The organism is Streptomyces vulcanius (assembly GCF_042653945.1).
Classification (GTDB): domain Bacteria; phylum Actinomycetota; class Actinomycetes; order Streptomycetales; family Streptomycetaceae; genus Streptomyces; species Streptomyces mangrovi.
This window is the reverse complement of the sequence record NZ_JBHSFK010000046.1, coordinates 52,549-95,102: the sequence shown is the minus strand read 5'-3', so window position 1 is coordinate 95,102 and position 42,554 is coordinate 52,549. Positions and strand designations below refer to the sequence as shown.

Here is a 42,554-nt window from a genome sequence, read left to right as displayed (position 1 = left end):
CGCTGCCGCCCCGCAGCGGTCAGCCCGCCCCCATCCGCATATCTCACACAGCACGAAATACAGCCCGCACCCCTGGCCCAACAGGCACATCGACAAAGATCACCCTGACGAGCCGAAGTCAGTAAGTGTTCTACTCCGCCGAGACCGGCGCGGTGAAACCGGAACGTGCGGCGTTCGCCGCCGTCGAGAACGCCTCCGGGCTCAGCCCACGGCAGCTACTGCACGTCGGGAACTCGCTGCGCGCGGACGTCGACGGCGCTACCGCGCCGGGCACGGCGTCCTGCCCTCGGTCAACTACCTGATCACCTCGGTCGGTTGGCGCAACACGTACACGCACCAGAACCCCGGCCTGGCCTCGTCCCAGCTGGACACCGAGGACAGCCTCGTGCACGTCTACACCCCGGCGGACGCGACGCGGGCCACGGCCGTGCTCACCGTCACGCTCTCCGGCCGCGACCGCGTCAATTTCCTGAACACCGACAAGCACCCTGGCCCCGCATTCCCGCCGGACCCCTTCCGCGAAGAGCTCACCGACGGCGCCGCCGTCGGGCCCCAGCTCAGCCACCGCGGGATCCCGGACATCATCCTCGCCTCGACCGGCGACGTCCCCGCCCGCGAGCTGACGGCCACCGTCGCCGCGCTGCGCCGCTCACACCCCGAGGACAGGATCCGCTACGTCCACGTCAACGACCTCGCCGTCCTCGGCTCCGCCGCGCACCGGCCGTACGCTCTCAGTGAGAGGGCCTTCGCCCGCCTGTTCGGCAACGACACACCCGTCCTGATGGCCGTTCCCACGTATGTCGGCACCGTAAGCGCGCTCCTCGCAGCCCGCGGTGAGGCCCACCGGTTCCATGTCGTCGGATACCAGGAGCCCGGCCACCCCGTCACCCCCGAGGGCCTGCCGAAGCACTGCGGCCTTTCGGCCGCCACTCTGTGCGCCCGGGCCGCGCAACTGCTCAAGGAGAGCAGCTCATGATCCTCGACACGGCATCCCTACCGGATCCGGACATCCTAGACGCCTTCGACCGAAACGGATATGTCGTCCTGCATGACACCGTTACACCAGAGTGGCGCAAGCAGGCCGCCGCGGCGGCGACGCGTCTGCTCGCCAGTGACCGCGTCACCGGGCGCGATCGCAGTGCCGACGGCAAGGACGGCTTCCGCAGCCTCGTGGCCCTGGACGACACCTTCCTGCCCCTCGTGGCCAACCCGGTCGTGCTCCCCGTCATCGTGGCGCTGCTGAGCCCGAACGCACGAATCCGATCACCTGCTGACTGGTCTGTGCGCACAGATCCTGCACTGGGGCCTGGTCTCAAGGGAGGGTGCGGTCACGGGGTCCTGGATGTGCTGAGGGCGATGGCTTGGCGGGCGCACTGGGAGAAACCAGCGACTCGGGGGTCGCGGCGCCATGGCGCCATGGCGCGTACGACGTCGGTGAGATAGTCGGTGGCGCGGGCGGAGCGCACGCTGCTGAGGATGACGATGGCTCGTTGTCCGTCGGCGAGGGCCCGGTCGAGGTCGCCACGCTGGAGGTGGGCAGTGGCTACGAGGGTCATGCGCAGGCCGACGGACCGGGTGTAGTCGCTCGCGGACATGGGCGTGGCCCGCTCGTTCCACCGCAGAGCGGCGTCAGGCATGTTCAGGTCGCGGTGGATCTCGACGGCGTCGGCACTCATCCGGGCCGGCGTGTAGTAGCCGATCCACGAGGGCTCGTCCCCGGGGGCGGTGTGCGCGCGTTCGAGGAGCCGCTCGGAGTCGGTGAGCGCGGCCGCGGCGGAGCGGCGATCACCGAGTCGGGCGTGCGCGCGGGCCTCAATGAGCCGGGCGAAGGCCAGGACCCGGGGGGCCGCCCTGTGGCGGGCGCGGTCGTAAGCTCCCTGCGCCATGTCCACGGCCGCGTCGGGGTAGCCGCGCAGGGTCGTCTGGAGGGCCAAGTTGGTCAGGACGTGGCAGCCCACATTCATGTTGCCTGCGGCTTTCGCCATCCTCAGGGCCTGGATGAAGTGCCTCTGTGCGAGGGCATGGTGGCCCATGTCGAGTGCGCTCCAGCCAGCGACGCGGGCCAACTCGGCGGTGCCGGCGTACAGTTCCCGGCCTACGGCGTCGTTGTAGCCCCCGTGCAGGAGCGGGATGGCACGCTCGCGCAGGATGCGGTCGACCCGGGAGGCCTCGCGGGTGCCTCCGCCGTACCGGGAGTCCTGTCGCTGCGCGTGGGCGGCGGCTGCCCACAGCGCGTCCAGGTCCTGGCGGCCGACGCGGCGGCTGCCGGGGTGGGAGGCGTCCTGGTCCGCGGGGACTGCGAGCCACCGGCTGAGCGGTGTGGTGTAGGCGCCGAGAGCGAAAGCGCCAGTGAGGAGATTACGGCGGTGCACGGTGCTCCAGTATCGGGCGGCGTTGTGGATGGCGGTATGGGTGTCCCGGTGGAAGTCCAGGCCGACGTCGTCGGTCTTCCTGCGGGAGGCGGGCATGCCGATCTCGGCCGGGTCGACAGGCCGGCCTAATCGTTCGGCCAGTGCCTGGGCTATGAACTGGGGCACGGGATCGCGGGGGACCATGCCCCGCTGCGTCCAGTTCTTGACGCTGGTCTGGGTGTAGGAGCGGGGGTCCCCGGCTTCCTCGGCCAGGGTGTTCACGCGGCGGGCCAGCGCGTGCTTGCTGATCTTGGCCGTGTCGATCAGCTCAGCCAGGGCCGTGTTCGCGGTCTCGGCCGAGTCCTCACTGAGCGTCATGCCGGATGCCTCCTCGGGGACCGGATTCGGCTGGATGTTCCGACCCCGCAGACCGGGCCGGGCAACTGAGCGTAGTGGCGACTGCGGCTGTGCAGGGGCCGTTCCCCGTTGTGAGCCCCCTTTGTGAGCCTGTGCCCGCCGGGGTCTCGGTCTTTCATTTCGATATCGCAACCCGGTTCGAAAGAGGGATGCCCAGGACGCTTTTGCTCAAGTCACCACCCCATCCGGATGAGGAGGAAGGAGGAGAAATGGATCAACCTATCGACGAGAGGAGCGCCGCCTACGAGGCGGTGGCATCTTTGCAGCCGGCGCAGTCCCTGACCCCGCCGACGGACAGTTCCCCCGCGGGCGCGGGCATGGCGCTCGACGACCGATGGCACGTCCGGAGTGCTCGTACGGATGCGCGGGCGGCCACCAGGGGTGACGTGGTCGGGCCGTGCGCGAGCGGACAGACCCGTTATCCGCGCTACTTCAGTCGCGCTGCCGGGCCTTACCTGTGGGATCTGGAGGGGAGGCGGTACGTCGACTTCACCCTCGGGTACGGGCCCGTCGTGCTCGGGCACGCCGATGAACGGGTGACCGAGGCGGTGCTCGCTGAACTGCGCAACGGCAACTGCATCGCTCCGCTGTGGAGCCGCCGCCAGAGCGAGCTCACCGACCTGCTGACCTCGGTGGTGCCAGGCGCGGAGATGGCCTACCTGCTCAAGACCGGGTCCGACGCGACGAGTACGGCGGTACGGCTGTCCCGGATCGTCACCGGGCGCGACAAGGTGATCCGCTGGGGCTACAACGGCTGGCACGACTGGGCAGCAGGTATCCCGGCGGGCATTCCGGAAGCGACCCGCGCCGACACACTGCTGTTCGACTACAACGACCTGAGCACGCTGCGGGAGGCGTTCGCCCGTCATCCCGGGCAGGTGGCGTGCGTGCTGATGATGCCGTTCGGCGACGAGACTGCTCCCGAGGGCCACCTGCAGAAGATCCGCGACATTGCGCACGAGCACGGGGCGCTGTTCGTCCTCGACGAGATGCGCTCGGGGTTCCGGGTGGACCTGTCCGGTGCTCAGGGACTTCTGGGCGTCGAGGCGGACGTGAGCACGTTCAGCAAGGCCATGGCGAACGGGTATCCGATTTCCGCCGTCGTCGGTCGGGCCGACGTGCTGTCGGCCCTGGCCCGCACCCGGATCTCGTCGACGTTCTACGCGGACCCCGCGCCGATGGCTGCGGCACTGGCCACGATCCGGATCCTGCGTGACACCGACGCGTTGGAGCGGATCTGGAAGGCCGGCGCCGCCTTCCAGGACAGCCTGGCGGCGCTCGTTGAGAAGCATCAGGTGCCGGCCCGGGTGGTCGGCTACCCGCCGATGCCGTTCCTCCAGTTCACCCACCCCAATCCGGTCCTGCGCGAGTGGCTGAGCACGGCCTTCGCCGCCGAGGCGGCGCGGCACGGAGTGCTGCTGCACCCGGGCCACCAGTGGTTCCTGTCCGCCGCGCACACCGGCGAGGACATCGAGTTCGCGCTGCACGGCTGCGATCAGGCGCTGGCCGCGCTCGAAGAGGTGCCCGCGACGCACGCCGTCTGATCAACGCCGAAGCCGGTTGCCCGCCGGCGACGGCGCAGATTCCTTCACCGTTCGCCGACACGGTTCGGCCGAAGCACTGAGGAGACCACGAGTGACGACACCCCGGCTGATCGCGCCCTCCGACACGGAACAGGCGACCAGGAACCAGCTCATAGAACTGTTCGCCGAACGGCCGATCCCCGATGACGCACTGCTCGACCACCTCGAACTTTTCATGCGCCCGCAGCGCATCAACGAGATCCTCACCCTCGACCAGCTCTACCAGCACATCCTCGGCGTCCACGGAATCATCGTCGAGTTCGGTGTCCGCTGGGGCCGCCACCTGTCCGTGTTCCAGGCGCTCCGGACCCGCCACGAGCCGACCAACATGTACCGGACGATCGTCGGGTTCGACACGTTCACCGGCTTCCTCAACCCGGCCCCCCAGGACGGCGACTCCGACCGCGTCTTCCCGGGCAGCATGAGCGTCACCCCCGGCTACGAGAACTACCTGGAACAGATCCTGCGCCTGCACGAGGCCGAGGCCCCGATGGCGCACATCCAGCGGTTCGAGCTGTGCAAGGGCGACGCCCCGGAGCAACTGGCCGCCTACCTGGCCCGCAACCCGCAGACGATCGTGGCGCTCGCCTACTTCGACATGGACCTGCACGACCCGACCCGCGCGTGCCTGGACCTGCTGCGCCCGCACATGCCCGCCGGCAGTGTCCTGGCCTTCGACGAGCTCACGCACCCGGACTTCCCCGGCGAGACCATCGCGCTGAAGAACGCGATCGACCTCACCGACCACCGCGTCCAGCGGTTCCCCCAGTCCCCGTACCCCGCGTTCGTGGTGCTGTGATGGGCGCCCTCATACAGGTCCTGCGGTGGGCCGCCGGCGCGCACGACATCCCGGAGGACCAGGACTTCGACGACCGCGTGGTGCTCGATCTGATCGGGCAGCACGCGCTCAGCGGCCGTCTGGCCCGGCGCCTTCCCACCGGGCCGCCATGGTTGCGCAACCGGCTCGGCGGGCCCGTAGCGGCGATGCACGCCGACACCCTGGCGCTCGCCGAGGCCCACCTCCGCGCGGTCGACCGGATCGTGGCCGCGCTCGGCGAGCAGCAGCCGCCACCGGTTCTGATCAAAGGAGTCGCGACCGGGCTGCTCACCGGTGACAAGCATCTGCTGCGGTGCGGGGACATCGACCTGGTCTGTGCCGACGGGGGGCCGCTGATCGAGACGTTGACCCGGCTCGGCTACGAGCGCACCCGGGAACCGTTCCTCCACGAACTCGGTGAATTCACCCGTGCGGGCGTCGAGATCGATGTGCACGCCTACGTTCCGGTACCCGGGTACGGGGCGGTGCGGCACGCGGACCTCACACCCCCGGAGCGGGGGACCTGGTATCAGCCGCGCCGTGCTCCCTCGATGCACCCGATCCGGCACGGCCTGCTCGTCGACGGCGGCACCGTCACGGTGGGCCGGGTCCACGTTCCCGACCCCTGCCTGCTGGCGATCGTGCTCTGCGCCCACGCCTTCTTGAACTTCACCAACATGTGGTCGCTGTCGCATCGCGCCAAGCCGTACGTCAAGCTGGCCGAGCTGGCCGACCTGCACGCCCTGGTCCAGCACGAGGCATTCGACACGCAGCGGTTCCTCGCGTTGGTCGCGGAGCTGGACGCGGGGGACGCGGTGAGCTGGGCGGGCTGGGCATCGACCGTGCTCCTCGGGAGGAATCCGCTGTCCGTACCGGCCGGCAGCGGACCGTTTCCGCGCTGCCTGTGGTGGGACTTCTGGGCGCGGCTTCCGGTCGACGAGGAGGCGCTGCTTCTGCCCGACTGGTTCGACCTCGCCGCAGTGAACCCCCTGCTCGGAAGCCGGATGGAACTGGCTACCGGCCGCCCGGCGCCGCCCTGGACGGTCGAGGTCCGCCGCGACGGCGACGAAGTGACGGTCATGGTCGGCCTGCCGGAATCGACCGACGCGGCGACCGAGCGTGGCCGGGTCGACTTCGGAGCGATCGGGACGGAGTGGGTCCTGTCCGATGGACAGCTGACCGCTGTCGGCGGCCACGACAGCTGTGACCTGCTGCCCGGGCGTCGTGTCCGGCTGCGCTACCGCGTCCCCCGGACGGGCGGGCACCTGTTGGTCGGCGTGGCCGAGCAGGACGCGTCCGGAGCGCTGCTGTCGGCCGTACTGCGTCCCGCCACCTGGCCGACGGTGGACCGGGCGGGTGTCCGGTGATCCGCGCCGCTCAACTCCCCGGATACTCCTGGGACACGACCGGGCGGGTCGAAGCGAGTGTCCAGGCCCTGATCGGTGGGCGGCTGGCGGAGCTGCCGGCGCGCTCCGCCACGGTGGCGGCCCGGCTGCGTGAGGTTACCGGGGACTGCCGCCTGGTTGCGGTCTACCTGCGGCCGGACTCGCCCGACGCCGTCGTTGGGCTGTGTGAACGCCTCGCGTCCACGAAGAACGCCCGGGAGCGCGCCCGGTTGCAGCACGAGATCGGGCGGCGCCGCTTCGCCCGCCCCGGCACGGCGGAGGTGAGCCTTACGGGCGACCTGGGCCAGGTGCTGACGGCGGCCGGCGACCGTACCCGGGCCTACGTACCCGATCCCGGGCACCGGGACATGATCGGTGCCCTGCTGGACGACTTCGGCACGGGTTTTTCGCCCTTCGTGGAGAGCCAGCACGAGGTGCCCGGGCCGAACGCTCGTCTGCGTCAGGGCATCGTCAAGTCGTGGCGTCTGCCCGACGGCACCCGCGTGATCAGCAAACGCGCCAACCCGGCCAAACCCGGCAGGTTCGCCCGGGAACAGGTCGCCTACCGGGCCATCGCCTCCCGGCTCGCCGGCGGGATCACGTTCGGCCGGGGTCGGCGCCTTGAGCTCGCCCCCCTGCTCGCGACGATCCGGGACGGCGCGTCCGGGCACGTTTACGCCGTCTGGCGGTGGGTGCCTGGTGAGAGCGCCGAGTCGATGCTGCTGGTACCGGGCGAGCACACGTTGCTGCTGCGCGACTACCGGGATCTGATGGACGCTCTCCTCGACCGCGGCATCCGCTGGGGCGACCTGAGTCCCCGCAATATCCTCGTGCACGACGGCCGGCACTATCTCGTCGACTTCGAGAAGACACAGGTCCCCGGCGACGACACCCCCGTCCCGCACGCGGACCGCGGCGCCTACTGCCGCGGTCAGATCGGAGTCGAGGAACTCGGGGTCCTGTGTCCCGAGGCCCAGGTCCGCGCCTGCCTGCACGGCTACCTGGACCCTGACACCTGGGACCTCAACGCCCCGGGCCGGGTGCCGTTCCCGCCGCGCCCGGAGGTGACGGCGATCCTTGCCGGGCGCGGCGTCACCGACCCGGACCTGGGCACCTACAACCGGACCGACCGGCAGATCTGGCAGGTCCGATCACCCGACCTTGACCCCGTCACCGGGCTGCTCCGCTATCCGGGCCTGGTCAACTTCCGTGTCGAGCACTACCTGAGCTGCGCCGGTCTCACCGACGCGGACGACTACGACCGCAAGACCACCGAGATCCTGATCGCGGGCCGACTGCACGGCTGCTTCGACGACGCGCTCGCGGCCGTGGCCGACGCGGTGGACGAGGCGGAACGGCAGTTCGTTGTCGCCGAGGTCGCCGAGCTTCTCGCCGGCAACGACACCGGGCCCGTCACCGCGCCGCGCGCGGTGATCCGCGCACTGGTGGACCGCATCGACGTTCTGGTCACCGCCCGGCAGGATCCCGGCACCTTTCGGTCGGCCTGCACGACCCTGGGAAAGGAAGGACGATGACGCAACCGCCCTTGCCCGGGCCGGTGTGCCTGCGTACGGATCAGGTCGTCCGTGTCGGCCCGCTCACCCTGCGCATCGCCAGCGACCAGGCCGAATTCCCCGCGCTGCGCTACTTCAGCCGTGCCGCCCGGATGCCGGTCACCACCGTGCCCGACGTGGAACTGTGGTGCCTGTCGCACGCCGATCCCGGCCTGCCCGCCGACACCACGGCGCGCGCCCTCAACTTCGCCTCCGGCTACTACGTGACCGACCACTTCGGTCCCCCGGTGCGCATGTCCAGCACGGGCAACCGGATCGTCCTCGTGGGGGACCACCTTCAACGGCTGGTCTGGCCGTACGTCGTGAAGTACCTGCTCCTTCGGCACACCGCCACCACGGGTGGCCTCTTCCTCAAGGCAGCCGCCCTCTCCGCCGGCGACGGGGCGACGCTGGTCGTCGGCCGCGGTGGCGCCGGCAAGTCCGTCCTGGTCACCGGGCTGTGCCGCAACGGCGCGACGTACATCACCAACTCGCACGTGGTCCTCGCAGACGGAGCCGTCCAGGGCGTCGCGAGCACCATGCGGATGCGGCCCGGCCCCTGGCTGGACCATGCGGCGACCACCGCGGCCCTCGACCCGAGCGAGCGCCTCGTCGACCCGTACGACGCGTTCCCCCACCACGCGGGCGCCGCGATGCCGCTGCGCGCCGTATGGATCGCGGACTTCCGCGCTGCCAGCGAACACGACGTGCAGCAACTGCCCCCCGACGAGGCCGTCGGCATCGTCGAGCAGTTCGCCTTCGGGCTCAACGTCTACCGGCTCGAAGAGGACCTGCTGGACCTGTGCGGCGGCGACTACCGCGCCTTCTCCACCCAGTACGCACGGATGCGCGCGCAGTTGCACGCGGCGGTCTCCAACTGCCCCACCTACCTCGTGCGCTCGGACGTCCAGCTCACCGCACACCGCGGCCGGCTTCTCCAACTGCTCAGTGACGGAGGTACTTCATGAACGGCGCCATCATCGGCTACGGCACCATCGCGACCGGTCACGCCATCGGATACCGCCAGACCGAAGGCATCGACGTGACCACCGTCGTCGACCCCACCCCAGCACGCGCGGAGGCCGCCCAAAGGGCCGGGCTGCGCGCATACGCCACCTACGCGGAAATGATCGACTACGAGGCCCCGGACTTCATCGACATCTGCACGCCGCCCAACAGCCACGCCGACTACATCGAGCTCGGGCTGCGCGATGGTCTGCACGTACTGTGTGAAAAGCCGGTGCTGATGCCACACGAGGGTCGCTACGACCGCTTGCTCGACCAGATCGCGGCCTCGGACAAGGTGTTCTACCCCTGCCACAACTACAAGTTCGCGCCCATCCTCACGGAGATGGAACGGGTCGTCCGCAGCCCCGGCTTCGGCGACGTCCTCAGCGCCCGCTTCCGCACCCTGCGCCAGGGCCACGCCGTCGGCGTCCCCGAGTGGAACCCGCACTGGCGGCGCGATCCGGTCATCGCCGGCGGCGGGATCCTCCGCGACCACGGCCCCCACAGCGTGTACCTGGCGACCCACCTGACCGGACGCACCCCGTTGGCCGTGTCCTGCCTGACCGGTGCCATGCGCCACGACGGGCACACCGGCACGGAGGACACCGCGAAGCTGATTATCCGGTGCGACGACGACGTCCAGATCGAACTGGATGTGACCTGGTCGGCCGGCTACCGCAACAGCTACTACTCGATCATCGGCAGCGGCGGCTGGGTCACCGTGGAGAACGACGACGTCCAGTACAGCCTGAACGGCCAGCCGCACCGTGCGGCCCTGCGATCGAACTTCGACGACCCCAGGCACCCCGACTGGTTCGCCGCGATGTTCGCCGACTTCCTGACCACAACACGGCACCCGGAACAGGCGGCACCGCTGCTGGCCGAGTCCCTGACGACATCCCTGGTGATCGACGGAGCCTATGCCTCGGCCGCCGACGACGGCCGGTGGGTCGAGCTGACACCGGCGCGGGACCTGCTCATGGGCGTCGCGCGATGACGGCGCCACGCGACGGCGGAACCGGCCCGGTGCCACTCGACGACATCCGGGACTGGCTCAGCAGCCGGCCCGCCGCCCGCTCCGTCGTGCTCGCCACCGGCTGCTTCGACCTTCTGCACGCGGGACACCTGACGTTCCTGGAGGAGGCGAGTCGGCTGGGTGACCTCCTGGTCGTCGGGGTGAACAGCGACCAGTCGGTCCGGGACCTCAAAGGCCCGAGCAGGCCCATCGTCGGCGAACGCGAACGCGCCGTCCTCGTGGGCGCTCTGGGGTGCGTCGACCGGGTGTTCCTCTACGACGAGCCCACCGCCGACCGCCAGATCCGCTTCCTGCGCCCAGACGTCTTCGCCACCGCGCGCGCGAGCATCACCGCGTACCCGAGTGAAGTGGCGTCCGCCGTTGAGGTCGCGGCACGCGTACACGCGATCGACCGGATTGCGCCGTACTCCACGACCAGGCTGGTCGACACCCTGCGAGCGAACCTATGACGCAGGAGGTCATCGCCACCGGCAGCGCCCCATGGATCCCGGTGCCGCATCTGATGGAGGTGGTCCGCGCAGACTTCCACCCGCCACAGCACCTGACCACCGCGGCCTTCGGCCTCATCTCCGAGATCCGCGGCCACCTGCTGCTGACGCACGTCAACCTCCCCGGACGGGGCTGGGACGTCCCCGGCGGTCACATCGACTCCGGCGAGGACGCCCGACGGGCCGCAGCGAGAGAGATCAACGAAGAGACGGGCCTTCTTGTGCCGGCCGAGGCACTGAGGTTGCTCGGATGGCAACGGTTCACCTTGTACGAGAAACCACCGGACAGCTACCCGTACCCGTTCCCGGTGTCGTACACGCCGATGTTCACCGCGCGGACCGGCCTCGCCGGTCCGCCGGTGGAGCCGCCCCCGGACTCGGAATGCGGGCCTGCCGGATGGTTCACCCCTGCGCAGGTCCGGCAACAGTGCGCGACCTGCACCTGGCTGCCGTTCCTCGCCCTGCTGCGCGAGGCCCGACACTCAGAAGCCTGAGCGTCCCGCGCCGGGTACGAGGAGAAACCGATTGAGGAAGGTCACCCAGCGCCTACACCGGGCTCTTGGCTCAGCGGCTCGAAGCCCTCCGGCAGAGGGATCCCGAACCGCTGGCACAGCAACGGCACGTCGTGGCGATCGACATCACGAGCCGGGTATCCCGTATGCCAGCGCACCGCCCACTCCGCCGACTCGCACCGCACCGCAGTGCCGTCAATCGAACCGTGTCCGGCGAGTGCCTCAGCTGGAAAAGGACCGCCCTCCACCACGGATCCGTAGTGCAGTGATCCGTCCGCGAGCGGCTCGTAGAGGTGCAAGTCGATCCGCAACCGGACGCCGTCGTGCAGGACGAAGTTCCACGGCCTGTCACCAGGCCACGGGAAGATCCGGTCGACACCGGCCTCCGCGAACGCGACGAACAGTTGCTCAAGATGTGCGGCCGGCGCCCATACGTCAAGGTCGGAATGTTCTCGCGTCTGCTCCCCGAGCAGCGCGTCCACGCCCCACCCGCCCCCGATACACGCATCTACGCCGTGGGCATCGAGTCGCTCCACAAGCGCGACGACATCCTTGGCTGACATCGAATAAAGACTCACCGCATCAGGCTAGAGGCCAGCCCGACCTCGCACCTGGCAATTACTACGGCTTCAGCGGACGGTGGCGGCCCGCCGACCGGTTCAGCCTGATGGTGTCCAACGGGGACTTCCGCCTCCGGCCGGATGAAGAGCGGGCCTGCTCGGCTACGGCTGACCAGCGCACGGCCCGACCGGGGCCTCCTGCAACGATGACCGCGTGACTGCCTCCATGCCGCCCGTGAGGGAAGCCGCCCGCGCCATCGTCCTCGACGCGGACCAGCGCATCCTCCTCCTTCGCTACGACGAGGGCGGTGTCCAGTTGACTGCACCAAATAGATCCATCCACGAGCCGAGCGGGCTCGTTGACCGGAGGGCTTGGTGTGGCGGCAGATCTCAGGCACCGGCTGTTGGAGGGGAAGTCCGAGCTCCCGCGAGCGGGCCGGGTGGTTCGGACGGGCGGGTTGTTTCCGCCCTACGTCGTCCTCGGGGGTGATGGCTCCGAAGTCGAACCGGTCACGGAGTACTTGAAGGATCTCGCGCTCAGCGACGTGAGTGTGCTGACGCCTCGGAGCTACGGCTATGACCTACTCCGGTGGCTTCGTCTTCTGGCGGTCCTGGAAGTGGCCTGGGATCGTGCGACTCCGTCTGAGCTCGATGTTCTGGTGGGCTGGATGAAGTCCGCGCCCAACCCTCAACGTCGCAGGTCAGCAGGTGGAACTCGGCCTGGAGTCGTGAACCCGTTGACGGGCAAGCCTTCGTTGAAGGCGGGCTACGCACCTCGGACGATCAATCACTGCCTCACGGTCATCCACGGCTTCTATGCCTTCCACGCGATAGGTGGCCGCGGACCGGTAGTAAATCCGGTTCCCGAGTCCCGACAGCAGCGGGCTGCGCTGAGCCATCGGAGCCCGCTGGAGACCAAGCCGACTGTGCGTCGCGGCCGGCTTCGCCAGAAGGTGCCTCAGCAAGCACCCCGCGCGGTTCCTGATCGCCTTTGGGACGAGTTGTTCGCCGCGATGCGGTGTAACAGGGATCGTGCGCTGCTGGAGATCTACGTTTCCAGTGGTGCGCGGGCGAGTGAGCTGCTCGGCGCTCTCGCCGAAGACGTTGGCTGGGCTGAGCAGCTGATCTATGTGATATCCAAGGGCACCCGGCTGCGGCAGGGGGTGCCCATATCGCCGCAGGGCCTTCGTTATCTGGCTGCCTACCTTAGAGAGGGTGATCCGCTCGCACCCGGTGATCCGCTGTGGAGAACTCGCCGCGGTGAGCCCCGGGCCTTGACCTACTGGGCCATGCGCCGGGTCTTGCAGCGGGCGAATGAGCAGCTCGGGACGAACTGGACTCTTCATGATCTCCGGCATACGGCTTCGACGCGCATGGCCAACGGCGGCACGTTGACCCTGGCTGAGGTCCAGACGATCCTCCGGCATGCAGACATCAACACGACCGGTGTGTACCTCACTGTCCGGATTGAGGATATGTTCGACCGGCTCCAAGAGCACTACACGCGCCCTCGGCCGGTCCGGACGTACGCCGCGGGATACTCGGCCGACGACATGAAGGCGGTCTTCGGTGAGTAACCCCACCCGAGCAGGCCGCTTCGCCGACGGCGGTGCCGCGTATGGTGAATCGCCGATCGAGCCTCCTGGCCGGATCCTCCAGCCGCCCCTCGTTCGGCAGCGTCCGCAGCCGTTCGGGGATCTTTCGCAGGCGGACATGGATCTCATCGGCAAGCTCGCCGGCGATCTGCCGGATGTTCGCACAGAGACCACCCGGGAGAGACGGCTGCTGGTCGTCCGGATGCTGCTGCGCCACCTCGATCAGTTCCCCGGTGGAACCTGGCAGGAACGCTGGGAGGCCAGCGGCCTGAACGACGCCAAGACCCCAGTCCGCGATCGGGAAAGCACCAAGGAACGCAGGGCGTTCATCACCACGGGCCTCAAGACCGTCCTGGCCCTGCGACTGATCCAGCCCTCGCTGGAAGCATTCCGCTCCAACAAGTTCATGGGCTACCAGGGCATGTTCCTCCCCGCTCAGGGCGACCCGCTCGTGGACCAGTTCGTCGCTGCCGTGAGCCGGCACGAGGTGAGCCAGGTCCACCGCGACCACGCCCTGTTCTTGAAGAACCTCGCCAGGACCATCGCCCACACCTTCTGGCGGAAGATCGAAGCGATCAACCCTGGCCAGCATGATCTTCACATCGATCAGGCCGTCTACGGGCAGTGGAAGGCCGAGCTGCGCCTCCGTGAGAACGGTAAGCCCCGCACCGACGCCGAGCACATCCTGTTGCAGGTCCGCTCCTTCTACCTGGACCTGCACAGTTGGGCCGTGGAAGAGCCCGAGCGGTGGGCCGCCTGGGCGGCCCCGTGCCCCATCTCGCGCGGTGACCTGCGCGGGTTCGGCGCTCGCCGTCGTCGTCTCCAGGAACGAACTGATGACCGGACCCGGCAGCGCCAACCCCTGCTGCCGATCCTCGTTGCTCATGTAGAGACACGGTTCGAGAACGCTCAGGGCTTCTTGGCCATCGCATCGTCCGCCACCCCCGGTGCTTCCTTCATCCACAAGGGACGGCAATACCGCCGAACGGTCGAGGGCCTCTCGATTTCGCTGGCGCTCCCATCATTCATGTGCGCGACACCGAGTCCAATGAGCTGATCGATGTCACCGCCTCGGAAGAGTCGCTTTTCTGGGAGTGGGCGACGGTTGAGGTGCTTCGCCATACAGGGATTCGCATCGAAGAACTCGTCGAACTCTCGCAATTGAGCGTACGTCAGTACCAACGACCTAATGGTGAGGTCATCGCACTCCTGGTGATAGCCCCATCAAAGACAGATCGTGAACGCGTCATACCGATGTCAGCGGAGCTGTTCCACGTCATCGCCGCGATTATCCGGCGGCTCACCCGAAACGGCAGGAAAATCCCGCTACTCAGTCGCTACGACCAGCATGAAAAGACCTGGTCCGCACCCATGCCCTTCCTGTTCCAGCGGCAGAGGGGCGGCACCAGGGCGGTCATCAGCCCTCAGCGGGTCCTCAAACTCCTGAGCCGACGGTGCGAAGCCCTGGCTGAGCAGCATGTCGAGTTCCAGGGGTTGGTCTTCACGCCGCATGACTTTCGGAGGCTGTTCGCGACGGAGCTCGTGAACAGCGGCCTGCCCATCCATATCGGCGCAGCTCTACTCGGACATCTCAATCTTCAAACGACGCGCGGATACGTCACCGTCTTCAACGAGGATGTCGTGCGGCACTATCAGGAATTCCTCCTGCGCCGCCGTGCCCTTCGGCCTCAAGAAGAATACCGAGCCGCGACGGGAGAGGAATGGGACGAGTTCGAAGAGCATTTCGACAAGAGAGAAGTTGAGCTCGGATCCTGCGTCCGCCCATATGGGACACCGTGCGCGCATGAGCATGCTTGTATTCGTTGCCCAATGTTGCAAATCGGCCCGAAAATGATTCCTCGGCTTGATGAAATAGAAATAGATCTCCAGCAGCGTCGCGAGCGGGCCGAACACGAAGGCTGGCGCGGCGAGATCGAAGGCATCGATCTGACCATTTCGTTTCTACAGGCGAAACGGATCGAGGCCCTGCGGTCCCAGCGACTCGGCCAGCACGTCGATCTCGGCCTACCGAACCCTGCGGCCGCTCGCCGAGACTGACCCCAGCCGGCAGCGCTCTCTGTGAAGCTGGAGGCATGACCACACCACGCCTTCGAGAGGCGGCCCGCGTCATCGTCCTGGACCGTGAAGACCGCGTACTTCTCCTCCGATACGAGGAGAACGGGGGCTTTTGGGCGGTGCCTGGTGGGTCCTTGGAACATGGAGAGACCCACCTCGATGCTGCCCACCGGGAACTGCAGGAAGAACTCGGGGTGATCAACGTGAAGGTCGGGCCCGAGTTGGCAGTCCGGACCAAGGACCACCTTGTCGGAGGCGAGGCGGCCCGGCAGGCAGAGAAATACTTCGTGGCCGTCGTGGACGCTGCAGAGATCGACCCCGCCCGGGCCAGCCAGCCTGACGACATCCGCGCTTGGCAGTGGTGGAGCCTGCGCGAGATGCAGGAGACGGCTCAGACGATCTATCCACTCGGCCTCGCGAAACTCATCATCGACTACCTCCGAAGCGGCCCGCCCACCACGCCGATCGAACTGGCCGGGTAAGCGCTCATCACTCAGCTTGGCGCTATTACGGCGACCGGATGACCGGCCTGGGCGACGCCGTCGCCACCTACGGCCGTATCTTCAAGACGCTTCACCTGCTGGAATTCATCGAGTCCGAGGCGTACCACAGGATGATCGGCGCCCAGCTGAACATCGGCGAGGGCCGCCACGCGCTGGCCCGACGGTTCTTCTTCGGGCGGGTCGGCGAGCTGCGGCCCTGCTACCGGGACGGGATCGGCCTTGGTAGCGGAGCAGGGATTCCCGGTATGGCGTTCAGTTTCCTGAACATTCGGTGACAGCTTGGTCCGTAAGGCCGTACAAGTGGTGCTGAACTCCGTCGTGTTCCGCTCCAGCGGCCAGGACCTCACCACCTGGGGCACCTACATAGAGATGGCCAGCCGCTTCACCGAGCCCGCCCTGCTCGCCTTGGCAGCACTCGCCATCCGCAGCCGCATCAAACGCTGACACCCACAACCACCCTTTGTTCAGCAAGCTGAACGCCGTAGCGGTCATCCCTGCTCGGATACTCCCCGAACCCCATTCGGTCCAGCAACGCACGGCCACCAGCCGCTACGCTAGGTAGCGTCTCACTCGAGGGGGTACTCCCTGGAGGTGAGAATTTGTCTCCCAATAGCACCAATGCCAGCGGCGGCCGAATACGCCGCCATCGCTGGTTCACACGTGGCACAACCACGCTGATCACCTGCGGGCTCATCACCGCGACTGCTATCAGCGCCCATGGCTCGACGACCGTGGGAAAGACCTCACGTCCCCGCACGGCCCCACAACAGCAGGCAGACTGTCCCGAGCACACTCACTACGTCTTCATCGGCGTCCGCGGCGTGTATTCCCCCCCGGAGGTGTTCAACCCCGAGCGCCCACAGGAGGTCGGCTTCATACGGGACAACGTCATACCCGAAATCCGGGACGCTGTCGGAGCGGAAAACCTGACCATGGAGTGGCTCCCGGTCGCCCCGCCCAAGTTCAGTGAAACCTTCGGGCAGACCTCCACGATCAACCAAGCAGTACTGGCGTCTTTCGGTATTCGGCCGTCTCCGCTGGAGCTGCCGGAACCGCTGTTGGACGGCAGAGACAGGGCAAGGGACGCTATCGTCTCCACTCTCAATCGCTACGCCGAGTGCAAGAACAACAGGTTCATCCTCGCAGCGCACTCCTTGGGCGCCTGGGGCGTGGGTGAAGCACTGGCAGATGAAACGCCGCCCAGGGCCGGCGCAGTAAAGCTGCTGAACAGGCAGGACGTGCTCTCCCGCATTGACCAAGTCCTGCTGTGGGGCGATCCGCGCTTCGACAGCAGCGCGGACGCAGCACGTCGCCCCACGGACCTTGACCAAGCGGGTCCTCCGACAGCCCTCGGCGTGGCGTCTGCAGTGTTGGGCCCCCGCAAGCCCTATCTCCCCGAGGAGCTGAAGGGGCGGGCCCAGTCCTACTGCTGGGGCGGTCCAGGACCGGTTGACCCTGTCTGCGCCTCCTTCGAGGCCCCAAAGGGCTCCACAGGCACGGTATCTCCCAGCGATTGGGCAGAGGGAATGGCCTGGTGCGGAGTCGAGGGGGATCTACTCAGCCGTGCCTTCCTGGCTGCTGGCGGCGCCGGGCAACTCGGCGCCATCACGTTCGGCACAGTGTGCGGGCACACGAGGTACACCGGTGGCTACGCCCGGGAATACACCCTCAAGCTGACCGGCGAAGGACTGATCTCGTTGCGGCCTGTCGCTAAGGCTGTGACCGTCACGGTCAGCTCCACGGCATCCGCTCACGGAGGCTGGCGTGACACCACTCTGCCTGTGAAGAAGGGGCAGAAAGTGAAGATCACCCACCTGTCCGGGTCCTGGACGGTCGACAAGGACAACACCCATCTGAAGCCGAACAGAGTCGGGCCAGCCGGCTACCCCTCCACCACAAACGCCGAGCCGTCTGAGTGCAAGCTGGACGACCATCTGCCGTCCGGTCAACTGCTCGCTGGCGTTGGAGAGTTCCGTAGTCCCGTCAGCTATGCGGAGAACGGTGATGTTGGCACGTTCACCGCGCCGGCTGACGGAACGGTTTCCCTGACGATCAATGACACGTGCCGGGAAAACAACGCTGGACTCATCAGCGTGCGGGTCGAGCTCGCGTCGTAGCTCCATGCAGAGAGCCACGAGAATCGGGCGGGTCGGGCAGTGCATCTGCTGCCCGACCCGCTTACGAGTTATGCGGCGAACGTACACGTAGCGCTGCGTAATTGCTCTGCGGTGAGGTCTAGCCAGGACCGATCGAGCAACAGATCTCGGTAGCGACTGTTCCGTTTCGAGACCGCGGTTTGTCGGACTTCTGTTCGTCTGGCGGCTCGTCAGGGTGCTAGAGCCTCTACGGTGACCACCGCGACCTGCGGCGGAGGCACCCCGAGTGGGAGAAGGCCGTCGAGCTCGCCTGCGAACCGCGCACCTTCCAGTAACCACACACAGTCACCAGCCGTCCCGGATCATCCGAGAACTGGCGACAGATGGATACGCGAGCTCACCAGTACCAAGGCCGGGGATGGAGGGCCAGCTCGGCGCGCTGGGCATGGCGCTGAACGCGGCGGTGTGGAACACCCTCTATACCGGCGCCGCCGTACGGGAGTTGGATTTCGACGGGCTCACGATCTCCCCGGAGATCCGCTCCCGCCACGACGCCCGCGGCCGCGGGCGGTCCCGATGTTTGGTGAGAGTGTGTGTCCATGACGGCTGAGCAGAGCACACCGCGCGACACGACGGACATCGAGGCCGCCCTCGGGCGCATGGTCTACCAGGCGGCGTCCCTGGAGATGGTGATGCGTTTCGCGGGCGAGATGCTCGCCACGGCGCAAGCGACTCGTGATGCACTCGCGTCCCAAACGGCGGGCAGGTTGCTGCCGACCGTCAAGGCGATCGCCGCCCAGCGAACCGAGATTACCCCGGGGGAGCTCACCGAACTCGGCGAGATCGTCAAGGATGCGGAGCCCCACCTGGCGAGCAGAAACACCTACATACACGGGGCGTGGGGTGAGGTGGACGGTGACCTGCTGGCGATGAACCGCAGGCCGAAGAACGGATTCCGTACGAGGCCGCTCGCCGTGGCCGACCTGGAGACGCTCGCGGCCGAGCTGCAAGCCCTGGTGAACCGCACCATCGAGTGGACGTACGCAGCCTTGCAGAAGACGCACCCGCACATCTTCACTGCGGACGACGACGAGCAGCCCGGCGACGACACCTGACGCGCCTGTCGGCGCGGCTACTTGCTCCCGTCACGACGCTCTTCCGAACGGTGCCGTCGTCAGCCCCGCCGCACCTCGCCGCCCTGACCTGCGCAAAGAGGATGCGACACGGCTTCTCATCGCGCTCCCAAGGTCACCGATACGCTGGCTGGCTTGACTGGTGCAGAGAAGGTTTCTGGGCCACGCCCGGCGGCTCCCTCGAGGGAGGAGAGGACCACGCCACGGCCATCCTCCGCGAACTCGGCGAAGAACTCGGCATCGACGAGACAGCGATCGAACTGGGCGTGCACCTCGCGAACCGCAGCGCGGACCACCTGGCGGGCGGGCGTGAAGTCCGCCAGGTCGAGCGGTACTTCCTCGCGCGCGTTTCCCCGGCCGACGTGATCCCGGCATACGCCACGCAACCCGACAACATCCGTGAGTACCGCTGGTGGACGGAGACCTAGCTCCGTTCCACCTGCGAAACCGTGTACCCGCGGGGACTTGCTGACCTGGTTGCCGCGGTCGCCGAGAGCCGAACGCCACGTCAGCCGGTCGTCTTGACCGGCTGACGAGCGAAGCCTGCCCCCCCCGAAAATCCACTGGGGCGGCCGAGGTTGGCTCTCTAACCTCGCCTTATGACGTGGAACGAGGACAGCGGCACGGTCAGTCGGGCGTTCGATGACTGGAAGTGGAACGATCGGGAGAACCGTGCCTTCCTGCGCCTATCCGCCCAGTGGTCGGACAAGGCCTACCAGCAGACCTGGGACGAGGCCGAGGAGTCCTTCGCCGCACGCTTCGACCCGGACCGGCATTACGGAGACGAGCACCTCGACATATTCGAGGATGCGGTCGACGGACTCTGGCCTCACTCCTACGCGTGGATCACCGCAGCATCTGTCGTGAAGAACGCCGTCACCGCGTTCGAGGTGTACCTGGAGAAGGCGCTGCAGGAAGCCCTCGGCTCGTCCCTCATCATGGAGGGCAAGAAGCACACCATCAAACTGGCCTCCCCGCCGAAGTTCGAGTCGCCGGGATGGAAGACCCTGGTCACCGCGCACAAGGTGCTTGGAACCGACGTCGAGACCGACGAGGTGACATGGGCCAGGGAACTGCGACACCTGCTGACCCACCAGAACGGTGTACTGCGCAGTGAGAGTGCAGTTGAGCGGTTCCGGGACTTGGACGCCGAGCGAGACCAGGACGAGATCAGCCGGGCACGCATTGGGGGCAAGGTTCCCCTCGGCACTCCACGCGTACTGAAGATTCTCGACTCTCTCGCCACGGTGATCCGGACGGCTGATGAGCCGGCATGGGCCATGTGCTGGTCCCGCCCTGGACGTGAACGCTGGCCGGAGGTCATGACGAAGCTGCACCAGCAGAAGTGCATCGTCGTCGAACCCGTCTGAGCGGGTGCTGCAGTGTCCGGTGACACCAGTTGCTCGCCCGCGCGGCCGGCCGAGAACTGTCTCCGGAGGCTCTGTCTGATCTGCTTGGCAGGGGCGGGCTCAGCGTCGTGAGCGGCAGGCAGCCCGTGAAGCCCAGTCCGATGCTCTGCCTGGTACGTGAGGCAGGCCGACGGACCGCCGAGGTGCTGTTTCTGCTGGTCCCGGGGCGCGTGTGAAGGGGAACCGACCTACGCTGAAGGTCCCGCAGGAGGTCCTGGTGCCGCCCTTTGCTCTGCCCGCGCCGCTGGCTCTGGCCCGCGCAGTCACTGCCGTCCCCGACTCGCTGGGCTGGATGCTCGAGCCGAAATGGGACGGCTGGAGATGTCAGATCCATACCGCGACCCGACGGGTGTGGAGTCGGCATGGCACTGACTTGTCCCGCCAGTTCTCCGACGTCGCAGACGCTGGCGCTGGTGTGCCGGACGCCGTCCTCGACGGTGAGCTCGTCGCGGTCCTCAACGACGGCTCCGGCGTGGCCTTCGACCGGCTGCAGAGCCGGGCTGGCCGCCGAGGCCCGCGACGCGGCGCTGACTTCACCGTGCACGTCGCCCTCTTCGACGTCCTTGCCGTCGGTGATACCGACTGGCGGCTCCGCCCGTATGCCGAGCGCCACGCCGAGCTGCTGCGTCTCCTCGAGGGCGGCCCGGTCACCCTGCGCGCGGTGCCGACCACCGAGGACCGTGGGCAAGCCCTCAAATGGGTCGGAGCACTCGCGGGTGTGGAAGGCCTGGTGGGCAAGCGGACCGTCGCACCGTACGCCGCTGGCCTGGCCTCGGGCTGGGTGAAGTGGCGCGAGCGCCACACCACCGAGGCTGTGGTCATCGGGGTGACCGGAACGACGCCGGCGACACAGGCCCTCGTGCTGGGCCGGCCAACGGGCGGCCGCATGCGGGCGGTCGGCGTGAGTCTGCCGCTCGCTCAGCAGGTCCGCCTGGCCGTGGCACCGTTCCTGCACGCATCCGGCGAGGAGATGCGTGAGCTGCCGGGCACAGTGGGTGGGCTGCCCGGCGCGGATCCGGTGCGCTTCTGGCCGGTCAGGCCGGAGGTGGTGGTGGAGGTCGAGGTCGACCAGCCGCGGTTGGAGTTCGGCCGGTATCGACATCGTCCGCGTGTCCGGCGGGTGCGCGGCGACCTCTTGCCGGAGCTGGTCGACGACGGACAGTGATCGGAAAGCCGCAGTCCGGTGATAGGTATTCGCGAAGGTACCCGTGGGTGCATACTCGAGGTATGGCTGACACCACCGTAAAGGTCGACTCCGAGACCAGGGACCGGTTCGCAGCGGTCGCCGCAGCCCGCGGACAGAGCGTGCGCGCCTACCTGGCCGAGCTGGCCATAGACGAAGAGAACCAAATCAAGCTGAGCAAGGCGACGGCCGTATTCCGCGACATCATCGCTCGCCCCGGCCTGGCCGAGGCGTTCGACGAGGCATTCCCCGACGACGCCCCACCCCGCCGAAACACCGCTGGGCGGGCAGCCTGACCCTTGGAACTGCACATCGACATCCGATGGCTCCTTGACCGACAGGAAGAACTGCTCGGCAAGGAACTCGGGGTCCGGGACTACTCCGGCCTCGTGGCCGCCGTCGCCCGGCACCGGGTGAACACACCACAACTGGACATGGGCGAGCCCGACGCCTACTGGCGGGCGGCCGCCCTGCTGGAGCAGCTGGTCCTGCTGCGCCCGCTGCCGGCCCGCAACGCGTACTTCGCGTATGGCGTGGCGGTGGCCTACATCCGGGCCTCCGGGGAGGAAATCGACGACTCCTTCGATCCGTGGAGGGACCTGATCGCCGACATTCGGGGGCTGCGACTGACGGTGTACGACGTAGCCGACCGGCTGCGCTCCATCCGGCCGCCCCTGTGACCCTGACCGGCCCCGGGGCTGCTGAATTGTTGGCGTTGCCGGCAAGGAGTCGCCCCGCTGGCCGGTTGACCATCCGGGCGGACCGCACACAGCACATCCCGGGATCGGGACCGTCGAACTCCCCTGCGCGAGCCGATGCCCTGCGGGCCGTACCAGTTCTCCACACTGGTCCGGCCCGCGGGTGCATGTGCATCCGCCGACCACCACACAGGGCAGCACTCACAATGCGCAACAATCAGCCACGTACGAGGAGTTGTGGGGAATACATGGAGGCGAAGTGAGCGAAGGCACCACCAGACTCGGAGTGGTGTTCATCCACGGGCTCTTCTCGTCTGAGGCGACATGGGACCCATTCGCCCAGCTCCTCGAATCCGATGAGGAACTGGCCGCCTCCATCATGGTGAGACGATTCGGCTACGCGTCCCCCAAGTTCCGTAGTCTCCGGCCCGACCGCCGCACGCCCGACTACAACGACCTCGCCGAGCGGTTGAAGGCGTTCCTGTTCTACGAAGCGTCGGAGCACGACCGCCTGGTCCTCGTTGCCCACAGCCAAGGCGGGCTCATCGTGCAGCGCTACCTCGCACGGATGATCAGTGAAGGACGGGGCCAGGAGCTCGCCAAGATCCGGAGCGTCTTGCTGTTCGCCTGCCCCAACGATGGCTCCGACTTCCTGCTGTCACTCCGCAGCGTATGGCTGAGCAAACACCCTCAAGTGCGTGCGCTGAAGCCGCTCGACCCAGGTGTGAAGGACGCCCAACGCACGGTCCTCAACAAGATCGTCCAGGCCGCCCCGGGAACGGCCGAGCCCTCTTCGTGCCACATCCCGTTCTGGGTTTTCGGCGGACTCCAGGACAACATCGTCGTGCGCGCCTCCGCCGAAGGCGTCTTTCCTAACGTCTCCATGCTGCCGGGAGATCACTCCACCGTCATCCAGCCCGCATCACACCAGGCGCCCGCCTACCTCGCCCTTCGTAAACACCTCCGCGACGCCCAACAGCACGAAGAACCCGTGGCCCCAACCACCATGGCGCCGGTGCCCGCCCCAGCCGAGCCACCCCCCGCGCCGTGGGGGGACAGCGCAAAGGCCGCGCGGATCCTGGACGTGTTGCCTCCATATGCCGACTGGCTCAAGACACTGCGCACCCAGGACTTCTTTGTCGTCAGCGGCCGAATCAACAGGCTCTTCCACGAAGCCGCTGATGCCTTCAAGATCGACCGGCTCGAGTTCATCGACGCCGAGCTACGCGGAGCGGCAACGGCGTGCAGAAGCACCGTCATGGAGCTCAGCGAAGCGATGATCGACCTCCTCTTCGCCGACCGCATAGACACCCAGGCAGCCGAGAAACTCCCAGTAGAAGAACAGGAAGACGCCTGGACGTTCGTTCTCCGCGAGCACCAGCGCGGCAAGGATGAGCTTCGCCTGCACACGCTCCGCGACGCCTTCTTCGAGGCCTACGACACCCTGCTGCGCCTCCTCAACGAGCGGCTGTTCGTACCAGAACAGACAGTCACGACCACGAGCTCGAGCACGCCCGCGACCGTAGCCGATCCCCGAGCGGTACCCGATGCCGCCGACCAGCAACTGCGTGTAGGCCAGGGCTTGGCGAGGCACGAACGCGAACTGAGCGCGGCCTACGGCCAACTCCGGACGGCCGGACTCGGAGCACCGACCAGCGAGGCATACCTGTCCGGCGCCACCGCTGTGCAGCACTTCGCAGCCGCGGCGGGTTCTGGCCCCGGCTGGGTGCTCAGCCTGCGAAAGGGCCGGGCCGTCGCCGTGAGCGAGCCGCTCTGGGCTGCCCTTGAGGATGCAGGGCGGCCTTCAGGGGATGGCGACCCGCTTGCTGCCGTCGGATACCCCACTACTGCCGGGACCGACCCCAAAGTGCTCGACCCGGACGTACCCCGCGTCGCCCTCGATGGAGGCAACTGGGGCCCAGGCTTGCTGGTCTTCACAGATCACGGATGGCGGTGGGAACCCCAAGTAGCCCTGGACTTCAACCAGACACGGTCCGCAACAAATTGGACCGCCACCCAGCCCGCCCCCCAGCTGCGGATTCGGGCCGTGGTGACGCTGCCCTGGGACACCGCCCCGGACAGCGTCACCACTACCCACCGCCGTGACCTCACAGGCCAACTCCCCTTCAGCCCACTCGCCGGCGCGGTGACCACACTGTCGCTGCGGAGGGCGGCAGACCTCCCCGCAGCCCACTGGATTTTGGGACCACACCGCAACGCGCTCGACTCTCTCAGCTATTCGGCAGACATCGCCGCCCCGGACGGACAGCCAGCTCTGACCGCGGCGGTCATGGCTTCCCTGCCTGGCGCCAAGCAGCCGACAGTGACCTGTGCGGAGTTCCTGATCCAGAACTCCGCGGCCTGGGCCGCACTGCTCCCCACGGGAACCTCGACCAACCTCGCACTCGAAGAGGTGGAGTCCCTCCTGCTCGCCGCCTGGGAAACAGCCGCCGACCTGCTGCCAGCGGCTACGTGTGACGTTGCGACGATGCGATGGGCAAGCGCACCCACCGTTGAACTGCGCCTGAGCACGGAAGGGCCCCACGACCAGCCCCGGGCCCACCTCGGCGCCCTGATCGACCTCAGCGAACTTGGGCCAACCGACCGCAGCTCGCTGCCAGAGATGGCAGTGACGATCACCGTGTCCCCGATGCTGGAACGTACTGAGCGACAGCAGCTACTACAGCGGGCCCTCGTGTACATGCTCCAGGGCTTCGGATTCGTCGAAGCTGACGACCGCCTCTTCACGTAAGGCACAGACATCTGCGCCGCCCCCAGGGCGGACCAGGCATACAGGGACTAAAACGACCCGGATCCTGCTCTGTTGCAGACCAAGGTACCCCGCCCGTGTCGACGACACAGAGGACGCCCCAGTGCATAGCTGGTAGGCCACCCCTGATCGTTGTGTCGCTACCACGACGCCAAAGCGAAGGAATCAGCGTGAACCCATCCATCCCACCGGAACTGGCAGTACGCATGCCGTCCGGGAGGTGGATCACAGTGGATGATCTGGTCGCACACGGCTGGACCACTCGGATGATCAACAGTTTGGGGCAGCCGAACCGCACGGAGACCACCTCGCCCGGCCTCGAACAGCCCCAGTTCTCAAGAGTCCAAGTGCTGGCCCGGTGGAAGAAGCCGGGGGCGAAAAGAGAAGCAGAGGCTGCCCAAGCGCGGTACCGCTTCCTGAAGAACCTGATCGACCAGCTGAACGCCCCGGGTGCAACCGTCATGGTCTCTGCGCGAGAAGTCGTGGTGGAGGGGTTCACGTATGGGGACCTGCGCATCCGTATCGGCGACCCTCCGCCTAATGAGTACAGCCGCCGAATCAGCGTGCTACTTCAGATACGCGGTGACTCTCCAGACCACACCGATTCCTTCTTCGAATCTGTCAGCCAGAAGCTGCGCCAGACGCGCGCACCTGCAGCTGGCTCGACGATGGCCTACCACGTCCACCACCCACGGCAGCCTGGCGAACAGTCCGCCGGGGTGGAGACAACACTGGATCGACCGTACGGCGCGGATGCGCGGACCGGAGCCCTATGGGTACCTCACGGCCGAGACCTCCCATGGGTCGTGACTGCCGCGAACATGTTTCGCAGCGATCTGGCTCCGCTTCTCCAAAGCACGCAAGGCCAGAACGCTACGGGTAGTACAGCCGTGCGCCGGTCCCAGCAGGTGGAAGCGGAGTCCCGAGGCTCCCGCCCCGGCGCGGATGCCGGGGCGGGACCGAAGCCCACGAGCGGCACCGGCCCTGTTGGGCAGCGACGCTGCCCGGTGTGCGGGGACGCGGGCCTCGCGGACGGCCGGTCCAGACACCTGAAGTGTGAAGGAAGCAGTGTTGCTGCCGTTGCCCCAGATGTGATGGCAGCCTCAGATGTCGACGCTGCACCGGACCGCCGGGACATTGCCCGGTATCGGGAACTCGTCTCCTCTGTCGAGCGGCGTGAAGCGACAACACGCGGCCGTCGAGTCGAGCGTGTCAACCACGAAATAGTTCGACTCGATCTGGCCAGGCAGGCAGTCCTCCTAAGGTGTGGAGGCCGTTGCGAGAATCCGGCATGTGGTGGCCAACCGGCCGACGTTAAGGACAATGGACGGCCGATCCTAGAAGTTGACCACGTTAAGAGGATTTCCGAAGGCGGGCGCGACCATCCGATACAGATGGTCGCTCTATGCCCGAACTGCCATGCCATGAAAGAGCACGGCAGGCAGCGGGACGCTCTCAGCGTCACTCTCCTGAGGGTGGCAGAGCAAGCACATGCCCAGTGGGTGGCTACAGCGGCTTCTTCCGGTCCCACGGAGGCGACTCCACCAGGCTCCAGTTTGTGAAGCCCGCTCCGAGGCGACCTGAATCGGCCCCACCCCTGACCAGCCTGGACGACCAAGTGGGGCCCGAGCGGCGCCGACGTACATGCGGCGACCGCTCGGCTGTCGCCCAGGGCGATGGCCGCCGCCCAGCGGCAGGAAGTCCCACACCCCCTCCCAGTCGGAGTGCCTGCGCATTGGCTCTGACCGAGTGAAGCGGCCCCATCTGGCCGACTCGTCGGCCCCACTTCTCGATCACCGTCGGCGTGTGTCGACCGGAAGTTCTGGCCCCACCCCAAGAGCATTTGAGCAGCCTGCCGGTGGGGCCACTTCTCCCGGACAGAGACTTCCCGATCATGTGGCTGGGGCCGACGGACTCGGTCGACGTGGGGCCAGCGGACCCGGTCCGAGCCAGCGCATGATGCACCCCACGAGCCGGACCTGTCGAGGTGCTGGGGGTCGGCACCCACCCGCAGGCTGTCGCCCACGGTGACGGACCTGTCGTACTCCGCGTTGTAGGCGAGCATCTTTCGCCTAGTGGTGACCTGTACAAGCTCCGGCAGCACCTGGTCCCACGTTGGCGCGTCCGCGACGATCACGTCACTGATCTTATGAACGGCGCGGGCAACCTCGGTCACCGGGATCTGAGGATTGACCAGCGTTTCCAGCAGAACTTCGCCAGAAACGGCGTCCACGACCGCGATCTCCATCACTCGCCCCCACAGGTCATGCGTCTCGGGAGTCCAGCACGCAGGCCACCCCGGGCTTCAGCATCCGCCGTGCCCAGTGGATGGCCTTGCCCTGCGTGCTGAGCAGTTGGATGCCGTCAGCGAAGCGGGACGCGACCGGGTTGCCGACGGGCAGCGTGGTGACGTCGTCCCTACGGCACCGGCAGGCCGGCCCTGCGCGGTCGCCGGAGGAGTCCGGTGCGCAGCCCCGAGGTGGGTGGCGCTCATCCGCCCCACTCGTGACCTGTGATCTCACGCGCTACGATGTTCGAACAGATATTCGAACTGGAGGAGCGGTGCACCACACAGCGGGCCGAAGGGGGCAGGAGATGGGGGGCACGCCATGGGCGGTTTTACCCACCTCAACGCCGCCTCCGGGTTTTCCACCCGCTTCGGCGCCGCCCACCCCGAGCAGCTCGTCCAGCGCGCCGCCGAACGCGGCATGACCACGCTGGCCCTGACCGACCGCGACGCCGTCACCGGCGCCGTACGGTTCGCCCAGGCCGCACTCGAACACGGCATCCGGCCGATCTTCGGCATCAACCTGGCTGTCGCCCCGCTCGCCTCCGCCCCGGCCCAGCGTCTGCGCACCCCGGTCCGTGGCGGTGCCCACGTGTACGAGCCGCCCTACCGGGTCGTCCTGCTCGCCCAGTCCGCCGTCGGCTGGGCCCGACTGTGCCGGCTGACCTCCGCCGCCCACGCCCACGGCGACGGCCTGCCCGTCCTGGCCTGGGGCGACCTGCACCAGGACGCGGGGGAGGGGCTGACCGTACTGCTCGGCCCCGCCTCCGAGCCCATCCGCGCCCTGGCCGCGGGCCGACCCGATCTCGCCGAACATCTCCTCGCTCCGTGGCGGCAGCTGCCCGGCATCCAGCTGCGTCTGGAAGCCTGCTGGCTCGGCCTCGTCGGCACCGGCCCCGGCTCACTGCGCCTGGCCGCCCGCACCCTCACCCTCGCCGACCAACTGGGCATCCCCGCCGTGCTGACCAACGCCGTCCGCTACGCCGATGCCGACCAGCACCGCCTCGCCGACGTCCTGGACGCCGCCCGCCTGCTGCGCCCCATCGACCGCCGCCACCTCGACTCCGGAGAACGCTGGCTGAAGAACCCGGCCGCCATGGGCGAGATCGGCCGCCGGATCGCCGCGGCCGCCAGCTGCGGCGACGGCCGCGCGGCCCGGCTGCTGCGCGAGCGCGCCGAGGCCGGCCTCATCCGCCGCGGCCTCGGTCGCGACCCCCGCGCCCGCCAACGTCTCGACGAAGAGCTCGAGGTCATTCGCACGCTCAAGTACAACACGTACTTCCTCACCGTCGCCCAGGTCGTCGCCGACGTCCGCGAGCTCGGGATCCGGGTTGCCGCCCGCGGCTCCGGCGCCGGCAGCATGGTCAACCACACGCTCGGCATCGCCACGGCCAATCCGCTGGACTTCCACTTGCTCTTCGAGCGGTTCCTCTCGGTACGCCGCGCGAGTCTCCCGGACATCGACATCGACGTGGAGTCCGCCCCCTGGCTCCAGATCATCGCCGACGTCCGCACCCACTGCATCGGCGCCGAGCGCCGGGCCGGGTCCGGCACCTACTCCCGCCCCAAGGAACGCCACCCGGACGTGCTCGCCCGCTCCCCGTTTTCCCACATCGACACCCCGCGCTGGAACCGCACCGTCACCCGCACCCTGGACGAGGTCGTCGGCCTGCAGTTCTCCTACAGCTACTCCAGCCCAGCCCGACTCGGCGACCACAAGGACGCCTTCGAACGCGACCTGCGCCAGGCGCTCAGCGAGTTCAACCCCGACGGCGTCTTCGACGAAGTCGTACGCACCGAAGCCATCATCGCCATCCGCCCCTGACGACCCGCGCGTTGCCGCCTGGCTGACATCCTCGTTATGCGGCCAGGCAGCAGTGGGGCCTTGAGACACTCCCGGGCCGGAACAGGTTGACAGACCGCATAGCCCCGTCACCTACCCCTGGAGCTGCTGCGCCCGGTACTCCTCAATCGTTTCAGGCGGCCGGCCGTACTTCGGCGCGTGCTGCTCGACGAAATCCAGCTCAGCCCACGCTGTCGGCTGCCGGATCCTCGACCGGGCCACCACGACGAACACCGTGGCACTGATGGCGATGTTGAGCAGACACCACCCAGCCAGCAACGCCGTCAGCACCACAGGAAGACCGTCCTCGATCGCCATGGTGACCAGAACGACCAAGCCTGCGCTGTTGACCAAGAGGCTGGCCACGTACCTCTCGAACGTGCCGGACAGGCGCGCCAGAGTCCGCGGCTCGTCGCGATGCCGCACAGCGCGCATCATCTCGCCGACAAACACCCAGGTGGCCACGGCTGCCGCAGTGCTCAATGCCAGGTCGCGGATCCCGGTGATCCACCATCGCGCCGAGCGACACCAGCCGCGCGGGAACTCACCGCGAAGCCTCGATCCGAGCCTCATGCTCTTCCCTTTCTCCTCCTGCCGCGCAAAAGACGACGCACCCGGTGAGGACGACCATCGCGATCATCCTCACCGGGTGCGTCAGCCCTCCACGCTCGCCCGATCAGTCCTGCGGCTTCTCGCGCCGGCGCCGGCGAAGACCACCGGCCGGCCGCTGCTGCGGCTCCGGAGTTTCCACGCTCTGAGGGGCCGGATCGGCAACCCGGCGCGGACGGGGACGAGGGTGCGGAACTGGAGTCTGCCGCGGCGAAGGAGCCGGTGCAGGGGCCGACGTCCGCGGAGTCTGAGCCCGCGGGGCGGGCGTCTGGTGCGGCGTCGGCGTCGACGCCTGGATCGAACCCGGCTGACGCGCTGCCTGCGTCCGAGCCGGAGTCCGCGCACCAGGCGCAGCCGGAGTCTGACCCGAAACCGGAGCGGCCACGGGACGAGGAGCCGACGTTCCGGCGCCCAGCTGCCTCGGAGCCGGGGTGCCCTGAGCGGAGTGCGTAGGACGCGTGCTCGGCGAGGCCGGCTGCTCGGAAGCAGGGGCAGGCACAAGACCAGGAGTAGCTCCGCCGCTGAAGCGCTGCGGTGCAGCCTGCTGGTTGCTGCCCTGCTTGCTCTGCGCACCCTGGGCACCCATGCCGAACTGTGCCGGGCCCGTCTGACCGGCGACGGCCTTACGGCCTACGCCGGTCGGAACAGAACGAGCACTGTCAGCGCTGCTCTGCCCCTGAGCACCACCGCGAGAGCTCGACGGCTCCGTGGACGAGGCCAGAACCTCGCCGGGGATGACCTTGTTGCCGTCCGAGGTGTACCCGAGATTCGACAGGCCGCCCTGGGTGCTCAGATTCTGTGCCGTCTGCTTGTCCGAGTGCGAGCTGCCCGCTCCGCCACTGGTCAGCTGCAGGGGACCGCCCTTGTCGTCGGGGCTGTCACCCTGGCCGGACGCGCCCAGGGCACCAGCAGGACCGCTGCCGCCCGGCAGAGGTTTGGCGTTGTCACCGCCGCCGCCACCGGAGCCACCGCTACCAGGACCACCGTCCAGTGCCGGGCTGTTCGGATCGCCCGGACCACCCTCGCCGCCGCCCATCAGGGCCAGCGCCTGCTTGCCCGGGGTCAGCGCCGTGGCGTCGCCGTTCGTGCCGCCGGCGTTCGTCGACGCCGTCTTGCCCGCGGGCTTGCCCCTGCTCGGAGACGCCGGGCCGCTGGTCTTGCTGTTGAACCCGCCTGCGAGCTTGTTGCCCATGGCCATACCCGCGCCGGCCCCTGCACCTGCGGCCAGAGCAGGCATCAGCCCACCCTTGTCCGGCTTCGGCGCGGTGTTGGTCTCCAGGAACTTGTCCACGAGCTTGGTGACCACCTCGTCCATCGCCTGCAGCACCGTCTTGCGGACCCGCAGCAGAGCGAAGGTGATGCCCATGATCAGCTGCGACGAGATGAGCGTCAGGATCACCACGATGGTCCCGCCGAGCGCAGCGCTGCCCCACAGGCCGCCCGGGCTCATGAAGCTCGACACGGGCCCAGCCATGATGTCCGGGACCGAGATCAGGAACTCCGAGACGAACTGGTAGATGAACAGCGTGACGAGGACCTCCAGGATCAGCGCCATGGAGTAGACGATCACCTTGGCGATCGCGGCCATCGCGCCCAATGTCGCGAACGGCACGGCCGCTGCGAGGCCGAAAATCCGCTTGACCGAGCCGACCAGCATGCCGATGGCGTACCAGAAGCCGAGCAGGACGATGGAACCCAGGACCGTGGCTGCGTTTGACCAGTACATGAACTTCGCCGGCCCCGTGCCCACCTGGCTGACGGCCATGTGGTTCTCGCGGGTGAAGCCGGACGTGGCGTTGTTCGAGCTGTACATGTTCAGCGAACTGGGGCTGAACCCGGTGTTGAGGTAGTTGTACGCCGCCAGAGGAGACAGGTTGCACGAGGAGGGCGTCTTGCCCACAGTAAAGCCACAGCCGCCCTTCGTCCCCGTCGTCGTGAAGACCGTCGAGTCCTTGCCGGGACGAGAGGAGGTCAGGCCCGTGCCGTCGGTCGAGATCACCGGGTGATCGACCGGCTTCGGCCCCTTCTCCTCACCGAACTCCTCCACGTCGCCGTAGCTGTTCTTGTCGACGAACCAGCTTTTCTTCACGTCCGCGCTCTCGTCCAGCTGCGTGATCGAGCTCTTGATCCCCGACTCGAAGTCGGAGGCTGCGATCTCGTTGCTGGCGATGTACTTGCCGATGATCCCGAAGGTCGAGAACACCGCCTTGAAGTCGTCCGACGCGCCGGTGCCGACGGAGACCGTGCCGTCCTTCCAGGCCGACTCGGCGTCGTTGGCCTTCGTGCCGATGCTGATGCCGTTGAACGTCGCTCCGTGGGACTGCTTGTTGATCGCCAGCGCGCTCGTGCGCACCGACATCATCGCGTCAGAGCTGGCCTGGTCGCCGTTCCAGGAGACAGTGGCCTGGTCCGGGATTCCGAGGCGGTCGTTCATCATCCACGCCTCGAAGTCGACGTAGGTGCTCAGTACGACGCGCGTCGGACCGGCATGCTGGCCGAGAACCGAGTTGTCGAACTTGTCGAGCACGCTGGTGTACATCGAACCGATGAGCGGCAGGCCCACGCCGATGAAGACGACGCGCACGATGAGCTTCTTGATCGCCGAGCCGCGGTCCATCTTCTTGAACATGACCAGGCCGATGAGCAGGAAGCCGATGAAGATCGGCACGAGCGCCTGCCACGAGATGTCGACGAGCAGGCCGTACCAGCCGCTGATCCAGTGCTGGAGGCCCGAGAGCGCGCCGCCTGTGGTGTCACCTCCCGTCATCCCGTCGGCGAAGGTCGGATTGACCGCCCTGACCGCCTGGTAGAACCACATGAAGGGGTTGATGAGTTTCAGGAACTGGAGGATGACGTAGAACAGCGTGCCGACCGCCAGCGCCAGGGCGTAGAGGACCCAGATGACGGAGCCTCCGATCACGCTCACGATCTGGCCGCCGATGCCCGAGGACATCGTGTCCAGGCCGAGGTCAGCGTTCGCCGCCCCGAAGTGCGCGTAGTCGAGCATGCCCGAGTACTTCGCGTCGCCTTTGTCATCTTTCGCTGCCAGGGTCTCGTACGTGACGGTCTGTGAGGACCCCGATACCTCGGCGAAGAACCAGCCCACGATGTTGCCCAGGCTGAAATCCGGGTCGGCGTAGCCGAGCATGGAACCGCCCGACGCAGGACTGCCCGTGACCGGCTTCCAGTTCTCGTGCATGCCCTTGTCGTTCGACGGCGAGTTCTTCTCGCTGAAGTACGAGCTCGCATTCGAAGCCAGCTGGTAGAGGCTGTAGTTGTCCCGCTCCTTCTGGTCGTCCGCGGACGCCGGCGAAGAGGTCGCCATCATGAGGACCGGCACGAACAGCGCGGCCAGGAGCACGAGGGCGAGCCTGCCCTGGCGGGCTCCGTCACCGCCGGGGCCGGCCCAGGCACGCATCCGCGCCACCGCCGTGATCGTCCCGTTCATCGTCTCTCCCCTGCTCCTCGCCTTCGTATCAGTGCTGATCCCGCTCATGCCTTGACCAGCCTCTTCGGCTTTGGCTTCCTCGCTGGCTGCCTTGAGCCGTCCTCGGGCTGCTGCAGGCTCTTCTTGCCGTCGCGGCGCTTGCCCCCGTCGCTCTGGCCCGCGTCAGGCTCACCGTCGCCGCCCTCGCTGTGCTTCCGGATGCTGGTGAGGTTCGCGCCCGGTGCCGGCTTGTCGTGCATGATCGCGTCCATCCGCGCCGCCTCTTCGGCCCTGGCCGCCTCCAAGCGGACCTGCCTGCGCTGGGCCTGGCGGTAGGGGTTGATCCCCAGGGCCAGGTCCAGGTGGAAGACCACGTTGGAGACGCCCCGGCGCAGATACGTGAGGTTCTCGCCCTTGGTCGTGATGAGCTGGGCGAGATCCGGCGGAATCCGCTGGTGCAGCTGCTTCTGGTACTCCGCCACCGTGCCGTCGCGCATCGGGCCGAAGAGCGTGTAGTCCGCGGCGTCGAACTTGTTGAAGTCGCTGTCGGCCAGCATCGTGTCGACGTCGTTGTAGCTGTAGACCACCCGGCCGCCGCGCTCGTACATATGGTCGAACTGGTCCTTGATGTACTTCTTCACCCGGTCGTCGATGTGCTCGGTGCCGTGGATGATCAACGTGTCGCCGAGCCCCAGCTTGCCGACGGCGAAGCCGACGATGTTCACCAGCTGCGCCATCGCCACGCCCTTGCCGCGGCGCATGAGCCGCGAGAAGTCGTAGACCACGCGCCGCGAATCCCGGACCCCGTCCACGGCCGAGGCCGTGTGGTTGTTGAACAGGTCGCCGTTGGTGCTCAGCATCGCGTTGGCGATGCCCCTGAGCACGTTGTAGGCGCGCAGCTGGTCCGGGTCCGTCTTGCTGGAGTTCAGCAGCGCCTTGTGCGCGGTTGCCAAGTAGGAGACGAACATCTGAAGACGCGGCACCTGGGTGTGCGGGATGTTCACCACGCGCAGGCGGTGACGATGCTCCTTGGCATTGTGCCGCCACATGCCCTGCTCGACGTAGAAGTCGGTCGCGGTGTCTTCGAGGGCGCTGCGGATGATCGAGCCGATCGCTCCGTCGCTGGTCTCGTAGAGCTGCTCGAACATCAGCTTGAGCTTCTCCATCTGGGCGGAGAAGACCGTCAGCTCGTCCTCCTCCTCGCCGAACATCTCGAACATGTTCACGTCGCCCTGATTCAGGTCCACGCGCGAGGTGAGCCGCTCGAACTTCGGGCCGAGCTTGTCGAGGTTCGCTCCGTCGAGGATGAGGTGGACGACCTGGCCGTTGTTGAGCAGCGCCGCCTGAGAGATCTTCGAGCACCACATGTTGGCCACCCGCTGACGGTCCAGGTACTCGCTGAGCGTGGCGTCGGCGACGATCGCGTGGTGGTCGTAGGCGTTGACGTCCATGAGCACGGCGCTGTTGTTGACGTCGCCGACCATATAGCCGACGTACTCGCCGCCCTTGTCGTTCAGGCCGTTGGTCACCAGCGAGTACGAGCCGGCCAGCTCGGTCGAGGTGAAGTGGAAGCCCTTGCCCTTCTTCTTCTCGTTGTTCTTCCACAGGCCCGAGAGCTCCTGGCGCTGCTCGCCGGCGTAGGGCGCAGCCTTCAGCGTGCCGAATCGGTCGATGTACAGACGCGTGACCCGGTCGATCGTGTCGTCCAGGGTCGCCAGATCGGGGGCCTTGAGGAAGAGCCGGTTGTGCACCGAGAGGTAGCTCGCACCGTCCTGGATCTCGCCGATCGTGATCCCGAGGTCACCGGAGATCTTCGCGGCCTTGCGCTTGGAGGAGGTCGTGCCCGTTTCCTCCTGCTCGTTCGCATCCAGCCGGTCCAGCTTCTCCGACTGCTTGGTGTACGAGTCGATCCACTTCTCATCCATCCGCTTGACCTGCTCAAGCACGACGGCGGTGACCCGCTCGTCCAGGCCGTCCGGGATCCGGTCGATACCCCAGAAGGCGGCCAAGTTCTCGTGCGCGGCGTCGTCGTGGAAGTACGCCAGGATGCAGGCGACCGAGCCGTCGACCTCGAAGTAGTCGGAGCGGAAGAGGTACTTCTCCTTCGGCTTCAGCGCGAGCAGATGAGGGTAGGCGTCGAACGTGCCCTGGAGGTGCTTCACCTCCCGGCGGCGCTGCCACCAGTTCTTCTTCGGCTCGGCGGCCGCATCGGCTGCGCCGTCCGCCGGCGCAGCGTCCTGCACGCCCTCAGCCTGAGCAGCACCGTCCGCGCGCGGATCATCGACCACAAGCTCCGCGGTCTCATTCGTCTCGTCAAGCTTCTTTCCCGGAATGCCGAGCTGTGCCCGGACTTTCGTCATCAGCGCCATGGTGTCCTTCGTTCGTTCCTCGTCGTGGTGGCCGGCCTGGCGCTGGTCAGTTCAGCGACGCCTTGAGATCGAGCAGTTCGTCGTCGATGCCCTGGTAGAAGATCCGGAGCATCGGCAGGGCCTCCTCGCGGTCGAGCATCGTGGCTTCCTTGATCATCAGAGTCGAGCCGCCGGCCTCGGCCTGGAGGACCTGGTGCCCCTTGCGCAGTGCGTCGGCGTTCTTGCCCTTGAGCAGCAGGTACTGGTGGATCGAGGTGAACTTCCCGCCCACGTGCTGCGTGAGAATGTCGTATTGCTCGTTCTGCAGCTCGATCAGATCGGGATCGCGGACCTGCAGGGCCTGGTTGCGCCGTTCCAGGTTCGCCACCTGGTGGTAGATCCGCTGCGGCTCCTTCGTCGTGATGAAGCTGTGCTCGCAGGCCGTCTCGACCTTGCGCCAGAAGGAGTCGACCCGATCGAGGATCCCGACCCGGTCCTCGTCGAAGAGCAGGTAGCTGGCCGAGCCGACGACCAGGTAGACCCGACCTTCGCCGCCGTCGGAGAAGCGGATCAGCCCGTCCTCGTCGATCCCGTCGATGCCGACGATCGAGTAGAAGTCCGTGGGGTTCGAGCTACGACGGGTGAAGACGTGGCGGGCCTTCCGGGGCAGATACGCCAGGAAGGCAGGCACCCGCATGATGCGCAGCTCCTTCGTCTTCATCAGCCCGCCGAAGTAGGCGATCGCCGACAGTCCCCAGAGGACGAAGAACGTGATGGCCACCGGTCCCGAGCTCGCCACGAACGTCGACGTGCTGAACCACAGCAGGGCGAGGATGCCGCCGCCGAAGAAGAGCAGCTGCTTGATCGGGGAGGGCTTGGCCGCCCAACCTCCCTTGCTCAGCGTGATCTCGTGGTCGAGGAAACTTCGCGACAGCGACGAAGGCACCTTGTATGACAATTTCGCCATGAGTCATCCATTCAATCGGTTCAATAGCGATGCGAGTTCAGCGACGGCGACATCCACAGCGGCTGGCTGATAGGTCTGTACAAAAGGGATCTCGAAGTACTGGCCATGCCGAAGACCCAGCGAAGACAGCGGGTGCTCGCGAATTCTGATCACGGACCAGTCGGCGTCCAAAAGAGCCGTCGTCTTGATCCGGTCGAGATCGACCTTCCGCAAGCTCTTGTGCCAGTACCAGCCGTCGTACTCGATGACGACCCGAGCGTCTGGGAGCATCGCGTCGACCTCAGAAAATCGAGCGCGGCCCCACTTCACAGGTGTGCGCTCACCCTCCAGCAGATCGCTGAAACCGTGGTTGTCGCGCAGGCCGTTCCAGAACATCGTTTCAATGACGGAGTGCCGTCCGTGCCAACACCGTGGACACCGCGTCGCAGACCTGCGAGACGTCCGGCCTGAGACGATGCACGTCCAGCGGTGGCCTTCTGCGCATACCCACTCCGCCGAGCGACCGCTCGACACGGTCACCTCAGTCGGATCCAACTCATTACGATCGGACCACTCAGAGACCAACTCAGGCCGCAACGTGGCGAGATCGTTGAACCCGGCCAACACGCGACGACCAGAACAGATCGGGCACGCGTTCCCCTGACGAACCCGCAGATCGACCTTCATATCGTACGAATGTCCGATCGGACAAACCCACCACACGATCTTGTCGGAAGAAGGTCGGACAGCATCCGATCCGACCTCGTTCTTCTCCGCGTCCCACTCCCGGGCGATGTCCGGAAACCGGGACGCGAGGTCGTTGAAGCCAGCGAGAGTACGGCCGTTTGGCGCACAGTACGGGCAGCCAGTCTTCATCGCCGTACGCGTGTTGACCTTCGCCGTCCACAAGTGACCGGACTCGCACACCCATAGCGCCTCATACGTGCTCGCATAGCTGACTTCGTCGGCTAACCGATCGTTGTCCGAGTGCCACTGAGCTGCGACGTCCGGATGGACCTTGGTCAAGGATCGACGCTCCAGACGGCACGTCGGGCAAGATCGAGCAGTCCTGGTCGGCAGGTTGATACGCCCCTGGACACTCCGGGTCCAGCGGTGGCCCTCCGTGCACACCCAGTCGACCTTCCGGTTCGACTGCCAGGTGATCGTCGCCAGATCCAGAGTGTTAGTGTCCGCCCACTCAGTGGCCAGCTCAGGGAAACGATCGACGAGCAACGGCGATGCCGTATCAAGCTCTGCCGCAACCACCATCACTGACCACACCAGCCCTTTCGAGTCCCTATGCAAATAACCTCATACATGAGGAGTGTAGATGGCATCCTATCTTAGATGGGTCATTTGAATCGAGAATGAAAGGGGATTGAATGGTGGCGCCCGATGGCTCGGACTAGCGGGTCTGAGTCATTGGGTGTCGTCTGAGCCGCTGACAGATCAGTCGCGCCGCGGGAGCAGAGGCGCTCAGCCCATCGCTACCGCCTCGAAGCGCGGAACGTCGTCGCCCAGGTCGAGCACAGCCAGCGCATCGGCTGAGCCGTCCCGGTCGAGGATCTCCTGACGCACCGGCATCTCCTCGAACACTGCCTGCTCCGAGTGACGGAAGTGGTAGTGACCGGCGACGCACAGCGTCTCCTTGGCCGGATCGAGCACCGAGAGCACCCGCGCGGTGTGCACCTGCTGCGCCTAGCGCGTACGCCAAGTCGTCGGGGTACCAGCCACGGCCGTCGCCGAGCCGCTGCAGCAGCCCCGGGACCGCCAGACCTCGTGAGCCAGCACCATGTCGGGGCTCACTCCGGCGTTCAGGGGGCCGGCCGCCTGTTCGTCCGTGGGCAGTTCCGCCTCGCACCACGTCCGGCGGGGCACCCGCATGCATCGGTCGATGCTCGCAGGGCGCCGGTGTGGCTGGCGCCCAGCGCGGACGTCAGCGTCGGCACCTGGCTCCGGCCTGGGATCTTCCCAACTGCCCACTCCCGAGGGGCCCTCGCCGAACTGCAGGCGGCAGAAGGACAACTGAACCGTAGCCGCCCGCGAGTTCCTCGCTCAGCGGGAAGAACGCCGGGCGATCGTGGATCTTGCGGTTGAGCCAGGCCAAGTAGGGGTTGTTCTCGGCGTCCTGGACGATGCAGTCGAAGGGCAGCCAGCGGGCGTCCTTCGTGCGCAGACCGCAGGCCATGAGGATCTTCAGCAGCACCCGTCCGTCGTCGGACGGGAACTGGGCGACGGCCTCGGGCGCCTCCAGCTGCCGCATGAGGTGCTCAGGGATGAAGCGCGGCTTCAGCCCGCGCGGCTTGGGCGCGGCATCGTAGATCAGCGCGTTGCGGGCCAGGTCCGGTTGCCACTCGTATCGGTGGACGTCGCGCAGGAAGACACCGACGCAGCTGATGGCGCGCGAGCGGAAGTGCTCGCTGTGCCCTTCGGCCTGCAGGGCAGCGAACCATGTCTCGATGCGGGCCCGGTTGAGCGCCGCCGGTCCGGCATCGACGCCGTCGACGTCGGCGAAGTGACAGGCCAGGCGGGTGATGGCCTGGACGCTGGTGGTCAGGCCGGCCGGGTTGCTGCCGCGGGTCGACCGCCAGCGGGCCCAGCGCTTGGTCAGATCCCGCAGCCAGGGCTGGGGAATGCCGCCGAAGTGCAGGCGGCAGCAGTCCTCGTTGACCAGGTCGAGCAGCCGTAGATCCCAGCTGTCACGAGGGAACTGGTCGGCCATGGATCGTCGGCGATCAGCAGCCGCTGCAGCTCGAAGCGGGTGTCGTGGAACGCGGTGCACAGCTGCTTGACCGAGTAGCTCAGCATCCGCTCGCACGACGGGATGCGGCACTCGCCCCGGAAGAACACCCGGCTGTCGCGCGGCGGATAGAACTCCTCGCCCCGGAATTCCGGCCGCACGACCTACATGAGCCGCTCCAGCAGTCCGGCCGTCGGCTGGACGCGCTCCAGCGTGCTCACGCCTCTACACTCCCGTTCCTCAACAGCGGTAGAAGCCCTTCAGACAGGCCGCCGCCCCGCGTAGAGCGGCGTTCTGGTAAGGCTGCTTGCCCACCCGCCACGGAGCCCCGTACGGCATCGAAATCTTCGCCCCGACGGCCCCCATGTACCGCTTGAGGCTCCGGAAGGTCACGGTCTCGGGCGTCAGCCCCTCAGGCTCCAGCCACCGCAGATGATCGATGAGCAGGTACGCGTACGTCCTATCCGAGCCCGTGCCCGCGTACTTCGACAAGTACCAGTCGGCTCCGGAATGCAGGCTGCTCGCCGAGTCGAAGATGGTGTACGAGCAACGGCCGTCCCCGTGCCGCACCTTCTGCACCCTGAGCTGACCGAGCGCCAGTCTCTGTGCCACGTGACCTCCATGCCGACTCTGCTGACATCGCGAACATCACGACACCGGTCGGCAAACGAGGTCGTGATGTCCCCAGTCACGGCCCTTGACGGACATCACGAACAGCACTCTCGTAGGCGGGAAAACTGGACAAGGCATCCGAGATCACCAGGCAGCAGCCGCTCACCCTCACGCCGCGCCGGCTCGGATTCGGTCCGGTCCTCACCGCCCGCCCCAACTGACTGCTCTGGAGGACAGCGCCGACACTGGCGGTGCGGCACACACCGGGCATACAGCCGTCCACTGTTGTCCGCCCCGCAAGATGGGCTGAGCTTGCCCGCATGGAGAAGACGCGCACGAGCCCGGGACCGACCGGCCCGGATGAGCTGTTCTCAGTGGCTGGCAAGACCGTCGTGGTCACCGGGGGAGCGACCGGGATCGGCAGGATGATCGCGGAGGGGTTCGTGACCGCCGGAGCCCGCGTGGTGCTGGTCTCCCGGCGAGCGGAGGCATGCACGCGTGCCGCGGCCGAGCTGCGGCAGCTCGGCCACTGCGAGGCGGTGGTCGGCGATCTCGCCACGGCGGAGGGCGCCGACCGGATGACCACGGGGATCCTGGCGGTCGCGCCCGCTGTGGATGTGCTCGTCAACAACGCGGGAGCGACCTGGGTCGCTCCGTTGGAGAGTCACCCGCCTGAGGCGTTCGATGAGGTGTGGGCGGTCAATGTGAAGGGCCTGTTCCGTCTGACCGTGGACCTGCTGCCGGCGCTGCGGGCAGCGGTGGCCGCAGGCTCCGGCGACCCGGCACGGGTGATCAATATCGGGTCGATCGACGGTGGCCCGGTGGTATCGCCGGTGGAGAACTACGCGTACAGCGCCAGCAAGGCGGCGGTTCACCAGCTGACCCGTCACCTGGCGCGAGCCCTGGCCGGGGAAGGCGTGACGGTGAACGCGGTGGCGCCGGGCCTGTTCGCCACGGCGATGACGGAGCCGCTGCTGTCCGACCCCGCCCAGCGGGACCGGCTGATGTCGGCGATCCCGCTGGGCCGGATAGGGCGGGCGGAGGACATGACAGGAGTGGCGCTGTTCCTGGCCTCGCGGGCGGGCGCCTACGTGACCGGGACCGTGATCCCGGTCGACGGTGGCGAGTCCGGCTGCGGCTGAGCAGGGTGCAGAGTCACACCTGGCGAGACGACCGGGTCGCTACCCTAGTGACAACGGCAGTCGGCCGCGACCACACCTTCCGGTGAGGGCGCTCGCGGTTGGGCCTGACCCTCGGACAGACAACTGATGAGAAGCGGACGGATGACAGGGACTGTGAACATGGCGGATCTGCGGCTGGTCGAGTGGAGCACGGCGACGGCAGAGGAGCGCCATCGGATCCTGTCCCGGGGAAGCGGCCACGACGGGATCGACGAGGGTCTGCGGGCCTCAATCGCGACCATCGTGGAGGACGTCCGCAAGCGCGGAGACGCCGCGCTGGTCGACGCGCTCGGCCGGTTCGACAAGATGGACCTGCCCGCCGAGCGCCTGCGAGTGAGCGAGGAGGAGTTCGCGCAAGCGCGCGCGGCGGTGAGCGAGCCGCTGGTCGAGGCGATCCGTACCTCGATCGCGCAGGTGCGGGCATTCAACGAGCTGATCGTCGAGCGTGCGTCGTGGACGGTGGAAACGAGGCCCGGGCTGCTGGTCGGCGAGCAGGCCACGGCGATCCCCTCGGTCGGGCTGTTCGTCCCCTCCGGCAAGGGCTCCTTCCCGTCGGTGCTTATCCAGATCGCCACGCCGGCCGTGGTCGCCGGGGTGGAGCGGATCGTGGTCATGGTGCCGCCGGTGCCCGGCAGCACCGGGCAGGTGGATCCGGCGACCCTGGTCGCCGCGCAGGAGCTCGGACTGAGCGAGGTGTACCGCAGCAACGGCCCGGCCGGGATCGCCGCGCTGGCCTGCGGCACCGAGACGGTCCCCAAGGTGCGGAAGATCGTCGGCCCGGGCTCGCCCGCGGTGGCGTGCGCGCAGCTGGAGGTGCAGCGGCTGGGCTGCGTGGTGGAGGTCGGTTTCGGCCCCACCGACGCGGCGATCGTCGCCGATGACAGCGCCGACCTGCGGCTGCTGGCCGCCGACCTGATCAACGAGGCCGAGCACGGCCCGGACTCCTCCGCCGTGCTGGTCTCCACTTCCCGCACGCTGCTGGAAGGCGTCCGCCCGCACGTTGCCGAGCAGCTGGCCGAGCTGCCCGAGCCGCGCCGCACCTATGCAACGACGTCGATCGCGGCCAACGGCGGCCTGGTGCTCGCCGCAAGCCGTGAGGAGGCGATGGAGGTGGCCAACGCCTACGCGCCGGAGCACCTGCAGCTGGCCGTCGAGGAGCCGAAGGCATTGCTGCCGCTGGCGAAGTACTCGGGCACGGTGCTGCTGGGGCAGTGGACGACGTTCGCGGCCTCCAACTTCGCCATCGGCACCCCGGCGACGCTGCCGACCACCGGGTTCGCGCAGGTCTCCAGCGGCGTGACCGCCTCGACGTACCTGGTGCGAGCAGCGATCGCGCAGCTAGACGAGCCCGAGTTCCGCAGGCTGGCCCCGGTGGTGACCGAACTGGC

Annotated in this window: 37 protein-coding genes and 3 pseudogenes (1 of these 40 running past the window's edge); 28 read left to right on the top strand and 12 right to left on the bottom strand. The window is 67.4% G+C overall.

Going from position 1 to position 42,554, the window contains the following annotated elements:
* The first annotated feature begins 40 nt into the window (after window positions 1-40).
* A complete protein-coding gene (locus tag ACFPIH_RS46135; protein WP_381185098.1) occupies window positions 41-976 on the top strand; it encodes a phosphoketolase family protein in 936 nt (311 codons plus the stop codon).
* A gap of 352 nt (window positions 977-1,328) precedes the next feature.
* On the opposite strand, the gene ACFPIH_RS46130 is transcribed toward ACFPIH_RS46135, so the two are convergent.
* The gene (locus ACFPIH_RS46130) at window positions 1,329-2,729 is read right to left on the bottom strand and encodes a sporulation protein (protein ID WP_381185090.1); all 1,401 of its coding nucleotides are present in this window, start codon (window positions 2,727-2,729) and stop codon (window positions 1,329-1,331) included.
* Window positions 2,730-2,977: 248 nt separating this feature from the next.
* Between ACFPIH_RS46130 and ACFPIH_RS46125 the strand changes: the two genes are divergently transcribed.
* The 8 genes from ACFPIH_RS46125 (at window position 2,978) to ACFPIH_RS46090 (ending at window position 11,132) form a co-directional block, all read left to right on the top strand.
* Window positions 2,978-4,312: an aspartate aminotransferase family protein gene (locus tag ACFPIH_RS46125; RefSeq protein WP_381185087.1), complete on the top strand. Its 1,335-nt coding sequence runs from the start codon at window positions 2,978-2,980 to the stop codon at window positions 4,310-4,312.
* Between the two features lie 91 nt (window positions 4,313-4,403).
* The gene (locus ACFPIH_RS46120) at window positions 4,404-5,150 is read left to right on the top strand and encodes a class I SAM-dependent methyltransferase (protein WP_381185085.1); all 747 of its coding nucleotides are present in this window, start codon (window positions 4,404-4,406) and stop codon (window positions 5,148-5,150) included.
* On the top strand, window positions 5,150-6,535 hold the full coding sequence (locus ACFPIH_RS46115; RefSeq protein ID WP_381185082.1) for a nucleotidyltransferase family protein: 1,386 nt from the start codon (window positions 5,150-5,152) through the stop codon (window positions 6,533-6,535). The genes ACFPIH_RS46120 and ACFPIH_RS46115 overlap by 1 nt, the downstream gene beginning before the upstream one ends.
* On the top strand, window positions 6,532-8,088 hold the full coding sequence (locus tag ACFPIH_RS46110; protein ID WP_381185079.1) for a protein kinase family protein: 1,557 nt from the start codon (window positions 6,532-6,534) through the stop codon (window positions 8,086-8,088). The genes ACFPIH_RS46115 and ACFPIH_RS46110 overlap by 4 nt, the downstream gene beginning before the upstream one ends.
* Window positions 8,085-9,074 (top strand): hypothetical protein, encoded by a 990-nt coding sequence (locus ACFPIH_RS46105; protein WP_381185076.1) that lies wholly within the window; start codon window positions 8,085-8,087, stop codon window positions 9,072-9,074. The genes ACFPIH_RS46110 and ACFPIH_RS46105 overlap by 4 nt, the downstream gene beginning before the upstream one ends.
* Window positions 9,071-10,111: a Gfo/Idh/MocA family protein gene (locus ACFPIH_RS46100; RefSeq protein ID WP_381185073.1), complete on the top strand. Its 1,041-nt coding sequence runs from the start codon at window positions 9,071-9,073 to the stop codon at window positions 10,109-10,111. The genes ACFPIH_RS46105 and ACFPIH_RS46100 overlap by 4 nt, the downstream gene beginning before the upstream one ends.
* The gene (locus tag ACFPIH_RS46095; RefSeq protein ID WP_381185070.1) at window positions 10,108-10,599 is read left to right on the top strand and encodes an adenylyltransferase/cytidyltransferase family protein; all 492 of its coding nucleotides are present in this window, start codon (window positions 10,108-10,110) and stop codon (window positions 10,597-10,599) included. The genes ACFPIH_RS46100 and ACFPIH_RS46095 overlap by 4 nt, the downstream gene beginning before the upstream one ends.
* Window positions 10,596-11,132 carry an NUDIX hydrolase gene (locus tag ACFPIH_RS46090; RefSeq protein WP_381185067.1) on the top strand — a complete coding sequence of 179 codons (537 nt, stop codon included), beginning with the start codon at window positions 10,596-10,598 and terminating at the stop codon, window positions 11,130-11,132. The genes ACFPIH_RS46095 and ACFPIH_RS46090 overlap by 4 nt, the downstream gene beginning before the upstream one ends.
* 41 nt (window positions 11,133-11,173) lie before the next feature.
* On the opposite strand, the gene ACFPIH_RS46085 is transcribed toward ACFPIH_RS46090, so the two are convergent.
* The gene (locus tag ACFPIH_RS46085) at window positions 11,174-11,713 is read right to left on the bottom strand and encodes a nucleotidyltransferase domain-containing protein (RefSeq protein ID WP_381185064.1); all 540 of its coding nucleotides are present in this window, start codon (window positions 11,711-11,713) and stop codon (window positions 11,174-11,176) included.
* A gap of 374 nt (window positions 11,714-12,087) precedes the next feature.
* On the opposite strand from ACFPIH_RS46085, the gene ACFPIH_RS46080 reads away from it, so the two are divergent.
* The 16 genes and pseudogenes from ACFPIH_RS46080 to ACFPIH_RS46005 all read left to right on the top strand — a co-directional run bounded on the left by ACFPIH_RS46080 (window position 12,088) and on the right by ACFPIH_RS46005 (window position 26,735).
* Window positions 12,088-13,287 (top strand): tyrosine-type recombinase/integrase, encoded by a 1,200-nt coding sequence (locus ACFPIH_RS46080; protein ID WP_381185061.1) that lies wholly within the window; start codon window positions 12,088-12,090, stop codon window positions 13,285-13,287.
* Window positions 13,280-14,362, top strand: coding sequence for a hypothetical protein (locus ACFPIH_RS46075; RefSeq protein ID WP_381185059.1), 1,083 nt, complete (start codon window positions 13,280-13,282; stop codon window positions 14,360-14,362). Before ACFPIH_RS46080 ends, ACFPIH_RS46075 begins: the two co-directional genes overlap by 8 nt.
* Window positions 14,335-15,363, top strand: a complete 1,029-nt coding sequence (locus ACFPIH_RS46070) for a tyrosine-type recombinase/integrase (protein ID WP_381185056.1) — start codon at window positions 14,335-14,337, stop codon at window positions 15,361-15,363. The genes ACFPIH_RS46075 and ACFPIH_RS46070 overlap by 28 nt, the downstream gene beginning before the upstream one ends.
* 35 nt (window positions 15,364-15,398) lie before the next feature.
* A complete protein-coding gene (locus ACFPIH_RS46065) occupies window positions 15,399-15,863 on the top strand; it encodes an NUDIX hydrolase (protein ID WP_381185053.1) in 465 nt (154 codons plus the stop codon).
* 38 nt (window positions 15,864-15,901) lie between these two features.
* Window positions 15,902-16,159 carry a Tn3 family transposase gene (locus ACFPIH_RS46060; protein WP_381185051.1) on the top strand — a complete coding sequence of 86 codons (258 nt, stop codon included), beginning with the start codon at window positions 15,902-15,904 and terminating at the stop codon, window positions 16,157-16,159.
* A gap of 16 nt (window positions 16,160-16,175) precedes the next feature.
* Window positions 16,176-16,328: pseudogene (locus tag ACFPIH_RS46055) on the top strand (pentapeptide repeat-containing protein); the annotation flags it as partial.
* Window positions 16,329-16,483: 155 nt separating this feature from the next.
* The gene (locus ACFPIH_RS46050) at window positions 16,484-18,001 is read left to right on the top strand and encodes a hypothetical protein (RefSeq protein ID WP_381185048.1); all 1,518 of its coding nucleotides are present in this window, start codon (window positions 16,484-16,486) and stop codon (window positions 17,999-18,001) included.
* Between the two features lie 397 nt (window positions 18,002-18,398).
* Complete coding sequence (locus tag ACFPIH_RS46045) at window positions 18,399-18,590, top strand: hypothetical protein (RefSeq protein WP_381185045.1); 192 nt, start codon at window positions 18,399-18,401, stop codon at window positions 18,588-18,590.
* Window positions 18,580-19,095, top strand: a complete 516-nt coding sequence (locus ACFPIH_RS46040; RefSeq protein WP_381185042.1) for a hypothetical protein — start codon at window positions 18,580-18,582, stop codon at window positions 19,093-19,095. The genes ACFPIH_RS46045 and ACFPIH_RS46040 overlap by 11 nt, the downstream gene beginning before the upstream one ends.
* Window positions 19,096-19,196: 101 nt before the next feature.
* Window positions 19,197-19,541: an NUDIX domain-containing protein gene (locus ACFPIH_RS46035; RefSeq protein WP_381185039.1), complete on the top strand. Its 345-nt coding sequence runs from the start codon at window positions 19,197-19,199 to the stop codon at window positions 19,539-19,541.
* 171 nt (window positions 19,542-19,712) lie between these two features.
* Window positions 19,713-20,483 carry a hypothetical protein gene (locus tag ACFPIH_RS46030; RefSeq protein ID WP_381185036.1) on the top strand — a complete coding sequence of 257 codons (771 nt, stop codon included), beginning with the start codon at window positions 19,713-19,715 and terminating at the stop codon, window positions 20,481-20,483.
* Window positions 20,484-20,739: 256 nt separating this feature from the next.
* Window positions 20,740-21,687 (top strand): ATP-dependent DNA ligase, encoded by a 948-nt coding sequence (locus ACFPIH_RS46025; RefSeq protein ID WP_381185033.1) that lies wholly within the window; start codon window positions 20,740-20,742, stop codon window positions 21,685-21,687.
* Between the two features lie 62 nt (window positions 21,688-21,749).
* Window positions 21,750-22,001 (top strand): antitoxin MazE7, encoded by a 252-nt coding sequence (locus ACFPIH_RS46020; RefSeq protein ID WP_381185030.1) that lies wholly within the window; start codon window positions 21,750-21,752, stop codon window positions 21,999-22,001.
* 3 nt (window positions 22,002-22,004) lie between these two features.
* Window positions 22,005-22,385, top strand: a complete 381-nt coding sequence (locus ACFPIH_RS46015; protein ID WP_381185027.1) for a toxin Doc — start codon at window positions 22,005-22,007, stop codon at window positions 22,383-22,385.
* A 277-nt stretch (window positions 22,386-22,662) separates the two neighbouring features.
* Window positions 22,663-25,155 (top strand): alpha/beta fold hydrolase, encoded by a 2,493-nt coding sequence (locus ACFPIH_RS46010; protein ID WP_381185024.1) that lies wholly within the window; start codon window positions 22,663-22,665, stop codon window positions 25,153-25,155.
* Window positions 25,156-25,379: 224 nt separating this feature from the next.
* Window positions 25,380-26,735: an HNH endonuclease gene (locus ACFPIH_RS46005; protein ID WP_381185095.1), complete on the top strand. Its 1,356-nt coding sequence runs from the start codon at window positions 25,380-25,382 to the stop codon at window positions 26,733-26,735.
* A 702-nt stretch (window positions 26,736-27,437) separates the two neighbouring features.
* On the opposite strand, the gene ACFPIH_RS46000 is transcribed toward ACFPIH_RS46005, so the two are convergent.
* Window positions 27,438-27,695: a hypothetical protein gene (locus ACFPIH_RS46000; protein WP_381185021.1), complete on the bottom strand. Its 258-nt coding sequence runs from the start codon at window positions 27,693-27,695 to the stop codon at window positions 27,438-27,440.
* Window positions 27,696-27,782: 87 nt separating this feature from the next.
* Here ACFPIH_RS46000 and ACFPIH_RS45995 point away from each other — a divergent pair.
* Window positions 27,783-29,039, top strand: a pseudogene (locus tag ACFPIH_RS45995) (PHP domain-containing protein); the annotation flags it as partial.
* Window positions 29,040-29,396: 357 nt separating this feature from the next.
* Here ACFPIH_RS45995 and ACFPIH_RS45990 read toward each other — a convergent pair.
* The 9 genes and pseudogenes from ACFPIH_RS45990 to ACFPIH_RS45950 form a co-directional block, all read right to left on the bottom strand.
* Window positions 29,397-29,876: a hypothetical protein gene (locus ACFPIH_RS45990; protein ID WP_381185018.1), complete on the bottom strand. Its 480-nt coding sequence runs from the start codon at window positions 29,874-29,876 to the stop codon at window positions 29,397-29,399.
* Window positions 29,877-29,979: 103 nt separating this feature from the next.
* A complete protein-coding gene (locus ACFPIH_RS45985; protein ID WP_381185016.1) occupies window positions 29,980-33,360 on the bottom strand; it encodes a hypothetical protein in 3,381 nt (1,126 codons plus the stop codon).
* Between the two features lie 44 nt (window positions 33,361-33,404).
* Window positions 33,405-35,582 (bottom strand): hypothetical protein, encoded by a 2,178-nt coding sequence (locus ACFPIH_RS45980; RefSeq protein WP_381185013.1) that lies wholly within the window; start codon window positions 35,580-35,582, stop codon window positions 33,405-33,407.
* Between the two features lie 172 nt (window positions 35,583-35,754).
* The gene (locus ACFPIH_RS45975; protein WP_381185010.1) at window positions 35,755-36,654 is read right to left on the bottom strand and encodes a hypothetical protein; all 900 of its coding nucleotides are present in this window, start codon (window positions 36,652-36,654) and stop codon (window positions 35,755-35,757) included.
* A 3-nt stretch (window positions 36,655-36,657) separates the two neighbouring features.
* A complete protein-coding gene (locus ACFPIH_RS45970; protein ID WP_381185093.1) occupies window positions 36,658-37,659 on the bottom strand; it encodes a zinc-ribbon domain-containing protein in 1,002 nt (333 codons plus the stop codon).
* Between the two features lie 27 nt (window positions 37,660-37,686).
* Window positions 37,687-37,902 (bottom strand): annotated as a pseudogene (locus ACFPIH_RS45965) (zinc-ribbon domain-containing protein); the annotation flags it as partial.
* Between the two features lie 207 nt (window positions 37,903-38,109).
* Complete coding sequence (locus ACFPIH_RS45960; protein WP_381185007.1) at window positions 38,110-38,322, bottom strand: hypothetical protein; 213 nt, start codon at window positions 38,320-38,322, stop codon at window positions 38,110-38,112.
* A 247-nt stretch (window positions 38,323-38,569) separates the two neighbouring features.
* The gene (locus ACFPIH_RS45955; protein ID WP_381185004.1) at window positions 38,570-39,355 is read right to left on the bottom strand and encodes a hypothetical protein; all 786 of its coding nucleotides are present in this window, start codon (window positions 39,353-39,355) and stop codon (window positions 38,570-38,572) included.
* Window positions 39,356-39,613: 258 nt separating this feature from the next.
* Window positions 39,614-39,985 (bottom strand): hypothetical protein, encoded by a 372-nt coding sequence (locus tag ACFPIH_RS45950; protein WP_381185001.1) that lies wholly within the window; start codon window positions 39,983-39,985, stop codon window positions 39,614-39,616.
* A gap of 374 nt (window positions 39,986-40,359) precedes the next feature.
* On the opposite strand from ACFPIH_RS45950, the gene ACFPIH_RS45945 reads away from it, so the two are divergent.
* Complete coding sequence (locus tag ACFPIH_RS45945; protein WP_385878900.1) at window positions 40,360-41,127, top strand: SDR family oxidoreductase; 768 nt, start codon at window positions 40,360-40,362, stop codon at window positions 41,125-41,127.
* Window positions 41,128-41,268: 141 nt separating this feature from the next.
* Window positions 41,269-42,554, top strand: the 5' portion of a protein-coding gene (gene hisD, locus ACFPIH_RS45940) for a histidinol dehydrogenase (RefSeq protein WP_381184996.1). 64 nt of this gene lie beyond the right edge of the window; only the first 1,286 of its 1,350 coding nucleotides appear in the window; the start codon lies at window positions 41,269-41,271; its stop codon lies beyond the right edge, outside the window.

What these genes read in the sequence shown, in the direction of transcription:
- ACFPIH_RS46105 (WP_381185076.1), top strand. Translation starts at nt 8,085, where the DNA reads ATGACGCAACCGCCCTTGCCCGGGCCGGTGTGCCTGCGTACGGATCAG.
- ACFPIH_RS46030 (WP_381185036.1), top strand. Translation starts at nt 19,713, where the DNA reads ATGACGTGGAACGAGGACAGCGGCACGGTCAGTCGGGCGTTCGATGAC.
- ACFPIH_RS45975 (WP_381185010.1), bottom strand. Translation starts at nt 36,654, where the DNA reads ATGGCGAAATTGTCATACAAGGTGCCTTCGTCGCTGTCGCGAAGTTTC.
- ACFPIH_RS46045 (WP_381185045.1), top strand. Translation starts at nt 18,399, where the DNA reads ATGGAGGGCCAGCTCGGCGCGCTGGGCATGGCGCTGAACGCGGCGGTG.
- ACFPIH_RS46035 (WP_381185039.1), top strand. Translation starts at nt 19,197, where the DNA reads ATGCGACACGGCTTCTCATCGCGCTCCCAAGGTCACCGATACGCTGGC.
- ACFPIH_RS46130 (WP_381185090.1), bottom strand. Translation starts at nt 2,729, where the DNA reads ATGACGCTCAGTGAGGACTCGGCCGAGACCGCGAACACGGCCCTGGCT.
- ACFPIH_RS46005 (WP_381185095.1), top strand. Translation starts at nt 25,380, where the DNA reads ATGCCGTCCGGGAGGTGGATCACAGTGGATGATCTGGTCGCACACGGC.
- ACFPIH_RS46090 (WP_381185067.1), top strand. Translation starts at nt 10,596, where the DNA reads ATGACGCAGGAGGTCATCGCCACCGGCAGCGCCCCATGGATCCCGGTG.
- ACFPIH_RS46095 (WP_381185070.1), top strand. Translation starts at nt 10,108, where the DNA reads ATGACGGCGCCACGCGACGGCGGAACCGGCCCGGTGCCACTCGACGAC.
- ACFPIH_RS46020 (WP_381185030.1), top strand. Translation starts at nt 21,750, where the DNA reads ATGGCTGACACCACCGTAAAGGTCGACTCCGAGACCAGGGACCGGTTC.
- ACFPIH_RS46115 (WP_381185082.1), top strand. Translation starts at nt 5,150, where the DNA reads ATGGGCGCCCTCATACAGGTCCTGCGGTGGGCCGCCGGCGCGCACGAC.
- ACFPIH_RS45985 (WP_381185016.1), bottom strand. Translation starts at nt 33,360, where the DNA reads ATGAACGGGACGATCACGGCGGTGGCGCGGATGCGTGCCTGGGCCGGC.
- ACFPIH_RS46065 (WP_381185053.1), top strand. Translation starts at nt 15,399, where the DNA reads ATGACCACACCACGCCTTCGAGAGGCGGCCCGCGTCATCGTCCTGGAC.
- ACFPIH_RS46060 (WP_381185051.1), top strand. Translation starts at nt 15,902, where the DNA reads ATGACCGGCCTGGGCGACGCCGTCGCCACCTACGGCCGTATCTTCAAG.
- ACFPIH_RS45955 (WP_381185004.1), bottom strand. Translation starts at nt 39,355, where the DNA reads ATGGCCGACCAGTTCCCTCGTGACAGCTGGGATCTACGGCTGCTCGAC.
- ACFPIH_RS46125 (WP_381185087.1), top strand. Translation starts at nt 2,978, where the DNA reads ATGGATCAACCTATCGACGAGAGGAGCGCCGCCTACGAGGCGGTGGCA.
- ACFPIH_RS46100 (WP_381185073.1), top strand. Translation starts at nt 9,071, where the DNA reads ATGAACGGCGCCATCATCGGCTACGGCACCATCGCGACCGGTCACGCC.
- ACFPIH_RS46085 (WP_381185064.1), bottom strand. Translation starts at nt 11,713, where the DNA reads ATGTCAGCCAAGGATGTCGTCGCGCTTGTGGAGCGACTCGATGCCCAC.
- ACFPIH_RS46040 (WP_381185042.1), top strand. Translation starts at nt 18,580, where the DNA reads ATGACGGCTGAGCAGAGCACACCGCGCGACACGACGGACATCGAGGCC.
- ACFPIH_RS45990 (WP_381185018.1), bottom strand. Translation starts at nt 29,876, where the DNA reads ATGAGGCTCGGATCGAGGCTTCGCGGTGAGTTCCCGCGCGGCTGGTGT.